This is a genomic window from Staphylococcus microti (assembly GCF_000934465.1).
Taxonomy (GTDB): domain Bacteria; phylum Bacillota; class Bacilli; order Staphylococcales; family Staphylococcaceae; genus Staphylococcus; species Staphylococcus microti.
In genome coordinates, this window is the sequence record NZ_JXWY01000002.1 from 1 (window position 1) to 57,671 (window position 57,671).

The window sequence follows — 57,671 nt, forward strand, 5'->3', positions numbered from 1 at the left end:
CTTTGATAAATTTATCATCAATCAAAGCAACTGTCCCATTTTGATTATTCGTTGTATAACTCTGAACAGGATTTTTCTTACTTTTGAACCGAGGAAATCCAATAGATTTATCGCGAAAAAAGTTCTTGTAGGCTTTATCTAAATGAAGTTGTGCATTAGCTAAAGCAAGACTATCGACTTCTTTCAAGAATGGGAATGCTTTTTTATATTTTGCAGGTGTTGGAAAACGCATTTTTTCAGAGGGATTGTTCGCTTTTTCTTGATAAGCTTTTATTCGGTCATGAAGCATGAGATTATAGACTTTCCGAACACAACCAAAAGTTTTCGCAAAGAATATCTCTTGTTCTTCTGTTGGATATAGTCTAAATTTGTACGCTTTTAATCGTTCCATTAGATACACCACCTATCTATTTATGATGATTCGCTTGATTGGGGTAAACTTTGAACATAATGTGTATAGGGTCTTTATCATAATGCCACGCAACTAAAGTAATCAGATATTTCATTATCAATGACTTGTCTACGCTATTTCGTTGCTAAAATAAGAGGATAGTGAAGAAGGGATTCTAAATGACTATTTGTATCTAATGTCATTGTTATACTAACGCTTTACTTATGTAGAATGAAAATAACATAAGTAAAACCAAAAGGCAATTCGCCATGTATATCAATTTTCAAGTTACCAAATATAACCTTTATACTGGACGGCATTCATCACCCACCTATCGAGGATGGGCGACTTCTGCCTAAACTAAGTTAAATATAAGCATAACCTCCTATTTATTTGAAACTTATTCTATTGATATAAATTTAAGTCACAAAACAAATATAGCGTTTTCACATTATTTTTTCAATATTTTCTGACAAATTTCATTATTTACACTTTCCCCTTAAAAAAGGAGGTTATCAGACACTCAAAGTCTGACACCTCTCTTCACTATCGTGACAATTTATTTATAAACGCATGGAAATCGGCAATATCTGTTAGTTGCTCATTACAACGCACACTGTCATGACAAATATAATCGCCCTTTTTCGTATATCTGCCGTCACTCGCACTATTCGTTTTCTTCATAAATAATGCAACGTTTGACTCTTTTTGACAAATTGAACAGAACCCTTTCACAACTTGATGAGACAAATCGCCATACAACCCTTGCAGTTGTGCATGCTCATCATAGTACATCATATATTTTCGATTAGAGGCTAAATCATTCCAACCGATAAAGCTATGTGTATACAGTCGATCTTCTTCAATGGCTGGAAACTTGATTTTTTTAACCTTTCTAAATGTCTTTTCCATTCTTTTGTGTGACGGTAACTCAAATGGAATAACGTAATTGCGTAATTTTAGCAAAATATCATCAACTTGCCATTGAGAGAGTCGAATATTCATTAAACGGTCTATGAGCTCGATTAGTTCGGGCTCTGTCTCATTGAACGTATGTATGATTGCATCACGTGTATCTACTTGAACAATGCGAATCGTATCCATATCGTTGACAGACTTATAGACATTTTTCAAGCGCTGAACGTGCGCGCAAATATCATTGTATTGATAAGGATAAATAACTGGTTTCATAACTTTCCCCTTTAAAGATAATAGAGCCGCAACAATCTCGTTTTTGTTGTCGGCTCTTTATTTAAACTTATTGATCAATCGTTTTACGAATTTGTTTTAACACTTTATGCGATTCCACAATGGGATACAGTGGGAACGCCGTCACCATATCTTTGTACGTGTAGAAATGCAATGGCTGTTGCTCTGCATCAAAATAATTGCTTAGCTGACACATGTCTGGATAGAAAATCTCACTCGTGCCGCCAAACATATAGACCGGTGGCAACCCTCGAACACTGCCGTACATTGGCGAGATTTTCGGATCTTTGCGTTCTAAATCGCCTGCCCATACTTTCGCAATTTGTTGTAACGTAAAGATATTTTGAATCGGATCTTGCTTTTGTACTTGATCTGTAATGTCAGGATTAGAAAGTGACAAGTCAAGCCATGGCGAAATCAAATATAATTTCCCGGGTAATGGTAATTCGTCTTGCTTCAACAAATTTTGTACAAAGCTGAGCGCCATATTACCACCTGACGCATCGCCCATAATAACGATATTTTCTGGTTCTGTTTCTTTCAATAAGCGACGATACGCTTCTTCAATCGCTGCGTGTGTTTCACGATATGTATATGCCGGTGCTTTTGGATAAATCGGCATAATCACTTCATGCAAAGTTTCGTACGCCAACTTGTCCATAAAACGCCAATGAAAGGCAGAAGGTTGTAATACGAATGTCCCACCATAAATGTATAAAATTTTATTTTTAATATGATGACCGAAGTTAAAACGAAATACTTGCATCTCATCAAACATATCTTTAACAAGGTTCGATTTAACGTTGATTTGATCGGGTTGTTTATGCTTTTCTTCGTTCAACGCACGACGTTTATCTAAAAAAGCGTCTATTTCTGGCTCTGTCTTAAACTTCATATGTCGTTGATGTGACAAATAACGCCCCATTAACTTACTCATAATATTTCGTTTCAATACGATCCCTCACTTTTCAAATTTTAATTATAAATCTATTATAATGAGACAATATCATAAATGAAAGATTTTATTGTGTCTAATTGAAAATCTCCTTGATGCGAACTGTATCAAGCAATCCCCCAATCACCCTTTCACGTTTGATATACGTTATAGCTTTGCATCTCGTTCAGCTTATAATATAATGAACCATTATTGTACTATTTAAAGAGATATAGAGAAAAGAGGCTATTTATGAATCAACCAATGAATCATCACGTACAAGCTGCTTATCCTACGCGACATATAAAAAAGCGTCGCTCTTGGGTTAGTTTTATTTTAACATTGATTGCGATGGTACTGACGGCAATGGCTGGTTACAGTATGTATCACGAACCATTATTTATATCTAACTTTTTAAATAAAGAAGTTAATTACAGTCAATTTCAACAGTTTACAGAGCTCACTCAGCAACTAAACAGTCAAACGTCCGTTGATTTATCAGGATTTGAAGAATCATTATCACGTCTACTATGGATTATTCATCTCTTTTTTATTTTGTGCGTTGTCAATATCGTACTCGCCATTTTGACACTTGTCTTCAATCGTACATTACTTAAAGTGTTAAATTTCATTGTGTCACTCGGCATCTTTTTTATTCCAGTTGGTCTGTTAGTCGTCATTCGTGATGCAGCGGAACAGTTGACTGATAACCTTAAGCCGTTAGAATCCTTAATGGGTCACCTAGAAACAACAGCGCTACTTGCTGAATCCAATGCTGTCCATAATGCGATTATTTTCACTGGCATTGCCGCATTTCTTTATTTTATTAGCTTATTTTTCCGCAATCGCAAAGCCAAGCAATTGAGCGCATAATAAATCCTGCGTGCAATATGTGGCAAGTCACGCCACATATTGCACGCATTTTTTATTTCTTAGGTACTGGCCACATCTCTTGCTTTTCCGCCATCTCCCAAAACATATATTCGAAATAACTTGTTCGCACAACAATATCTTCCAACGCTTGTAATTCCGCTTCACTTTTACCTTCTGCGACACGATTCATCATGTCGATAAGCTGGTCTGTTAGTTCTGTAAATTCTGTTGAACTATACATTTGGACCCATTCGCCATAAAATGGATGCTCTGCCGCGCCTTCAATGTCATTCAATGCACGACCAATATAATTGTAACTCCACGTACACGTGAGCACTGCTGCAATGACGTATTCAATGCCACCACGTTGTGCATGATCTAACATATAACTCGTATAACTTGTCGTCGTACTTGCCGGTTTTGTTTCCGTGAGTGCTTGTTCACTAATACAAAATTGTGCCGCGTAATTTCTATGTAATTGCATTTCTGTATGCAATGTTTCGTGAACGAGTGTGCCGAACAATCCCATTGTCTCCAAGTCCTGTGCTTTTGCAACGCCTAACGCAAACAGTCGTGTATAATCAATTAAATAAATGTAGTCTTGTTTCAGCCAATGTTTGAATTTGTCCTTGTCTAACGTCCCGTCGCCAATCCCTTTAACAAATGGATGTTCCAAATAGCTTTGCCAAATCGGTTCGACACGTTGGAATAATCTTTCAGAAAATGTCGTCACTGTTTTCAACCCCTTATTTACTTATTCACAGTCAACATCTCAAAGATAGCGCCCATTTGCAAGCGAAAACTGACAGCCAAAAAAATCGCCACTACCTGTTAGTATGCTTGGTAGTTGACGATTTTTAAGTTTTTGGCATCTTCATCACCTTGAATTAAGTAATGTGATTGCCTAATATTACCTTGTGCTGTTTCTGTTTGAACGATGACAGAATAAAAATTATTTGTTTTATCGACGTACGTGACTTTCGGTGATTGCTGCTCTGTTTTTGATTGTTGTTTCACCTCTGCTGTCATCGCCTTGTATAAATCTGTGTCTTTTAATAAATACGGTTCGAGCCCAGCCATACTGTGCTTGCTATATGCTTCATTCCGTGCAGATGTGTACTTTTTAACAAAATCTCCAATTTTATCAATGACATCTTTTTCTTTCTCTTCATTGTGTTTGGCGATGGCTTGCTGATCAAATGTCACCGTCACTTCATTCTTATCTTTAATATCTGCCTGCGCAATTGTTACTGGTGGTGTTTTAAATGTTTTACCGTGTGACTCGCCTTCAGCTGACACTGTTAAATCTTTGTTAAATGGGAAAGGGCCATACGTTGAAGCATTATCCATTTTTTCGCCATTGATTGTCACTTTTAATGAATTTTGATCCAATGCATCACTGTTTTTTAAATTAACTTTCAAATAAGCTTCTTTAAAGGCTTCTGTTACATTCACACTGTCATGATCACTGGATGCGGTATGAAACTTGAGTTGTCCTTCATACGTACCACGTGACGTTGTTTTTTTCGCATCTAACGTATAATCTCCCGGAACAAAGTAACCGAGTACAACCGTTTCGCCTTTTTTACCGATAACTTTCTTTTCATTGCCATCATCGACAAATTCATACGTTGCTTCTGTATTCGGCTTCACCACTGCTTTTTTCACTGGTGCTTGAAAGCCTAAATTATCAAAAATAACATAACGTCGCCCATTTTTACTAATGCGCAAAATTTTCTGATTGTCATCTGTTTTAATGTCATACGCGACGGGCGAATCTTCATCGAACTTCTCGACATGTGCATAGACCTTTTTTTCAAAGTTTTTAATGCCGACTTCCTTCTTAATATATTGAATATAACGTGCCGCTTCTTGACGCCCTACTTTATTTTGTTTTGTACTAATTAACGTTGCAACCTTTGCTGTATCTTCATTATCTACGGCGTTTACAAAGATTTTAGCTTGTGCTTCCGGAGAATTGAAGTTACGTAACAATATGAATAAAATGAGCAGTAACACCGCAATAAAGCCACCGATAATGACAGGCACCCATTTCTTGATACGACGCGTTTCATCTACAGCTGTCGATGCTTGTGCCGTCGTATGCTTCTTAGATTGAGGTCCTTTCTGAGGCGGCTCTACTGAGTTATGTACTTGTTGATGATCATTAGAACCTTGCTTCATATCTCCATCTCCTTTTATATTACGCACTATGCTGATAACGACTCACTACAAAAATTTGGAATATTAACGCTCAAAACAGCCTTTCAGTGAACGCCTTGTTACTACCCTTTATTTCTAATGTAACTTTATGCCTGCTGTACTCTTTTGGACGAGCCCTTTCAAGCGTGTATCAATCTTTTCTAAGACCGCACGTGTGTCATCTAATTCATCGCTCGGAATATCGGATAACACTTCTGTTGCTAAATCGGCAATCAAAGTACGCGAGTCTTGGACATACGCCATTCCGTATTCTGTCAGTTCGATATATTTTAAACGTTTATCTGTTTCAGAATGTGCATAGGCACTTCTGACTAATTCTAAGTCTAATAATTTTTTCACACGTCGACTAACCGCTGCCTTATTGACACCTTGTCGTATCGTGATTTCAGTTAATGTTAATGCTTTTTCATGCGACAACATCAACAAGACGCTAGACTGCTCATTAGATATACCATATTGCGCTCTTAAATCTCTTAATAAGCCAGCCGTCAACGCATTCATATTCGTTATAAATTCACCCATAAATCGAATATGTTGATTCATTTTGTCATTTTTCAACATGATTTGCACTCCTCTATTCTCCATACCAATATACCTTAACATCGTACCAACAATTCCTTTACAAAGAAACTTATAAATGACACTAAAACACTGAAAAATTTAGCGCACGACCAGTCATCGAAACACCGCCAAATCATAAAATCTCGTTCATATCGTGCCATGACTGATTTACTACCGGCTCATTACCTTATTAAAAACAATAATCCTTAAAGCTCACTGCTTCCTTCTTGCAATTTGTGCCGCTTTTTGAGATGTTCAATGTGATGCATATCAATAAAGGAGTTTGGTTATGGGAATTTTACTCTCAGTTATTTCATTATTATATCTCATTCTTATATTTATGGCGAAATATATCCCATATCCAAATGGACCGCTTCGTCTCTTTCAATTTATTTTACTACTCAATATGTTAACGGCATGGCTCTCTACATACAGACATACCATTCCTTCGACAACGATTGTGCTATCACTTAGCTTGTTACTCTATTTGGCGATTCGGCAACAGGCTGTACTACGTCACCAACCAGATGGACGCTATTTTGTCAAAAGGTTAACGTATTATATCAGTGCAATCAGTTGTTTGTGCATCGGTAGTGGGCTATTAGCCTCACTTGTGCCACCTTTCATCAGTCTGTTATTTCAATTTTTATATCTTTTCGCACTTGTCTTTTTACTCACTTTGCCCGCATATCTATACTTCTCGTGGTATTTAAGGCAGACACCCCCTAAATACAATGCTGAAACTTTAATTGTGTTAGGTGCGGGCATTTTCTCGGAAGAAGTGTCGCCATTGTTGAAAGCACGTCTCGATGCTGCGTATACGATTCATCAGCCATCGACACATTGGATTGTAAGTGGTGGACAAGGCGCTGATGAACCTATTTCTGAAGCACTTGCTATGCAGTGTTACTTGATTTCACTCGGTGTGCCAGCATCACAAGTCACACTTGAAGATCGCTCTACGAACACACATGAAAATATGGTATTCAGTAAACCATTTATGCAATCAAAGACCAAGTGTGTTGTTGTAACGAGTGATTTTCATCTTTTGCGTGCATTACGCATCGCCCAACGTGTCAGCATTGTTGCCAATGGTTACGGCGCATTATCGCCCCTTCGCTATCGTGCACGCTCTTACATTCGAGACTATTGTGGCTTGTTACTACATCATCCTTATGTATGGGGAATTTTTATCCTACTTCAACTCGTAACAACACTTTTTAACTATTAAAAAGACGATTCAGATGCGTATTTTCGTACATCCGAATCGTCTTTTCGTATTATTTTTGTATTAATTCGCCACTATCTAGATAAAGCATGCGATCTGCGTAATCAAATAAACGCTCATCGTGTGTGACCATAATACCAATCGCATTTTCATTACGTACTTGATCTTTAATCATCTCCACAACTTCCGTCGCACGCTTCGCATCAAGACTTGCTGTCGGTTCATCTGCCAACAACAATTTTGGTTGGTTCATCCATGCACGCATAATCGCGACACGTTGCTTTTCCCCACCAGATAACATATGTGGGTAAGCTTCCAAACGATGACCGAGTCCAATTTGTTCTAACAACGTTGTAGCACGTGCTGACGCTTCACTTTTAGACATGCCCGCTTCTTGTCCAACGGTAATCAATTGTTCTTTTACTTTAAGGTATGGCAATAAATGCGACGCTTGAAAAATAAAGCCAATGTCTTTCAAACGTTTCTCTGTACGTGCCTTTGTTGATAATTTCGTCAAGTCTTGTCCGTCTAGTGATACTTGTCCTTGAGTTGGCGACAATAATCCACCTAAAATCGTCAACAAGGTCGATTTCCCTGAACCTGATGCCCCGTTTAATATCACAAATTCGCCCGGTTGCACTTCAAAGTTCAAACCTTTCAATACAACCGTCTCTGCTTCGCCTTGACCGAATGTTTTCACTAAGTTTTCAACTTTTAAACTCATGCAAAACCGCCCCCTATCGCTTCTATTGGATCAATTTTATAGACGCGCACAAATGATAATAATGCTCCGACTAACGCAACAATAATGAAAATAACAATCGTCAACATAATAATAGTTGGTGTCACAACAAACGGCATAGTACTCGGCATAAATAATGACAGTCCAACGACTAAACCAATACCAATCAATACACCTAACATCGTGACGAATAAAATTTGGAAAATTAATGCGCCTAATAGGTGACCTGTTTTAATACCGACTGCTTTCAAAATACCAATTTCAGACGTTTTTTGAATCGTCATTACATAGAAAAAGGCAGTTAATACAATTGCTGTAATAACAAACAAGCTGATAACCATCATATTTAGTGGCATTTGTTCGGCTTGATAACTTGGAATGGCTGCTTTTAAATCATCTTTAGTTGCTACTTGCACGCCGTCTAGCTGCTCTAAGTCACGAACTTGCTGATCAGTCACACCGTGTAATGGGTAAAGTGCTGTCGCGACTTGTTGACCTGCAACTTGAGTTAAGCCGTCATCTGTCATCATCGCAACATTGGCATGTGAATGCATGACATGATCAAAGAAACCAACGACTTGTAGTTTTTTATCGTGATCTTGCCCTTCAATCCAATCGCCAACTTTAAGTCCTTTGCCTTTAAGCTTACTATTCAAAACAACTTCTTGTGCCCCTTGTGGATAATGGCCTTCTTGTAAAGCTGGACGCTCGCTTTTCGGTACATTTACATACAACATATCTTCTTTAAAGTCTTTAAATTGTGTTGAGACTTTCGCAATTTTCAACGGTTTGTCTTGCGTGATTGCTTCAATATCTTCTTGTGTTTTCGGTGTGAATCTCGACTTTTCCAGTAAGCCTTCCGCATCTTTTTGTATCACATAACGTTCTGCTTTAAAGCCATCTAACATTGATACATTTTCACGTGCTAATCCTTGTGCGAGTCCTGTAATAAATAACACCATGCTCGCTAGTAAAATAACGATAAATAATATGAGTGCGTAACGAAATTTATAAAATTTTAATTCTGATATCGCTAGTTTCATCGTTTTAAACTCCCTTCTGTTCCATATCTTACCTTTACTATAGTCGGCTTATATGAACGGAGTATGAACAGCTTTATATTTTTGGAGATTTTTAACTTTCAGAAGTGTTTATCAGATACGCTATGATAAAATGAGTTTATATTATGTATGAAAGAGGGAGACTTATGACCGTTACTTGTTTAATTGTAGACGACGATCCTGAAATTTTGACGTACGTCTCTTCTCATATTTCTAAAGAGGGTTATCAAGCAGTGACACAACCAAGTGCTGAGGCGGCACTAGATTATGTTGCTGATCATGCGATAGATATTGCGATTGTAGACGTGATGATGGATGGCATGGATGGTTTTGAACTGTGCCAAACATTAAAGTACGACTATAATTATCCAGTCATTATGTTAACTGCACGTGATGCACTCAGTGATAAAGAGCGTGCTTTTTTAGCCGGAACGGATGATTATGTGACGAAGCCGTTTGAAGTGGCGGAACTGATTTTTCGTATTAAAGCCGTGCTACGTCGTTACCAAGTTCAAACAGATGTTGAACTTGAATTGGGGAATATCGTGATGAATCAAGCAGAACGCACGACAAAGGTCGGTTCCAAAGTACTGATGTTGCCAAACAAAGAATTTGAACTGCTTAATTTACTTGTTGCTTATCCACAACAAGTGTTTGAGCGCGAAACACTCATCACAAAAATATGGGGCTTTGATTATGAAGGTGATACACGAACAGTGGACGTCCATATTAAACGATTGCGTGCACGGCTAAAAAAGCTTGGGGCAAATGTGCAAATAGAAACGGTACGTGGTATTGGCTATCGGGTGACGGATGATGTTTAAATCACTCTATACACGCCTCGCCTTTTACACGATAACCGTTATGTTGATTAGTGCGATCGCTGGCTTTTTAGTGACGAACGTCTACTATCACTATGCCTTGAAAGAACAAAATGACGCTAAAATTATGGCAACATTGAAGCGTGCAGATAGTTATAATACAGTCCATAGCGATAAAGCACTAACAGAATATTTATCCTTATTAGGAGATTTAAATTATCAAGTGATTGCGGTCGATGAACATCATCACGCTCGTCATTATGGTGCATCGTTCCGACAATACAATTTAAGCCGACAAGACATTGATCAAGTGCTCGCTGGTAAAGATTATCACGGTATTCGTAATCGTCCATTTAACCTTGTTATTACTGGCTTTTTTGATAATGAATCACGCAACACGGTAGGAACACGTTTCCAGACGACATCCGGTAACTACGCTGTTTTTATGCGACCTGACATCAACTATCTATTAGCTGAGTTCCGTTATTTTCTGATCGTACTGATTGGTCTCATCGTCATGTTTTCAATTATTTTAGTGATTTGGTCAACGTATGCCCTTGTGAAACCTGTCCAACAATTGAAACGTGCAACTGAGCGTATGATGGAAGGTAACTTTAATACACCGATTGCCGTGACACGCTCTGATGAGATTGGCACATTACAACAACACTTTGATACAATGCGTGTGGCGTTGAAGCAATTAGATGATATGCGTCAGCACTTCGTTCAAAACGTTTCACATGAGATTAAAACGCCTTTAACACATATTCATCATTTACTGAATCAATTACAAAATGCGCAAGATCCCGAACAACATGCCAACTATATCCAACGCATTTATAATGAAACACATCGATTAAGTCAGCTGACTCAACAACTCTTACTTTTATCAGAAATGGATAACGGTGGACATCTTCATTTTGATGAAACGTTCCAAGTCGATGCACTGATTCAAGATATTATCGCAAATGAAGGATATACGATTGAACAAAAGGAACTGAGCGTTATGTACGACTTAGCACCTGTGTCATATACTGGCAATCAGCGTTTAATCACACAAGCCATTGGCAATATTATTCGCAATGCGATTAAATATACACCGACCTATGGTACGATTGACATCAATTTATACACCCAAGCGGAGCAGCTGTTCATCACTGTTGAAGATGATGGTCCGGGTATGGATGCCGAAACAGTGTCACATATTTTTGAACGTTTTTACAAAGCAACCTCACATACCGATAGTAACGGATTAGGGCTGGCAATTACGCAATCCATCATCTCACGTCATAATGGACAGATTGACGTCGAGAGCACACCAGATGTTGGTACGACATTTACGATAACACTACCGCTTCAGTAACATAAAAAGCCATTGGCTCAAGGAAGTTTTAGACTACTTTCCCTGCATTGCCAATGGCTTTAACTTTTATTGAATTTCTGGATTCAATTGTAAATATTTCACAACGTCTTGATTTACTTTTTCATATAGTGCATCTTCATCACTTAATTTTTTACCGAATGAAGGAATCATTTCTTTTACTTGTGCTTCCCATTGAGGGAATGTATCTCTAAACGCACGTTGTAATACATCTAACATGACTGATACAGCTGTTGACGCTCCTGGTGACGCACCGAGTAATGCCGCCAACGTACCATCTTGAGACGTAATCACTTCTGTACCGAATTGTAATGTTCCTTTACCTTTATCCGTATCTTTAATCACTTGCACACGTTGACCCGCCACAACAACGCGCCAATCTTCATTTTTCGCATTCGGTACAAATTCACGCAAGTCATCCATACGTTCATCATTAGACAACATTAATTGTTGAACTAAATACTTTGTCAATGGCATTTCTTTCGCACCTGCCGCCAGCATTGTCAAAACATTGTTCGGCTTCACTGACTTGATGAGATCGAAATATGATCCTTGTTTTAAAAATTTTGGTGTGAAACCAGCAAACGGTCCGAATAATAATGTACGTTCTCCATCAATAAAGCGTGTGTCTAAGTGTGGGACAGACATAGGTGGTGCCCCCACTTTCGCCTTACCATAAACTTTCGCATGGTGCTGTTTCACAACTTCTGGATTTTTACATGCTAAGAACAAACCGCTAACTGGGAAGCCACCGATATGTTTTGATTCTGGAATCCCCGTCTTTTGAAGTAACGGTAAACTCGCACCACCCGCACCGATGAAAACAAATTTTGAAACGACTGTAAATACTTTGTCTTCTTGAATGTCACGAATTTTAACTGTCCATGTTTTGTCTTTGTTTTGTTTCAAATCCAACACTTCATGTTCATAATAAACCGCACCACCACGTTCTTCTATGCGGTTAAGCAACTGTCCCGTCAATGTACCAAAGTTCACATCTGTCCCTGAACGATCGTATGTTGCCGCAATAGGCGTTGTTGAATTTTGACGTCCTTCCATCATGAGCGGCACCCATTTTTTCAATGTTTCCGGCTCATCAGAAATCGTCATATTTTTAAAGAGATTGTTGTCCTTTAATGCCTCTACACGCGCCTTTAAAAAGCGCACATTGTCTGTTCCCATTACAAAACTCATATGTGGCACAGAACGAATAAACTTTGCTGGCTCAGGTAGTTGACCCGTTTTAACTAAATGCGCCCAAAATTGCTTCGACACTTGGAATTGCTCATTAATATTAATTGCTTTCGTAATATCAATCGAACCATCCGCTTGTTCTTTCGTATAGTTCAATTCACACAATGCAGAATGCCCAGTCCCCGCATTGTTCCAAGCATTTGAGCTCTCTTCAGCACATTTCCCAAGACGCTCAAAAATATTAATATCCCAATCTGGTTGTACTTCTTTTAACAACATACCTAGCGTCGCACTCATAATACCGCCACCAATGAGTACAACATCTGTCTTGTTATGTAAATTATTCATAACAATCCAGTCCCCCTTTTCGTTTGTTCATATTTGATAGTGACACAAAAGTAATGTTGTTCCAAACTGTCGTTGTCTCCCCTCAGTAAAAATAGCCTTACTTTGCCCTTAACGAATCGACTATTTTCACACATCGCTGCCCATCTATACAATTTGAAACTGCACATACGTCTTATGTCTCTATGTAACCCTTTGTGCTAATGGATTGTAAAATATCTTAATATCTCAATTATAACGCTAAAAACCATAAGAAAAAAGCGCTTACCATATAAAATTTCAATCTATCGACATGTTGCTCAAAATTCTAACGAGTCGATAAAACAAAATGCACCCCCGCTCTGTAAGCATAGGGATGCATCGTTCAATATATTTTAATAGCTCTGTTGTTCAATTTGTTCTCTGACATAACCAGATAGCTCAAAAACATATGCCATTTCATTTTTCCCTCTTATTGTGGCATTAGAATTTTTGTTATTCATGCCACCTGGATTAATTCCAACTACTTCGTGATGTTCATTCAATATAGGAGATCCTGAAGCTCCCATGCGGATAATCATTTTAGAATAAAATTGAGGATCTTCCGTCTTTGCTTTTAACATATAAAATCCATTTGAGTTATACATTTTATATCTTGGGTTATCTTGAAAATCACCTGGCAAATATGCTTTATTGGGATAGCCATAAGAAGATAATTTATCCCCAAATTTCAATGCTTCAATATCTGATTCTTTGGCTAATTTCAAAGGTTCCACCTTATCCGTTAACTTTTCATTTGTATGAAGAATCGCTACGTCTACACCTTTAATCATTGTGACATCTTTAATTGTAAATGAGTATGGTATATTATTCGCGTCTCTTGAAGGCATAAATTTGAGGTTTTGTGGCTGTTCTGGTCGATATTGTGCTTTATTCACAATTCCAAAGTTCTCTTCAACTACATGGTTATTGGTCAACAGTGTATAGTCATCAATTACAAAACCTGTACCATAAAATTTATTTTTAGTATTAGATAAAATACCAACACCACTTATTTCTCCGTGAATATTATTTACTGTACTAACGCTTAATTCACTGTTATCAATTTTTTGAACTAATTCTTGAGCTTCCATAACACCAGCACTTCTTAAATTAACAGTTCTTTCCGTATACGATTCCGCAAATACATTTGAAGATGTAACAAGCGCCCCCAACAATTGCTATTGATATAAAACTTTTTCTAAGTTTCATCCTACACTACAAATCCTTTCATTATTTTAGTATTATGTTAATAAAATACATTTCGGAAGGTTGATTTATATGTCTAATAATAATGCTTTTATTGAAAAATGAATAAAAAAGCTTTAGAAATAGGGATGAAAGAAGCGAATTTCAAAAATCCTTCTGGTCTAGCTTCTAGAGGACAATTATCGACCAGTTATGATTTAACTATCCTTACATTGCATTCCAGTTTCAATTTTATTATATCTAAAATTTTGACAGAAAAGCAATATCACTTTCATATTAAAGGACCTCAAAGCAGAGATATAATGATTAAAACAACAGTACGTAATGATTTTTTAAACAATTTCTATACCGTAATTGGTGGCAAAACTGGAACGTTAGGTTATATTAAAAATTTATCTGTTCTCATATTTGAAGATAATCAACTTTATGTTGTAACCGCACTCGGGGCTACTGGCAATCGATTCCACCAAGTACGTCTCATTCTTGATCAAGCACTTGGGAAACCAATTAACGAACCCATTCAAGTAAAATCATACAACGTCATAAAATATCCAACTATTCCTGAACATTTGCTTAAACACGTCCACTTAAATTCTTTATTAGCAAAAGATGACGATGTTAAATCTGCGCCAGCAAGTCTGACAAAACTTTTGACACTTCTAACAGCTTTAGACTATCCACTCCCATTAAATCAAGAAGTAGAAATTTTAAACTGCGACATCGTAGAAGATGGTCTCAATCCACTCCATGTAGGCGATATTCTCACAATTGAAGACATCTTGCATTTAATGCTATTATCATCTTCCAATATTGCTGCTAATATGCTTGCACGCTTTGTTGAAGAAACATACTTACGCTAGATATGGGCATTCAGTTCTATATGATTCCTATCAATGCTATAATAGGCTAAAAGAACCAAATTGAGGGATGCACCATGAAATCAATCACATTCTTAATGCATAATATTTATGGGATGGGCGGTACGGTTAAAACAGTCAGTAATCTTGCTAACGAACTCGTAAAGGAAGGTCATACTGTCAAAATTATTTCCGTGTTCCAATCAAAAAGCGAGCCGTATTTCGAATTGGATCATCGTGTGAAAGTCGTATCACTCATTGACTACCAGTTGAAAGTACGTAATTTCGTATCTTTATGTGCAAACCGTATTCGTAGGTTTACGCCTTTATTAAAACCGAAATACCTCACGGCGCATGAACCGGGTTTGCGTCAATATTCAAGTTATGTAGAGCGCAAATTGTTACGCGCGATTCAACAAGATACATCAGATGTTATCATTGGCACACGTGCGAGTTACAACATCTTAATTGCACGTTATGGTAACGCTAAGCAATGGCGCATCGGTATGGAACATATGAATTTCACTGCGCATAGTGAGGCGTATCGCAAAGAAATCGTTCGCCACTATACCAAGTTAGACGCACTCACGACCCTCACATCTCAAGATCGCGTACAGTATCTGCAAGTGCTGCCACATACACCTGTTTTTATCGTTGCAAATATGATTTCAGAAAAACGCTACAATATGATGAAGAAAAATCAAATTATTGCGGCTGGACGCTTTGAATACGAAAAGGGCTTTGATTTACTTATAGAGGCCGTTCATGCCATTCAAGATGATTTGCGTGAAGAAGGATACACCGTACAAATTTTTGGAGATGGTAAAGAAAAAGAAGCGCTCACGCAAGCGATTAATTACTTACATTTACAAGATATTATTTTCCTTCGTCCAACAACGCAACAACTCAGTACTTATATTGCCGAAAGTAAAGTAACATGTGTTCCCTCTCGCAATGAAGGGTTTGGTTTAACCATATTGGAAGCGATGAATCAAGGCAGCATTGCTGTGAGCTTTGACGGTAATGTCGGTCCTTCATCATTAATTCGTCACAACGAAAACGGCTTTCTCGTACCGTATGGCAACGTTGAAAAGCTCGGCATACAGTTATTAGACGTGCTACAAAACCTACATGGTCATCATCTTAAAGCAATTCGTGATGCTGGTTACGAAACCGTTGCTGCGCATGCACCCGAACGTATTTATCAACAATTTAATCATATGCTACAAACACTCGAACATCGTTCATAAGATATATAAAGTGGGAGCAAGACAGCGCACTTATGTTGTCTCGCTCCTCTTTTTTATTGCAAACAAAAAGCGTACGCCCTACCTAGAAAGTGGTAAGCTGTACGCTTTTCTTTATATATCGTCGTTATGACTAGCTAATTAACATTGATAATACGAATGTCCAAATGCACCAGATTACTAATAAACCTGCACTGTATTTTAATGTCATCTTCAAGAGTTCTGATTCTCTACCAACTTGTTTTACGGCTGCTGTTGCAATCGCAATAGATTGTGGAGAAATCAATTTCGCAATCGCACCACCGGCTGTGTTAGCACCTACTAAAAGTGCGCCACTTGTACCGACTTGCGGTGCAACAGATGCTTGAATTGGTGCGAATAATGCATTGTTATTTACAACAGAACCTGTCATAAATACCCCAATCCAACCTAAGATAGGTGATAAGAATGGGAAGATTTTACCTGTTTTCGCAACACCTTCACCCATTGCTGCTGTTAAGCCACCGTATGTTGTTAACTTAGCGATTGCTAAAATCATACAGATTGTTAAAATTGGTAACCATAATTCTTTAAACGCTTCTGCAAGTAATTGACCTGCACGTTTGAAGTTAACTTGTTTCGATAAAATGATTGTAATGACACCAGCAATTAATAATGCTGTACCTGTTTGGTTCAATAAGTTGAACAACAATGTAATTGGTTGTTCAGAAACATCATTCATTGTGAACGTCAATGGAATTTTAACCGTTAAGAATTCTAACGCGCCACCTTCCATGAATAAACCTTTGAATGCTTTGGTACTCCAAATTAATACAAGTACTGTAAGGATACCGAATGGGCTCCAAGCATATAATACTTCTTTCACATTATGATGTGGTACTTCTACTTTTGGCTCTTCTGCGTTTAAGCGGAAGATATTTTTAGGTTGGAAACGTTTAGACACGATTGCTAACGTACCCATAGACGCTAATGGTGGTAAAATATCGATTAACTCTGGACCTTGAATGTAGCTGAATAAAATTTGTAACACTACATAAGGAATGATTGTTGCTAAAATTGCTGGTAATGTTTCACGAATACCTTTAAATCCATCTAAAATAAAGATTAATAAGAATGGAATAAAGATTGTTAAGATCGGTAAGCTGTAGTTTAAAGAACGTGCTACTTCTAATGCTGTAATGTTACCGTGTAAGTTTAATGTGTCGATAACGGCTACTGGTAAACCAATCGCACCATATGCACCGGCAGCACCATTCGCTACTAAGCAAAGCATCGCAGCTTTTAATGGTTCAAAACCTAATTGTGCAAGTAATACCGCACAGATTGCAATCGGTACACCGAAACCTGCAACACCTTCTAAGAAACAGTTAAAACAGAAACCGATTAATAACAATTGAATACGTTGGTCTTCAGATACTGTTGTAATACTATCTTGAATAACAGCAAATTGACCTGTTGCAACTGTTACTTTATACAACCAAACAGCCATCATAACGATAAAGCCGATTGGTAAAATACCTTGATAAAAACCTTCTACAACCCCACCAGTGGCAATACCTACTGGCAATTTGAACACGAACAACGCAATTACAACTGTAACAACTAACGTTGTAAGCGCTGCGTAAATCCCTTTCATTTTAAACACTGTTAAACAGAGTAAAAATAAAATGATTGGAATACTTGCTACTAATGCAGATAGTGCAAGATTTTGGAATGGATCAAATGAATGTACTAACATCTCTGTCATCTACCTTTAATATTTATTTACTTACTTTATGAAAAAATCATTGTGATTAATTTCACATGAAAAATATACCACGTATTTTTTAGTAAATCAATATCTTCTTGTAAATTTTTTTATTATAGATAAATGATAAATCTCAATAATGAATCAAACTAAATTTAAACACGTATAATGTATTATTCCACTTTAACAAACTATCATTAATTTCTAAATAACTTAAATGATACTAATATAAAACAGCACAAATCATCATACCACCATTTATTGAAAATATAAAAGGACCGAGACGCAATTGTCTCAATCCTAAAATGTATTATTGACGGTATGCAGGGTCTACAATTTTAGCTTGTCCTGTTTTATCAACCGTTACAATTGTATATGTCCCCGGATTCGCTTGATTCAAAAAGCTAAAGATGTACATATGATAACCATCTTCGCCTTCAATCGCGTAATCATTATATGGGTTTTGATAGCCATTAAATTGATTAACTTCAGCATTGGCTTGATTCAATGCACTTTGGAAATCTGGTAACACTTGTTGTGCCTGTTCGTTACTGATTGGCTGGCGCACAAGGTTTTGTGCAACAGGTACAACATTTTGTCCTTGATAAGGTGCTGTGCTATTTGTTGGTGCTGTCGCTTGTTGATTCGCCTGTGCATTATTTTGCGCTGTTGTATCTTGTGTTGCTTGCGTCTGTGCCGTATCTTGTTGTGTCGCATTTTCTACATGACTTTTATCTGCATGCGTTTTGTCAGCATTTTGATCATCAGCAGCTTTCTTAGCTGCCTTGTCTTTGTCAGATGCTGTTTTCTTTTGGGATTGTTCTGTTTTGTTCTCTTGCTGTTTGTCATTGTCAGTGTTTTTAGAACTGTCCTCGTTAGAACATGCTGCTAATACAAGTGCGAATGCAAAAAGGCCGGTGAATAATTTTTTCATAAATATTACCTCCAAATTTTAAAATGCACTACTTGTCTATATCTTACACTTTTTCGCCAATATAACCAATTATCTTTCGGTTTAGGATTGCTGAGAAGCATGTGCAGTGATTGGCATTTCCATTAAATCATCTACATCAACAACGCCACCCATAACAAAATCTAACGTTCCTGTTTTCGTCATGCCTTGCTTACGATAAAAATGTAATGCTTGGCGGTTTTCTGACCATACACCTAACCAGATGTCTGTTTTCCCCCATGCACGGGCGACTGACAATGCTTCATCAAACAGCATTTGCCCTAAATGTTGGCCGTGATATGTTTCGTATAAATAAAGACGCTGTATTTCCGCATAATGATCGCCCTTATTAACCGTCTGTGCTTCCCCAACATTCAATTTGAAATAACCAGCAATTCTCCCCTCTACAACAAGAATAAAAAACTGCGATTCTGGATTTTCAATTTCTTCGGTTAATGTCACTTCACTAAAGGCTGTCTCAAAGTATTGTTGAAAGTGTTGATCCGCTTCATCACTTTCACGATACGCGTCTTCAAATGTTTCAATACTCACACGACGCAAAAGATGTACTTGGTCTGGCGTCACGCGCTCAAAACGATAGTCCATCTCAATCCCTCCTTGACCCTGTCACTTTATTTATAACCTATTCAACCCTTTGTTTGCAACTTACTTTCAATGCTTGTTATATTTAAGACGTATTATCCATTAACAATTGCTTCATCAATACACATTTGGTGCGAAACAATGAAGGTTTTTACAAAATAAACGCTCTGTTCCGTTCCATTTGAGGAGGTCACGATTATGCAGTCATTCAAAGCATTTGTTTTATCAGAACAGGAAGGCACTTTCACACCCGCTTTTCAAACGTTAACAACAGCCGATTTACCTGACGGCGATGTAACCGTGCGTGTACACTACTCAAGCATTAACTACAAAGATATGCTTGCGACACAACCTAACAATAAAATTATTCGCCAATACCCTCGCATTCCGGGTATTGATCTGGCAGGGACAGTTATTGACTCGCAACACCCTCAGTTTAAAAAGGGGGATCAAGTCATCGCAACAGGCTATGACTTAGGCGTCTCACACGATGGTGGTTTTAGCGAAGTCATGCGTCTAAATGGCGATTGGCTTGTCCCATTACCTGAGAATCTAACACTGGAAGAAGCGATGATTATCGGCACGGCAGGCTATACAGCCGCATTATCTGTCGATGCTTTAGAACAAAATGGACTGACGCACGACAAAGGTCCTGTACTCGTTCGTGGAGCGTCTGGAGGTGTCGGCACAATCGCTACAATGATTTTACACACGCTTGGCTATGAGGTGATCGCTAGTTCCGATAATACGGATTATGCAGCAACGCTCAAAAAAATTGGTGCGTCTGATGTCATCCCACGCATAAGTGATGTCACACCAAAAGCACTTTCTAAAACCGAATGGCAAGCTGTTGTTGACCCTGTCGGCGGTCCGTCTATTGAAGAAGTGCTTAAACGCATTCACCCATCCGGTGCACTTGCATTAAGCGGTAATGCTGGTGGTACAGCCTTTGAAAGTACTGTATTCCCGTTTATTTTACGTGGTCTACGCCTTATCGGTATTGATTCTGTGTATACACCGATGGCTTATCGTCAACATATTTGGCAACGCCTAGCGACCGACTTTAAATCAGCACATCTGCATACGATTAAACAGGTTATTGCGTTTGCTGAATTACAAAATGGACTTGAAGCCGTGCACCAATCAACACATAACGGGCGTATTGTCATTGATATGCAAGTGGAAAACCCGCTACAAAACGATTAATCCAACTTGCACACGTTATTTATTGAGCAGCAGACTAAGTGGACATCCCTTATCTGGCTGCTCTTATTTTTATCCCAAAAATATTTTCTTTATATAATTTTTGATTGACATTGATATTCATTATCATTTATAAGATAATGGAGTTATCAATTATGTGAGAGGTGTCTGTGAATGAAAGATCTAACAATTATCGGTGGTGGTCCAGCCGGTCTCTTCGCAAGTTTTTATGCTGGTTTAAGAGGCATGTCTGTTCGACTTATAGATGTTCAACCTGTTTTAGGTGGTAAGATGCAACTTTATCCTGAGAAAATTATTTGGGACATCGGTGGTATCGCCCCAAAAACGAGCTATGAAATTATTCAAGATATGATTCAACAAGCAATGCACTTTGACCCAGAAGTATGTCTCAATACAAAAGTCGTCGATATTAAAAAGCATGCGGAACAAGATTTTGAGATTATTGCTGAAGACGGTACATCATACACTTCAAGATCAGTCATCATTGCCATTGGCGGTGGCATTATTAAACCACAAACATTAAATATTGAAGGTGCCGAACGTTTTGAACTGACGAACCTACATTATGTCGTTCAAAAATATGAGCGTTTTATAGACAAAAACATTGTGATTTCTGGTGCGGGTAATGCGGCACTCGACTGGGCACGTGATTTATCTGACTATGCGAAAAGTGTAACACTCGTCTATCGTAAAAAAGATATTTCAGGTCATGAAGCAATGGAAAAAGTCCTCAATGACTTAGATGTCCAAAAAATGCCGAATATGAAAATTGTACAACTAAAAAATACAGATGATGATCCGAATACGATTGATGAAATTATCCTAGAACATACAGAAACTGGAGAACAAAGTAATATCAAGGTAGATGAAGTGATTATTAGCCATGGCTTTGAACGTGATTTAAGTTTACTCAATAAGGTGGACTTAGACATCGACCTAGCCAACGAATACTTTATTGCTGGACAAGGTAACTCGCATACGACGGTACCCGGTGTATTTGCGTGTGGCGATATTGTACAACACCCTGCGAAAGTGCATCTGATTGCAAGTGCGATTAGTGACGGTGCACATGCGGCAAATAGTGCGAAACAATACCTTGAGCCAGAAGCCCCTGCAAATGGCTTTGTTTCAAGTCATAACGACATCTTTAGAGAAGCGAATAAAAAATATTTACCTTAATACACGAAAAAATAGGTGTGAAGGCTGTGCAATTCTGCACGGCTCCACACCTATTTTTAATTATTCGGCGTCTCTTGGTTCTTTAATAATCGCTTGTCTTAATAAGAAGAATAACAAGATAAATCCTGCTGTCACTGTTACGTGCCCAATCCCTGCAAAGCCTGAGAATGATGCTGGCACCTCTTGACCAGAAATTTGCATAAATCCTTTAGCAAATTGCATACTCACTGTTACGAGCACACCGATGTTATAAATAATAAAAAACCAATTGAATAAATAGTAGCTACTAATTTTAAAGAGCTTTTCAATAGAGATTAATATTAAAAATACAAACATCCCTAGCGTTAGCAAGTGTGTATGCATGACACTCATCTGTGTCTCACCTGTAAAGTTATAATGCAATGTCAGCTCACGGTATGTGAAACCACTGAACAAGCCTAGCGCTGTATAAAACATAAACGCATATAAAATTCTTTTCATGTGTTACGCACACTCCATATTCGGATTGAGGGTCCATGCCCGTTGCTTTCATGTTTATAAACAACGTATCGTCCCTCACGTTATTTCATTCTCATTATCCTAATTTCATTCATAACTGTCAACGTCAATTAGTTGTCAGATTTCGTAAAATTACCGCGCTTAAACAAAGCAACCGCAGAAACGATCAATGCTAAAATAGACACAATCCACAATGCTGTTTGACCTATCGGTGACTGTGACGCTTCGCCATCATGACCATGTTCGTGTTCATCATGTCCATGCCCCGCTTTCACTTCTGTCACTGGTGCAGGTGTTTCACTGTTCTCATTTTCATCTGTCCAGCGTACCACTGTGCCATCTTTATATGTCTGTGTTGCTTTCCATTTGAATTTCCCCGCTTTATCAGGGTTGGCAACAACAATCGGAAAATCCCTATGTTCATTTGGCCCAATCCCTTTATCTGTTGCTGTCCACGTTACTTTTTCAATATTGCCTTTACTATCTTTCTTAAACTCATGTTTGAATCCTGGTACCGGCTCAACTGTAGATAGTGCGACCCCTTTAGGTACTTCTAACTCTAATTTGACAGTCTGATCATTACGTTCTACGGGTACACGTACATTGTATTCTTCATAAGACCCTGGCTCACTTACTTGAGGATTCAATGTGACATGTGCGTCTGCTACGCCTGTTGCGCCGAATGATGCTGCAGCGACAAATGCTAAACTTGCAAAAAATTTATTTATTTTCATTGATTTTACCGCCTTTTCTTTTTATAGAGGAACTGCTATTTGACTCATAATTACACCTGCTAATATGAGAAAGAGACCAATCGCTATTTCTACATACAGCAACGGTTTGCTAATACGACGCTTTTTAGACATCGCCCAAAATGATTGAAAGGCACCGAGTATGACTAAAAGTACTGTGTAAAATAATTTGCCAAACCATAGGCCACTATACGTCGTCTGTTGCGTAATAATTGCTTGAATAGACGTGGCATCTATTGACATTAAAAGGCCTGTCACGATAATGACGAATACTGCTGCCAAGTTGGATTTAAACAAGACATCGCGCAGTATTAAAACGTACGAATGACGTTCTCGTGCACGTATATAGCCGATTAAATATAAAAAACTACCGAGCCACAAAGCGATTGCCCCTAAATGTAGCATCCGTATCGCCAATGCATACAACGGTACGTCTTGCGCCCATACATGCCCTGACATCGCTAAACTGATAAAAATAAAGAGCGGCATTATTTGATACCAAATACGTTCCATATTTTTAAGCGAAAATAATATAAGTGCTGTTGCCAATGAAAGTGTTGCTAAAGCGAATGGAAATGTGAGCCACGTTGCTAAATCGAGATGCAACATGTAATGAATAACATTTTTAGGCAACGTCATTAAGTACAGTATCCCTGTCAGTCCTACTAACATAATTAGTAGCCATAGTATGCTGCGATGTTTTGGAATGACGTCATACGTCGGTACGTCTTGGCGAGCCATGAGCTGATTAACCATAAATAATCCTGTAAGTAGTAAGACACTGCCTTGCATGATAAAACGCATGACACCGAACCACCAAAATGTATCGGCATAAAATGGTTGAGACGTATCAATTTTCGCAACAGTTGGCTCACCAATTGAGAACTGATACTGTCCTGATACTTCATGCCCATCTGGTGATACGGCTTGCCACAACACCGCATATGACCCTTCACGCTGTTGTTGTGTCTGAAATGTCACTGTATTGGAATAACCTGTTTCTTGTGCACGTAACTGCTCAACTTTTTGTCCTTGATCATTGTAAAGTTGTACGTCTGCATAACGCACATTTACAGGTTCACTGAACGTCAATTGTATTTCTTTAGGCGCTGTTGATAGTATCTCATCTTTCATTGGTTGCTGATTTTCTAATGAAACATGTGCTGATGCTTCATTAACATATCCCCCTATGACAAGACAACATACGAGTAAAAGCCCTATGATTGGAATTATCCGTTGTGTAACACGCATTGCTTACCTCCTAAATACCTAATGATACACATACTATTCGATTCTACCAAATTATGCCACAAAAACAATGAAAGCGGTTCACAACTTTTTTCTAAAAATGCAAAAACACCTTTCATGACAGATTTTACGCTGCCATCAAAGGTGCTTAAATTTAACTTTATTAAGTTGTGACAATTTCTTCTTCAACAGCTACATCATCATTTAAGCCCACCATTGATTCAGAAATATTACGTGAATTATAGCCAATACGCTCTAATACTGCAATCATATCTACATATAATAAGCCGCCATCTGTTGAACATTCGCCACGGTTCAGACGTTTAATATGTCGTTTGCGCAATTTATGTTCAATTGTAAATGCTTCTTGGCTACGCGCTGCAACTTCATCTTTTTTCGTTGTATCGTATACATCTAACGTCTCTAACGCTTTTTCAAATGATTCTGTTACGAAGTTGAATAACTTTTCAATACCACGTTGTGCATCATCTGTAATGACTATTTCTTTTTGTGCTTGACGATCAATTAAGTCGATATATTCTTTAATACGACTTGATACTTTCAAGATTGAACGGTTGACGTCAAGCATCACTGCCAAGCGTTCGGCGTCTTTCTTATTAACATCTTTTGTTGAAATGCGGACTAAGTAGCTACGAATGCTATCATTAATCGTTTCAACCGCTTGATGTTTCTGTTCAATTTTCTTCAAAAACTTTTTATCAAAGTGTTCAGCATCACGTACATCTTCCATCATAGATTGTACGATTTGACCGACATTTTGTAATTCTTTTTGCGCTTCTTGTAATGCCACACTTGGTGCATGATATACCATATCTTTGTTCAAATGTTGTGGTTTATAATCTTCTGTTACATCTTTACCTGGTACAATTTTCGTTACGAGCCATGCAAGCACACCGACAAATGGTAATTGAATGATTGTGTTCGTTACGTTAAATGCCCCGTGCGCAAATGCAATTGCCATCGCTGGTTTTAAATGCCACGCTTCTTGAATAAAGCCAACTGCATGAATAACGAGCGGTAAAAACAGTGAAAAGATAATCACACCGATAACGTTGAAAATAACGTGTACAAATGCTGCACGCTTCGCCGCTAATGAACCGGCTAAACTAGCTAGGACAGCTGTGACTGTTGTCCCGATATTATCACCTAATAACACAGGAATCGCCCCGTGTAACTCGATTAAACCTTGACCGTAGAACTCTTGTAAAATACCGATTGTCGCACTTGAACTTTGTACGATTGCTGTCAATCCAACACCTGCTAATACACCGTAAAGTGGGTTGTCTGACATGTCTAACATAATTTGTCTAAATCCTTCAAGCTCGGCAAGTGGTTTCACCGCACCACCCATGAATTCTAAACCAAAGAATAGCGAACCGAATCCGAATAAAATACGACCGATGTTGTTGATTTTAGACTTTTTAAAGAAGAAAATTAAAAAAGCCCCTACTGCTAAAATTGGCATCGCATATTCGCCTAAATCAATACCGATAATGAATGCTGTAACTGTTGTACCAATATTTGCACCCATAATTACACCGATTGCTTGCTTTAATGTCATAAATCCTGCTGTTACAAGCCCAATCGTAATAACAGTTGTACCCGAACTACTTTGAATTAAAATCGTTACAATCATCCCTGCTAACACGCCGAGCAATGGATTTGATGTAAACTTATTTAAAATATCACGCAGACGATCACCTGCAGATGCTTGTAAGCCATCACCCATCGCTTTCAACCCGTACAAGAAAATCCCGAGTCCTCCTAAGAACGAGAAGATAACTTCTGTCACTGACATTTCCATGACTTCACCTCAATGAATTATTTGTCTTATGTATTCAATACTGTATGCACTCCAAAGTATGACGGATAATTGTAAATTTAATGTTAAGATGGTGTGAAGTTTGCTTTAATTTCAATCTTATGTAATTTCAACTATAAATTTTAAAGATTTTATATGATTCTGAGTGATTATAAAAAGATACCTGTCGATATGACATTGTTACTAAAAATTGGGTATGATATAACTATTAACAATTTTAAGGAGAATACGTATGATTACTGCTTATAAAAACACTGCCTCGCTTCATGTCGAAACGACAGACAGTTGGGAATCTGCCCAATGGCTCAATGTTGTAAAACCGACACAAGAAGAGATTCAAACTTTGATCAACACTTATGGTTTCCCAAAAGACTTTCTAGAAGATGCGCTGGATAGCGAGGAGAGTTCACGTATTGAATATGATGACGACAGTGGTTACTCATTAATTATTAGTGACTTACCGATTACAAAATCTGGTAAATATAAACTGAAAAGCTTCACAACATTACCATTAGGCATCATACTTGGAAAAAACATTATCGTTACGGTATGTGCCAAACCATTTCCATACTTGGAACACCTCACACAAAAACCGATCAATTTAAGCTATAAGAGCCAATTTGCATTAAAACTAATGTACGATATGGCTGCACAGTACAATAGAAGTTTGCGCTTATTAAACAAAGAACGTCGCCAAGTGGAACATAACTTACAACAACGTGTCACAAACACACGCCTTTATTTACTCAGTGAGATTGAAAAAAGTTTAGTTTATTTCTTAGCTTCTTTGAAAACCAATTCATCTACTATTCGCCATTTATTCCGCTTGCCAGCGATTAAGCGATTTGACGACGATGAAGAACTGTTAGAAGACTTACAAAATGAGCATCAGCAAGCTGTTGAAACGACAGAGTTATATTTACGCATCGTGGAAAGCATGTCTAATTCATACGCTTCACTGCTATCAAATCAGCTGAATACGACGATGAAAACTTTGACGATCTTCACTGTTTTATTAACATTGCCAACACTCGTCTTTAGCTTTTTCGGTATGAATGTCCCGCTGCCAATTGATACACACAGCATGTTGTCATGGGTCATCATTATCGCCATTTCCATTGCGTTAGTAGTCATTATGTTTACCGTGCTATGGCGTAGTAACAAGTTATGATATAAGACGAAAAAAGTGAGTAGCCTTTCCGATAATGGAAGCCTACTCACTTTTAGTTTATTTATAACTCTTCAGCATTTTGATATTTTTTGCGTTTTGATAGTACTAACGTCACAACGATACTCATAACGAATGCGATACACATACCGATGATGTAGTGTGTCCAAGAACCCGGTGCGATAGAAATAACACCTGGAATCCCTGCTGCACCTAGTGCTGTTGCTTTCACTTGGAAGAATGATACATAAGCCGCACCAAGCGCTGAACCGACCATTGCGCCGATAAATGGATAGCGCAATTTCAAGTTAACCCCGAACATCGCTGGTTCAGTAATACCTAGCACTGCAGATACACCTGCTGCAGAAGCAACACCTTTTAACTTTTTGTTTTGTTTAATGAGCATAAATGCTGCAAGCGCTGCGCCACCTTGTGCCATATTAGACATCGCCGCGATTGGGAAGATGAATGAACCACCTGTTTTCGCTTGTTCAGCAATTAATGATGTTTCAATTGCGATAAAGCTGTGGTGCATACCTGTAATAACAATTGGTGCATAGAACAGACCGAAGATAAAGCCACCAATTGCGCCACCCGCTTCATACAAGAATGTTAAACCGTCTGTTAACCAGTAACCCATTGTACGTGTTAACGGTCCTACAAATAAGAACGTTACGAATGATGTAATAAAGATTGCAAATAATGGTGTTAACAAGTTATCCAATACAGTTGGAATAATACGACGTAAACCGCGTTCTAACGTTGCCAAAATATATGATGATACGAGAATTGGTAATACTTGTCCTTGATAACCAACTTGTGCAATAGACAGTCCTAAAAACTCCCATTTAGGAATTGGATCGCCATCTGCAAGTGCGGCAGGATATGTGTAACCGTTCATTAAGTCAGGATGAACCATGATTGCCCCTAATGCGGCCCCTAAGAACGCATTTCCGCCAAATCGTTTCGCTGCACTAAAACCAATTAAAATCGGTAATAACGCAAATGGTGCGCTTGCGAAGATATTAATCATATTCGCAAACTGCGCAAAGTGTGGGTACATATCTACTAAAGATTGTCCTTCAGCAAAAATACCTTTCGCCGTAAAGATATTGTTCAGCCCCATTAACAAACCGCCTGCTACGATAGCAGGAATAATTGGCACGAAAATATCCGATAACATTTTCACAAAACGTTGCAATGGATTTCCTTTTTTCTTCTCTTTCTTCTCTGTTGTTTCTGATTTTTCTTCTGATTGTGAAGCCCCACCAGTCAACTGATCAATTTGTGCATACACTTGATTGACCGTACCTGAACCGATAATAATTTGATATTGATCCGCTGTTGAGAACGTCCCTTTTACGACATCTAAGTCATTTAACGTTTTCTCATCTACAATGCTTTCATCTTTTAAAGATAATCTCAATCGTGTTGCACAATGCCCCATCTCTTCAATATTTTCTTTACCACCAATGGCATCTAAGATTACCTTGGATTCTTTTTCATACGCCATACAAACCCTCCTCAAATTTCACTGCTTTTATATGTTATTTCTTTTTCATTAAATGCCTTTATCACGGTTTTGGAACCGGTACCAAAAGTTCTTGCTTATATTTTACTCACTTTATGTTATAGAATCAATCTAATTCATAAAATTTCTAAAATTTTTTTATATACCTTCATTTGAACGTCACTAAAAAAACATATTTTATTCCAAAAAGCGAACATATGTGCTATATTAATATCACCCTTTTATTATCGACGTTGGCGCTGTTCCCCCTTATCTCGAGCGCTAACATCACAATAAACCTTCTGTAGTACGTCCAACGCATCTTCACTTCAGACACCTACTGGTTAAAACCATTTTTTCATCTCCCAGATCCACCTTAATCATTCCTTTTGTCTAAGTTAGCTTTTCCCTGTTTAAGCTACTCAATTTTTTTAACTTTATGTATCTATTTTTTTATCTCTCTCTGATTCAACATGTTATTTTTTTAGTTGTTTACATCATTTTTTAACCTTTTTAACAATATTGTCGCTGTTGAACCCCTACGAACATGTTAAAACTTTTCAATATAAGACAAAAATATACAATTGCCTATTACACATTGTTACTGCCAATTCGTCAACTATATAATTAAGCATATTTATTACGCATTTTGAGAATGGAAGAGGTTAATTATGCGCGGAATTACAATTGAATTGTCGACACAATGTCAATCCGAAACGTATCGCGTTCTTGACGAGATACAATTACTCGTGTCATTAGATGGTATGCTAGACATCCAACTCAATGGCAGAAGTCGTCATTGCTACAACCATATCGCAATTATTAACAACCTAGACATCGTTAAAATTTCACACGCGCAATCACTCATTAAAGTATGTATCCCTATGCACTTTTTCTCAAAATATCACACGAATTATCATACTGGTTATTTTAATCAAGACCGTTTCACTTCTCACACCAAGGTTACCTCATTGTTAAAACGCATCATCAAAGACGATAATAGCAAGCAGAGCCAAGCACTTATATACGATATATTGAAGATTCTGTTTGAAGAAGCTTACGTTACGACCGAAGCGCTTTATCTACCTGATATGTGTGTCAACAACAAACTGCTCAGTAACATTCTGCAATATATTTACGACCACTTAGATACACGCATTTCGCTCAAAATTTTAAGCGATCATTTCTTTGTTTCGCAATCATACATTTCAATATTATTCACCAAATATTTGGACTTCAGCTTTAAAATATTTTTTATCACTTTAAAGCTCGGCTATTCATTGCAATCTGTGTTAACAACGAATGACACCATTCAAAGTATTGCGATTCAGTACGGTTTTTCAAACTACAGCAATTACTCTAAAATATTTAAAACATACATTGGTGTCAGTCCTGCAGACTATCGCACGCAAGCAGAAGATACCGAATCAATGCTAACCGTATTACCTTTTGATTCGGAACATTTTCTAGGCTATCTCGTACCAGACAGTCTGTCCATCGCACCCAAAAATATTACGATTGATTTAAATGATTTAGTTCAACCAAGCTATACACATGAACGTCAGCTTTATCTTAAAGTTTCAAATATATCTATTTATGATGCCGTAGAATATATGATGATACAGTCAAAAGATATGTCAGAACGTTCTAATTTAACATTGTATTTTCAAGATATAACTGCCAAAGATATGCGATTTACCAACACGGTCGAATTAGAGCGTTTTTGTCGTCTAATGCAACACACACATTTGGCCTATGCTTTTCGTTTTTACAACATCAAGCAATTTGAAAACTTTGATAAGTTATTTTTACAGCCGATTTTACGTGTGATGGCTATGAATCCACATACCTTTACGCCTGAAGATTTAAAATTATCGCTTGTTCTTACGTCTGAACACTTATCAATACGTGAAATAACATTTATTAAGCAACATATGGCAAAGCATTTACCACATTGTCAAATCGCACTTGATTTACAAGCACCTTTCATATCGAATGAACCTGTCATAATAAGTGCGTTACAACGACAAAACATGGCATTCGATTTCTATTGCTTATCCTTTGATGCGTTAGTCAATACACCTTCAACGAATATAACGATGTCACATATCGAGCACGGCATTGAGCACTTCAGACGTCATATTGAGGATGCACATACACCGATTGTTTTAACTGATTTAAGTGAATTAACATTAGAAAAATTGTGGCATACGTCCGCAACATCTGACGCGACGAAGTTTTTGAACTTATTGTTACACATGCCTAGCGATGTGTTAGGGTTAAGTTTATCTCTCACATCATCAGCTAAACAACCGATTGCCTATTACAACCAGCATGGCCATCCGTTGCCTTACAGTTACATTCATGATATGTACCGACATTTTTCGGGACAACTTAATAATCAAACGGAAAATTATTTATTGCGTGATACGGAAGATGCTTATTTACTCTTGTTATTAGAGCCGTGTTACTTCCATAACAATATGGAGTCGTATACACCTCAAACGACAAATTATCAAATCTTAAGCGCTTATACATTAGCAACACAATTAGTTGTAACTTATACGTATGAAGACTTATATTCAAATGTCACGAATGGTATTGCACGTGACATCGAGTTGTATTATTTACCGTCTAAAGATGTTGAGTTGATTCATCAAACATTTCAACTGCAGCCACATATTACAGTTCACAACTTTTTCAACAAAATTTTGCACATTACGTTGCCACCTGAACAAATCAAGTTGATTAAAATTTATAAACATAAAGCAACGAAGAAAACACAAATACTATAAAAGAGTGGTTTGCCCTTTACGCAAACCACTCTTTTTTTACTCGATATATTCATTTTTAGTCGCATACCAACCGAAGATTAACACCATGAGATTCATCGTTAACATAATGATAATACCGATAGACCACGTGTGACTCATATCATAAACCATGCCAATCAGAAACGGCCCAATCGCTGCAATCCAATAACCGACAGATTGTCCAAAGCCAGAAAGCGCCATACTGACACGTGTTGTTTTAGCACGAATAGAAAAGAGTGTCATACATACACTAAAACACGCACCGATACCCATACCAGTCAAAATCATCGCTAAAATTAACAGCCAATAATGATTTGTGAAAAGTAAGCTAAATCCTGTTCCCATCAACGCTACGATAATGTAGACGAGCACACGTTGGCTTTGCATTCTAGCCGCAATAATTGGGAACATAAATGTCATTGGCAATTGCGCAAATTGATTTAACATTAAAAAGTAACCCGCTGATTCAGGCGCAATGCCTTTACTCACTAAAATAGACGGATACCACGCCACAATACTGTAAAACATCATTGATTGGAACGCCATCATCAAAGCAACCGCCCACGCCATTTTAGAACGATAAATTTTTACCGGCTTCTGGTTACTTTGCGTATCTACATCAATTGCCTCCATACTGTCATCCGTTTTTTTCAACTGCGGTAACCAAACGATAATCGCACAAACCGCAATCAATACCCAAAAAACGAGTGATAAACGATAAGACAATGATGACAGTGTAGAAAGTGGGTAACTCAATCCCCCACCGAGACCGGCTGTAAAGTTCATCGTCGCACTATAAATCCCGGTAATCAATCCAATTTGTAGTGGAAAACGCCATTTTGCATACGCTGGCAGTGTGACATTACCAAATGCTATTGCTATGCCTAAGACAACCGTGCCGATAAAAAATGTGGCGACACCACCGCTCACACGCAATACGAGTCCTACAATTGTTAACAACACGGCATAGAATAAGACATGAGGCATCGCATATCGCTCTAATACTTTAGAAGCTACTGGTGAAAAAATACCAAAGATGATAAGCGGAATTGTCGTGATTAATCCGGCAACCCCATTATTGATATGTAAATCTACTTTAATATCATTAATAACAGGGCCAACAGCTGTTAAAGGCGCACGCAATGTCCCAGCAATTAAAACAATACCTATTACTAATAGCCATTGATCTTGTATACGTTTCCCATACAATTGATTGGTCATTCGCAAATCCTCCAGTCATTATTTGTCTTTATCTTATCATAATTGATGCTGTATTTTGGATACGAATTGTGCGCAATTTAGCAAATAAATACTTAACATTGTGCAGCTTAATGATTAAAATGCTATTTTAAAATGATGAACGTCACAATTTTGTCACGTAATATCGTTAGTTATTACTTCCTGTATCCGTTTTCTTCATATACAATAAAACTATCTTTACATAAAGGAGCCTATACCAGATGAAACAAAAACAAACACTTGGTATTGTTATTATTGTTGCGATGCTTGTTGTAACAGCTGGCATTGTGATTGCTATTATGATGTCTAGTCAAAAAGAAACTTACTATGGTTACATGATGGATGACACAACTGCTGAGAAAATCGTTAACGCATCTACAAATGAAGTAGAAGAACACGTTGCGATTACACCAGACGATCAATTTAAACCACAAAAAGGTGATTTCGTGAAACTGACTGCTGAAAAAGATAGCGATCATCATTTCGTTAAGCAAGAAATAGTCGACCACGATGATATTCCACATGGTTTGATGACTAAAATTCACGATATGCATATGGAATCACATCACCATTAATGTTGATGTCTCGACATAAATATTCAAAAGAACCGGTATATTGCCGGTTCTTTTTGTTATGCACTATTTCTTTACGATTGATAAAACAATGACCATTAAAATAATGAGCGCAACGCCTAGCAATTGCCAAATGCCAAATGAAACATTCAACCATACGACGGACGTCAACAATGCGGTAAGCGGCTCGATCGTCCCAAGCAAGCCCGCTTCATGTGGAAATAAATAATGTAAACTGTCGATATAAAACCAAAATGCGAGCATCGTCCCAAAAATAATCGCAAACCAAAAAAGTAGATGCGTTTGTGTTGACCAACCTGACAAATCGACTTGCCATGGTGGATGCACAAAACTTAAAGCGATGCCACCAATGAACATAGCCCAACCAACAACACTTAACGAACCCCAACGTGCTAACAATTTCACTGGGTAAATTGTATAAAATGCAAGTGCGATGGCAGACAATAACCCCCAAATAATCGCAAGTTTCGGTACTTGTAAATTTTCCAAATACCCATTAGTTAAAAGTAGATACGTTCCTGACAAGGCGAGGACAATGGCAAGTGCTTCTTTTATACCAAACGTCGTCACTTTCGTTAGAACTAAGTAAAAAATAATGAAAATAGGTCCTAGATATTGTAACAAGGTTGCTACTGCAGCATTTCCGTAATTGATGGATGACATAAACGTATATTGTACAGCGAGCATGCCTAAAATACCGTAAATAATCATTTGTAAGGCAGCACGCTTATCCCACCAAACCATAAAAACCTTCATTCCCTGTGTCATAAAGGCAATTACAATCAGCAAAAAGCCTGAAATGACGAGTCGAACAGCGACAAACCATGACACATCTATATGTGCATGTTGAAAGAGCCATTGGGATACCGTCCCACCAACACCCCAAAAGGTTGCACCGATGATAACGAGCAAATAACCGAGCCAGCGTTTTTCATGTTGTTGTGTCATATGCGTCCCCCTAACGTTATTTTTATCAATCTAACATGTTTTGACTAGAATAGACAATCCCATTTTATTTTGTGGCAAAGGAAAAACCTTGCTGTGCATATCACTTTACACAACAAGGCGATTTTATTGATGGCTTACCAGATGATTTCATCAACAACATCATCCGTTAACGCTTTAACAACTTCTGCCACAAGCTTCACGGCTTGTTCGTAGTCTGACTGGCTCATAACTGAAACATTTGAATGCATATAGCGGAGTGGCACTGACAATGCGATAGATGGTACACCGTCTAATGTTGTGTGAATATTTCCGGCATCTGTGCCACCACCTGGTAATGAATCCCACTGTAAAGTAATATCATGTTCTTTTGCGACTTTTTTAATATGGCGAATCAGCCCAACATGTCCGATATTACTTGCGTCCATATTCAAAATAAGTGGTCCTTTCCCTAACTTCACATCGCCATCTGATGTCATGCCTGGCGTATCATACGCAACACCCACATCGACCGCAATAGCAAGGTCTGGTTTAATCTTGTGCGTCGCTACTTTTGCACCACGTAAACCGACTTCTTCTTGAACATTCGCACCTGCAACTAAGTTAACAGCTAAATCTTCATCTTTTAACGCTGCCAATACATCTACTGCCAGTGCACAGCCAAAGCGATTATCAAATGCTTTCGCCGTCATATAGTCTTCATTTAATAATGTCTCAAACTCTGAGTATGGTGTAATCATATTACCAATTTCAATGCCTGCCGCTTCAACTTCTGCTTTATCACGTGCACCAACGTCGATAAACATACTTTTGATATCAACCGGTTTGTTACGCTCTTCATCTCCAAGTACATGCGGTGGTTTTGAACCGATAATACCACGGATTTTTTTACCTTCATCTGTCGTAACCGTCACTTTTTGTGAAAGCATCACTTGGTTCCACCAACCACCAATTGGCGTAAATTTAATAAAGCCATTGTCATCAATCTTCGTCACTATAAAACCAATTTCATCTAAGTGCCCCGCAATCATAAGCGTACGTTGCCCTTTTTGAGAAATCTTTTTCCCAAAAACACCACCGAGATTGTCATAAATCATCTCATCACTATTAGGTTCAAGTAATGCAGTCATTGCCTTTTTGACATCATATTCATGCCCAGCAATCCCATCAAGATCTGTTAAGTGCTTTAATAATTTCTTTGTTTCTGTCATCATTCATACACCCCTTTATTCTCTCTATCTCCAATCATACCAAAAAGACACAATATTTTGTATATTGGACATCCACTCGTAGATAAAATAAAAACCCTGACAACGCTGTGTCCAGCCCAAACTTTGCCAAGGTTTTTAAACACCTTATTTCATTTTGTAGTTTTCATCAAAGAAGTTATATTTCGCTTTTTTATCATGCTTTTTCGTTTCAGTATTGAAGCCTTGTAAGAACAAACCACGTTTTAAATGTATCGGTTGCGCAATGTATGTGTTTTTCTCATCACCTTCTAATGTAAGTTCCTTATAGAAAATACCTTTACGCGGATCATAATCTTCTTTTTCTTTAATGATTTTACTATCCAAGTGCTGCTCTGTTAAATACTGGTCGATTAATTTTAAGTTTTGACTCTTTTGATACCCTTTATAGCCAAAAAATCCCGCTCCAACCAGAATAAACAGGACAATCGCTGCGAATATAAAACCGATAATTTTCTTTGCCATTTTGTGCGCCTCCAAAATTGGTATATATGCTACATCTTAACACAATTCAAGCGTTTTCAGTACCCACTCATCTTCGCGTCACATAATCGTTAGAAATCTATGCGTTTATCAAATGATTTGAATATACAATATGAAAACCTTTACAATAAATTAAGTGACAACTTTATGAATGGAAGGAGCATTCTTATGCATACATTATGGCAAACACCTGAAAGTCGTGCTGCTTTATTAAAACAACTGGTAGCACATGATAGCGTCACACACTCCCAAGGTGAACAAACATTTCCTACAATGATTCGTGACTTATTAATGCAACTCCCATATTTTCAACAACACCCTGAATACATAACACTGACACCCACAGATGATGCACGTCATGCTGTGGTCGCACTATACAAAGCACCAAAAGCAACACAAACGATTACGCTCATCAGTCATTTCGATACGGTTGGTATAGAAGACTACGGTGCATTACAATCACAAGCTTTTGATATGGACAAACTGACAGCCACTTTTCAAGAAGATATGCGCTATTTAGATGATATGAGCAAAGCCGATTTACGCTCTGGTGATTACTTATTCGGCCGTGGTGCCATGGATATGAAGCCTGGATTAATGTTACATATGTCCCTCATTGAAAAGGCCATTCTTGAACAATGGGACGTCAACCTTGTATTAATGACTGTGCCAGATGAAGAAGTGACGTCTAAAGGCATGCATGCGGCTGTTGCCCATGTAGCGCAACTTTGTCAGCAACATGACTTATCTATTGCACTCCATTTGAACAGTGAACCAACATTCCAACAAGCACATTATGATACCAACCATTATCACTACACAGGTTCAATCGGTAAAATTATGCCAAGCGTGCTTGTCTATGGTCGTGAAACCCATGTTGGGACACCTGCCAACGGGCTAAGTTCCAATTTTATTTTAAGTTATATTCAGCAAGAAATTGAGTATCATACACGCTTTCAAGAATGCTTTGAAACGGAAGAAACGCCATTGCCCGTGAGCTTGCGTGTTGCAGATATGAAGCAACATTATGATGTACAAACACCTTTCCGTTCTGTTGCGCTCTTTAATATGTTCTTATTTAAACGCAATGCGAATGAGATTTTTGAAAACTTCAATGAGGCGGTAGCCCAAGGATTAGAAAAAGGACTTGCACAATATCGACAACGTATCGCAAATACTGATGGCACAGCGCTCAATATGCAGTTGATGACTTACGATGCTTTACTGAAATATGCTATTGAACATTATGGGCAAGCAACCGTTGATAAACTGATTGCTGAAAATATTGCAACGGAGACAGAACCGCATTTGCAGTCTATCGCAATTGTAGATGCACTGACGCAACAATGCCGTGGGTTAGGCCCTACTGTTGTGACATTCTTTGCACCGCCTTATTATCCGGCAACAAATGCTTCTTACCATCCACTGACAGAGGCGTTAAGTGCAACCATCAATGAGACATCTCAGAAGCATTTCGGTCGTACATCTAAACGCATTCATTACTTTAATGGTATTAGTGATTTAAGTTATGTAGCGCTCTCACCAAATGGATCAGGTTTTGAAGCCTATGAACAGCAGACACCTGTGTTCAATCAAACATACACAATTCCATTTGAAGCGATTGAAAAAATTCAAGCGCCAATGCTAAACTGCGGCCCTATCGGCAAAGATGCACATAAAGTGACCGAACGCATTCATACGAAAAGTGCGTTTGAAGAATTGCCAATACTTTTAACAACGATCATTAAAAAACATTTTTTATAGATACGTAAACATTTAAAAATACACAGTATTTAACGCGCTTGTTAAATACTGTGTATTTATTGTTATATGATTAACGTACAACTGCTGCTTTTTCGCGTTTAGATAAGTGGAACATTGTTCCTAATGCTACAACACCGAAAACAGCAAGTAAGAAGAATGCTAAGTTGCTGCTTCCTGTCATTGATGTGACAGCTGAGATCACAAGTGGTGGGAAGAAACCACCAAGGCCACCCATCATTGATACGATACCATTTGCAACACCCGCTTCTTTAGCGAAGTAATGTGGTACAAGTTTGAAAATCAAACCATTTCCGATACCTGCACAAACACTTACAGTTAAACATCCGACTGTAAATAATACCATGCTATCTGATAAACCAATGATTACAGCACCCACAACCATAAATGAGAAGAATACTTTTAACATTGTTACAGCATCGAATTTGTCTCCTAACATACCACCTACCGGACGTAGGAATGTTGCTAATGCAATGAAGACACCTGTACGGATACCTGCATCTACTTTGTCTACGCCGAAGTGTTCTACTAAGAAGTTTGGTAAGAATAGACCGAATGCTACGAATGCACCGAATGTGATGAAATACCAGAAACTTGTGTAGTACAACTTATAGTTACCTAATAATTTTCGTGATTGTTCTACTAACGGTACTTTTACTTTTGGTTCATTACCGTCACCCAATAAGAACATAATAATCGCAAATACGACCATAACTGCTAAGTAACTCATCACTGTGTTTTGCCAACCGATAATACCTGCGATTGGTGGTGCTAAGAACGCTGATACAGCTGTCCCTAGGTTACCCATACCGTAAATACCATTTGCTAGACCAACCTTGTCTTTGGCAAAATATTTCGGAATAGATGTCACACCTACTGAGAAAATCGCACCGCCGACACCTAGGAAGAAACCAGCAAACATTAAGTTACCCGGTGTTGACGCTTGACTTAATAGGAAAATCGGCACAAGTAACACGATGAAACTTGTGAAAAATACCCATTTCGCACCAACGATATTTGTTAAATAACCGAACGGCACACGTAATACTGAACCTAAAATAACAGGAATTGCTAAAATAATTGATAATTGTCCACTTGTTATTTCAATGTCCTGGGAAATAAATGGCATTAATGGTGCAATGATTGTCCATGCCATGAACCCAGCAACTAAACTGAGCGTTTGAAGCCCTAACTGCAAACCAGCTTTTGACTTATCCATATTGATTCACCTTTTTCTGTAATAGATCTCTTGTATCAAAAAGGCTATACTGTGTTCATTTTTGATACGTTTGTTCATTTCTCAGTGTAACGTTATTGTGAAATACATAACATAAGGACTTACCCTATACCGACGAAGGGGTATCCCCTAACACAAAACAGACACAAATGAGATCTATGTAACCACTAAAATGGCGGATTCATCCAATCATAATTCACCAAGCTAGGCATACCACGTGTTCACCCCCCACATGATTCAAAGCATTTATCCCTTATTTAGGCATATGCATAAAATCGTTTTCTCTAAACGACAAAATGCTTTTCAAATATATATTTCAAACAATAATAATGATATAAAAAAACGCTATGATGACAATGGATAAATACCTATTTGATATGTGTTTTGAATATAGTTCTAATTAGCTTTATTTATTTTTTAAACAACAAATTTTGCGCAACAAAATATTTTGTCGCGAAAAGATATTACATTTTAATAAAAAGTGTTACTTTATTGTTGTCAACTCACTTAGAGGGGAAGACAGTACTAAATAAAGAAAGAGGTAAAACGCTATGTTCAAAAAAATATTTGCAACATTGAGTTTAGTTACAACGATATGCTTGTTCAACAACAGTCATATCACATCAGCTGCTGAAGCGACGGATACTTTAGATTCAGTGGAAACAACTGATATCACAACACCAACATTCGACGATACAACGACATCAGATGATATATCGGAAGCAGCAGAAAATATGGAACAACCTACATCAATCATTGATGCGTCACTTGAAGTTACTGACAATCCTGATAATACAACATCGACAATGAGCGACACTTCTGAGGCAATAGACAATCCTAATAATACGACTTCAACAATTGATGACTCTTCTGATGTAACAGAAGCACCTACACCTACTATTGAAGGTATGCCTAAAGAAAATTTAAAACCATTCGTGGCCGATACTTCATCTAATGAAAAAGTTATTGGGGTAGATAGCCGAACAGTTGTCAAAAACTATTTAGCAAACCCCTATAAAAAAATTGTCCTTCTAAAAATGCATTTTAAAACCGGCTTTTTTTCTGGTACTGGCGCGATGATTAATAAAAATACCGTTTTAACAGCCGCACATAATGTATATGATTATGCGTCAAAAAGTTTTGCTGATCAAATTACTGTTTTAGCTGGTGTAGCACCCGGCAAGATTCCTTTAGGCACAGCAACAGCAATCCAAAAATTTGTTCCTGACGAATGGATCAATTCCGGGGCTTCAGAACATGATTTTGCTGTATTAAAGTTAAATAACGACTTAGGCAATAAAACTGGCTTTTTTACTTTTTCACAAGACATTTCACTTAATCAGCCACTACAAATTGCTGGTTATCCTGGAGATAAAAAAACTCATACACAATATACAGGAAAAGGTACTTTATTAGACTTTAACAAAGACAACCTTTTTTATAATGTAGACACTTATAACGGAGAAAGTGGGAGTCCTATTTTGAATGCACAAAATGAGATTATAGGCGTTCACACGAATGGTCCTGGTGGCTACAATTATGGAACACGTATAAACAATGACAAATTAGCACTTATCAAACAATGGAGTATTGATCCAAAACCTGTTAAACATGATAAAGACATTACAATCACTAAACCTAACATCAATATAGGGAAAGATTTAAACGTATACACGCCCCATTCTAATAAAAATAGCAAGTTACGTAAGCCATATCAGCCAAAATATATTTATACACGTCCAAATGTTTATACATATCTATCATTACTTAACAATTATAATGATTTAAAAAGATACGTGAACAAAGTGGAAAAGAATGATTTATTTGCTACAAAGGCCAACAGATATGTAAAACCAACTTCAAAAAAAGCTGTAATATGGACGTCTCTGGATGTCAAAAAAATCACACAAAGTGCTAAACGCTACAACAAAGCATTTAAAGTAACGGGTATCTACACGCTCAAAAAAGGAAATATTATGTTTTATACGATCGAAACAATAAATGGCTCGGTTACGTTAATAGTCAAGCCACAAGATAAAATGAAAGGCTTCTAATCATACAAATAACCTATGCAACATATGACGCAGTACTCGTATCAATCAAACATTGATAGAAAAATAAATCCTTTTCTTATGGGCATATGCATAAAAGCGTTTTCATTCAATATGCAACTTAATTCGTTATCATCAATTTGGTGTAATCATCATCATCAAGAAAAACGCTGTAATGACTATGGATAAAGCCTCATATAACTAGACTGGCAAACACAATTTTTATCAATTTTACTCCCCTTTTTTGAAATAACAGATCTATTAGTAAAAATTTTTCACACAAAAAGATATTGCATATTGATAAAAAGTGTTACTTTATTGTTATCAGCTCAATTAGATAGAAAGACGAGTAATAAATTGGAAAAGAGGAAGAACCGATGATCAAAAAAGTGTTTGCGACATTAAGTTTAGTCACAACAATTTGCTTGTTCAACAACGTGCAGGTCACATTTGCAGAAGAAACTAGTGCTACATTAGAGTCAGTGGACACAACTGATGTAACACTAACACTCGATGATATGCCTAAATCTGATGAATTACCAGAAGCAGCAGAACCTTTCGAAGCACCTACATCTACCATTGATGAGCCAACTGAAGTAGTTGACAACCCTGACATTACTACACCAGCTCTTAGTGATACTTCAGAAGCAACAGATAATCTTGATAATACGACACCAGTAATTGACGGCTCTTCTAAAGTAACAGAATCATATGAAACACCTACTACTACCATTGACACACCTATAGAAAGTGCCCCTGATACTTCATCTAATGAAAAGGTTATTGGGGTAGATAGCCGAACAGTTGTTAAAAACTATTTAGCAGATCCCTACAAAAAAATTGTTCTTTTAAAAATGCATTTTAAAAACGGATTTTTTTCTGGTACTGGCGCAATGATTAATAAAAACACTGTTTTAACAGCGGCACATAATGTGTACGACTTTGCTTCAAAAAGTTTTGCTGATCAAATTACTGTTTTAGCTGGTGTAGCACCTGGAAAACTCCCTTTAGGAACAGCATCAGTTATACAAAAATTTGTCCCTAAAGAATGGATAAATTCTGGGTCTTCAGAACATGATTTTGCTGTGTTAAAACTAGATAACGATTTAGGCAATAAAACTGGCTTTTTTACTTTTTCATCAGACGTTTCAATTAATCAGCCGATACAAATTGCTGGTTACCCTGGAGACAAAGAATCCAATACACAATATTCAGGAAAAGGTAAGCTAATTAGAGTTACAGACCATAATCTTTATTATGATGTAGACACATATAATGGTGAAAGTGGCAGTCCTATATTAAATGACAAAAATTTGATTATAGGTGTACACACTGCTGGTCCTGGGGGATACAACTTTGGAACACGTATAAACACCGCAAAATTAGCCCTCATTAAACAATGGAGCGCTGACATACAAGAACTGAAATACGATAAAAAAGTCACAATTTCCAAGTCAAAAATTATCGTATGGAAAGACTTGAAAATCCATGACCGAGTTAATGATAATAGCCTCACATTAGGTAGAGTTTGTATTGCTAAAAATGAATATATCCATCCAAATGGATACAGATACTTGTCTTTATTTGACCATCGTAATAACTTTCTCGGCTATTTTAATACAAACGATGTAACAGACTTAGTAGCAGTAAAATTCGACAAAAATGTAAAAATAATTTCAAAAGATTATGGCATTTGGGGAAACTTTTTCTGGAATAAGAAATTGGGGCTCACTTCAAAATACTACAATCAAACGCTAAAAGCCAAATACGTATACACACTTGGAAATGGCGCTAAGTATTATTCTCTATACGATCAAAACAATAAGTGGATTGGCTACGTTAACAGTCAAGCCACAAGATAAAAGGAGTGAAAATGATGTCAAAGAAAACAATTTGTGTCTCTTTATTAGCAACAGCTACTTTAACTGGATTAGCAAACAATACTTTTGCTGCGACAAATCAAACTGATCCACATACACTTACAGATTATGATATTCTCAATGCTCCGGCGACACCTGTCGGAGAAGAACCACCTTACTTATCAAATAGCATGACAACTGGCGGAGAGGATCCAACATCTTTAGGCTCTGCTAGTCACAATCAAAATTCTAATGGCAACGAGCCAACCAATAATGTGATAAATGGTTCTACATCAACTACACCTGTTCAAACACCACCGCAACAAGTGACACCAGATAATATCACACCACAGCCAGCTCAAACACCAACGACATCACATACGAATTCGAAAGTATTGCCAAATACTGGCGGGGGTACACAAACATCAACACTTGCTATCTTTAGCATATTATTATTAGGCGGTTCTCTTTTGGCTTATCGTCCAGTTACAACTTTATTCAAATCTAAACAATAAATGATTATAACTTAACACCCCGATACTTCAAGTTGCTTTGTTGCACTTGTTGTGTTGGGGTGTTTTTTTGCCAATAAAAAAAGCAATCTCGTTTGTAGGAACACAGACAAAATCGCTTTTTACATATTTAAAAATCAAGTAGTTTCTTTTTCAATGCATATTCGACAAGCTCTGGTTTCGATTTTAAATCAAGCTTATCCATGATACGTGTTTTATGTGCTTCAACGGTCTTAACTGATACGAAGAGTTTTTCGGCAATGTCTTTATTGCCGTAGCCTTTCGCAATAAGTGGCAGAATCTCCAACTCTCTTTTGGACAGTATTTTAAAGGGGTCATTTGAATAAGTATCATCATTAGAAGATTGTACAAACTCTTTCACTAATGATGTGGTCATCTTAGGATCAATGTATGTTTGACCTTTATAAACCGTTCTAATTGCCAATAACAGTTGTTCATCGGGTGCGTTTTTTAAAATATAGCCACTTGCACCGCTTCTCAAGACATGAAATAGATATTCTTCGTCATCAAACATCGTTAGAATTAATATCTTTGTGTCTGGAAAACTGTCTCGTATTTTACTCGTTGCAATCAAGCCTGACTCACCTGGGGGCATACTCAAGTCCATGATCAGTACATCAGGTTCATGTTCCATCACTTTTTGATACGCCTCTACTCCATCTGCAGCAGTTCCAACGACTTCCATATCTTCTTGGAAATTCAAAATCATCGAAAACCCTGTGCGTACGACCGCGTGATCATCTGCAATTACGATCTTCATGCGCTTATTCCCCTCACTTTTGGTTAATCGGTACATCAAGTGACACAATCGTACCTTTGCCTTTTTGTGTTTCAATATCAAGGTGTCCATTAACCAGTTCAGCACGTTCATTCATACCATAGAGACCGAGTCCTGAACCTTTTGGCGAATCACTCGGTTCAAATCCTTGTCCTTGATCAGATACTTCCGCATACAACGTGTCTTCTGTACGTCTGATTGACACATCGACTGAATCGACACCCGCATATTTCATCGCATTAAATACCGCTTCTTGTACAACGCGATAGACAACCGTTTCAATTTCACTATCAAAACGCTGTGGCATCATATCAAAATGATAGTTCACAACTAAGCCATAGTTCGACTCAAGTTGTTTGAAATATGACTTAAATGCCGCATCTAAGCCAAGATCATCTAATGACGATGGTCTCAACTCTAATGATAGATTGCGAATATCATCAATCAGTTTCGTCATCAAACCTTCAATATTTTTCGCACCAGCGAGTAACGTACCCATTTCTTGTTGATATTTCAAAAGACGTAATTCAACATTCACATTGATCAGTTCTTGCACGACACCATCATGTAGTTCTCGTGAAATACGTTTGCGTTCATTCTCTTGTGCAGCGATTGTCTTTTGTATCATATTACGTTGATACAATTTTTCTTGTCGCTGTATCTGTGGTGTCACATTTTGTAATGTAAAAGCTTTAATCTGGTTCGCTTCATCAATCGTTTGATACGTTGCTGTAAACGGTTCGACTTTGTTATCAGTTGTCTTCATAAACACTTGAAAAGCTGTATTGCCAACTTCTTCTGAGTCTAGAAAACAGTTATAACACGTGCGTAAAGCATGCTCATTCGTATAGCCTTCACAACGACCACAAATCGTATTGGAAATACCACTCAAATCATTTTCAGGCGATATTACGCGCTCTGCTGCTTCATTCATATAGATAACCTTTCCCTCGGCATCTATGAACAAAATCATTTCAGACGTACGATGATAATATGCGTTTAAAAATGTTGAAAGTTTACCAAGTTGTTGCTGTTGTGTCATTATTGCATCACCTTATCCTCGCTCGTTAAACTGCCTATTCCTCTAATCTCAGATATATCTCTTGCAATTTTTGGCAATGGTGTATTGTCACGTTGCCCAAATAACAACACCCCTTTGACACGGTGATTGTGCCAAAGCGGTATTGCAATCATGGAAGTGAGTTGTTCACTAATCAGTATCGGATAGTTAAACAAAGCACTTTGAATCTGCTGTTCGTTCGCATCTGTAATAATCATCGGCTTCCCTGTTTTCATAACATTGCCCGCTACGCCACGTCCATAGCGCAATTCGATGCGTTGATATCTTTCATTCAAGTTGCCTGACACGTATCTCCACTTGATCTTCGTGCCAACATGATCTTCTGTAGGTAATGCGATACCAGCAAAGTCAAATTGATATCTGAGACGTAATCTATCTAACTCGTTTTGATAATCATGTTGAGAAAAATCAATCTGGTTCACGGTCATCACTCCATATTAAATTTTGTGTTTACGATAAATAATATAACTACGGCTCGCATAAGTCAATGGTACACTCCACACATGTACTAAACGTGTGAATGGCCAACAAGCCATAATTGTAAATCCTAATATAACGTGCAATTTAAATGCAAGTGGTACATTCATCATTAAGCTTGCATCTGGACTCAGCATAAAGAGACCTCTAAACCAGATAGAAATTGATTGACGATAATCAAATTCTGGTACTGTTGCATTCGTTACTAACGTTGCATAACAACCAACAAACACAATCAGTAACAATAAGAAGTTAACAAAAATATCTGACGCTGAACTTAGACGACGTACGTTTTGTTTCGTCACACGTCTCGCAGTTAATAGAAACATACCTATCAACGTCATTATACCAAAAATACTACCGATATACACAGCACCGATATGATAGATGTGATTATTAACCCCTACACTTTCTAACCAATGCGCTGGGATTAACAATCCAACGACATGTCCGAAAAATACTGGAATAATTCCTAAGTGAAATAAAAGACTTCCCCACTTAAGCTGCTTTTTTTCAATAAACTCACTCGACTTTGCTGTCCACGAAAATTGATCAAACTTATAACGTGCAATGTGACCAATTACAAAGATTGCAAGGCAGAGGTATGGGAAGATTACCCACAAAAACTGATTAAACATGTTGTTTCACCTCATCATCTTCTACTATACAGCGCTTCAATGTTTCACGAAGTCCACGAATTAAATGGCTGTATGGATTACCTTTTTCTTCTAAATATTTCATGATTGGGTATGTGCCATCTTCAATAATCATAATGATCAGCTGCATATTTTCTTGTGCACGACTATCACCATCCACATTCGCTGCGTATAAAAACTCTAGCATTAATGGTAAATAATCCGATAGCTCATTAGATGGCATCTCAAGGCCAAACATTTCGTATAAGACCTTGAGTTTTGCCAACATTTGACCGCGCTCTTTTTGCGTATCAAACTTATTGAACGTCATATAGAGCGTTGTTTTTTTGTTGAAGTCAAATGTATCAGTGTACAGTGCTTGAATGTCTGACAAGCTTCTTTCATACATCAAATCACGATAAGTCATCACATGAGGATACGCTGGGTGATCCTCAGTGAAAACTTCATCAAATGTCTTTGGGTGGAATGTTAACTTCTCCGGGAAACTTAATTGCTGACTCATAAATCCTAAAGTGTCTTTATAGTGTTTCAGCATTTCAAGATTAATCACGGAAAATCCCTCCATAGAAACTTTCGTTGTACATTTCTTGACCTGACTTGTTGCTTGCGCCTACTGGTACGCCACAACCATCACAGTTAGAACCGAAGTACTCGCCGCCGTATCCTTGGCTACCTTGTGCAGCATATGTGTCCATGTATTGTTCTTTGTGAGATGTTGGAATAACGAAACGATCTTCGTGTTTTGCGATTGCAAGTAAGCGATACATATCTTTCGCTTGACGTTCCGTTAAACCTACACGTTCTAGACGTGATACATCGAATTCACGACCTGTGTTTTGTGCACGCATGTAGCTTCTCATCATTGCCATACGTTGTAATGAACCTTTAACAGCTGTTGTATCACCTGCTGTAAATAATTCAGCCAAGTATTGAACTGGTAAACGCATTTCTTCAATTGCTGGGAAGATTGCGTCTGGGTTATTACCAGAGTTTTTACCTTCAAAGTAGTTCATGATTGGGCTAAGTGGTGGGCAGTACCATACCATTGGCATTGTGCGATATTCTGGGTGTAATGGGAATGCCAATTTGTATTCAATCGCTAATTTGTAGATTGGAGAGTTTTGTGCTGCTTCAATCCACTCTTGTGCGATGCCATCTTTTTCAGCTTGTTCAATGACTGCTTCATCAAATGGGTTCAAGAATAAGTCTAATTGTTTTTCGTATAAATCTTGTTCGTTTTCAGCTGATGCTGCTTCTTGTACGCGGTCTGCATCATAAAGTAAGACACCTAAGTAACGCATACGACCTGTACATGTTTCAGAACATACTGTTGGTAAACCAGCTTCAACACGTGGGAAACAGAATGTACATTTTTCAGCTTTGTTTGTTTTCCAGTTGAAGTAAACTTTTTTGTATGGGCAACCTGTCATACAATAGCGCCATCCACGACATGCGTCTTGGTCAACAAGTACGATACCGTCTTCATCACGTTTGTACATTGCACCTGATGGACATGATGCCACACAGCTTGGGTTCAAGCAGTGTTCACATAAACGTGGCAAGTACATCATAAATGTTTGATCGAAGTTGAATTTAATTTCTTCTTCAATTTTTTGAATGTTAGGGTCTTGCGGTCCAGTAATGTGACCACCCGCTAAGTCATCTTCCCAGTTTGGACCCCAGTCGATGTCCATGCGTTGACCTGTCATCACTGAGTGCGCTTTCGCAACTGGTGTATGTTTAGAATCTTTCGCAGTTGTTAAATGCTCATAGTTGTATGTCCATGGCTCATAGTAGTCTTTGATCACTGGCATATCTGGGTTGTAGAAGATTTTACCTAATGCAATCTTGTTAATACGTGTCCCAGATTTTAATTCTAACTTGCCGTTTTTATTAAGTGTCCAGCCACCTTTATATTGCTCTTGGTCTTCCCAACGTTTTGGATAACCAATACCCGGTTTCGTTTCTACGTTATTGAACCACATATATTCAGCACCCGGGCGGTTTGTCCATGTGCTTTTACATGTCACACTACATGTATGACATCCAATACATTTATCTAGGTTTAATACCATTGCTACTTGTGCTTTAATCTTCAAGCCAATCCACCTCTTTCATCTTTCTCACGGCAACGTATACGTCACGTTGGTTACCGATTGGTCCGTAATAGTTAAATGAATAACTGATTTGTGCATAACCACCCATAAGTTGTGTTGGTTTTAGGTGAATACGTGTTGGTGCGTTGTGTGAACCACCGCGTGTACCAGAAATTTCTGATCCTGGTGTTTCAATATGTTTATCTTGTGCATGGTACATAAACATTGTGCCGCGTGGCATACGGTGTGATACAACTGCACGTGCCGTTACAACACCGTTTCGGTTATAAACTTCTAACCAGTCGTTGTCGTTAATATCATGTTGTGCCGCGTCTTCATTAGAAATCCAAACTGTTGGACCCCCACGGAATAGTGTCAACATGTGTTGGTTATCTTGATATGTTGAGTGGATATTCCACTTACCATGCGGTGTTAAATAACGTAATACGAGTGCATCTACGCCACCTTTAACTTCTTTATCTTTCGTACCGAATACCATTGGTGGCAACGTTGGTTTGTAAACTGGTAAAGCTTCACCGAACTGTTGGAATACCTCATGGTCAATGTAGTAACTTTGACGACCTGTCAATGTTCTAAATGGTACGAGACGTTCAATATTTGTTGTGAATGGTGAGTAACGACGACCTTGTTTGTTAGAACCTGGGAATACCGCTGTTGGAATAACTTCACGTGGTTGTGATGTAATATTCAAGAACGTAATTTTCTCAGATGCACTCTCTGCAGAAATATCTTTTAATTCCATACCTGTTTGTGCTTCAAGATCTTCGTATGATTTTTGTGATACACGGCCGTTTGTCGCAGAAGATACATTTAAAATAACGTCTGCTACTTTACGTGCTGTGTCGATACGTGGCTTATTGTTTTTCACTGTATCGTCTTCCCACTTACCAACCATACTGCGTAACTCATCATATTCTTCTTTAACTGAGAAGCTAACGCCGTGCGCGCCGACTTTACCATTTTCTAATAATGGACCGACAGAAATGAATTTGTCATGTACGTCAGTGTAAGTACGATCGACAACCGCAAATCCTGGCATTGTTTTACCTGGAATGGCTTCTACTTCGCCTTTTGTCCAGTCTTTAATCTTACCGTAAGATAATGAGATTTCTTGTTTTGAGTCGTGTGCTAACGGTGCTGTTACAACATCTTTATACGTACCAGTTAAGTGTACACGTGACATTTCAGAGAACGTCTTACTCAATGTTTTGAAAATATCCCAGTCAGAACGTGATTCCCATAACGGATCGATTGCCGGATTGAATGGGTGAATGAATGGGTGCATATCTGTTGATGAAATATCGTGTTTTTCATACCAAGTTGCTGCCGGTAACACGATGTCTGAATACAAAGGTGTTGCCGTCATACGGAAGTCTAATGACACAAGTAAGTCTAACTTACCAACCGTATCTTCGCCCCATTCGATTTCTTCTGGTTTTACTCTTTCGTTTGGTTCCGCCATTAATGCAGACTTCGTACCTAATAAATGTTTCATAAAGTACTCTTGTCCTTTAGCCGAACTTGAAATTAAGTTAGAACGCCATACGAATAATGATTTTGGATGGTTTCTACGTAAATCAGGGTTTTCAACTGCAAATTTTGTTTTACGTGATTTCACATCTTCTAATGCACGTGCTAATACCGCTTCGTTCGTAAACTCGCCAGCATCACGTGCTTCTTCACCCCATAACAAGCTGTTACGATCAAATTGTGGATATGATGGTAACCAACCATTACGTGCTGCTAGAACGTTATAGTCTGCAGGGTGTTGTAATTTAATGTTTTCAGCAAGCGGAGATGCTAAACGATCTACGCCAGACTCTTCATATTTCCATTGATCTGTCGCAAAGTAGAACCAACTTGTACCGTTTTGTAAACGTGGTGGCCCTTGCCAGTCTTTTGCGAAAGCGATTGTGCTCCAACCTTCAATTGGACGACATTTTTCTTGACCTACATAGTGCGCCCAACCACCGCCGTTCACACCTTGGCAACCACATAACACAACAAGGTTTAAGATTGAACGGTAAATAGTATCAGAGTTGAACCAGTGGTTAATACCCGCACCCATGATAATCATTGAGCGGCCACCTGTATCAATCGCATTTTGTGCAAATTCACGTGCAACTTGTGTTACAACACTTGCTTTCACGCCTGTCACTTTTTCTTGCCATGCAGGTGTGTAGAATGATGTTGCATCTTCAAAGCCTTTTGCTTCTAATTCATGACCGAAACGTTTCACACCATATTGTGCTGTCATTAAGTCATAAATTGTTGTAACGAGTGTTTCTTCGCCGTTTGCCAATGTCATTTTGCGTACTGGAATTGGACGTTCAAATACACCGTTGCCAGCGTTGTCGAAGTATGGGAATTGAATCGTTGCAAGCGCATATTCACCTGTCGCAACTGTCATCGCTGGGTCGATTTTCTCACCTTGTTCGTTTTCTAACTTAAGGTTCCACTGCTTGCCTTCTTCCCAACGTTGACCCATTGTACCGTTTGGCACTTGAATTGTATCTGTGAATGTATCGAATACAACTGGTTTCCATTCACTGTTTTCTGACGTACTGCCAAAGTCACTTGAACGTAAGAAACGTCCCGCTTTATAACCTTTCTCATCCTTATCTAAACGAATCACGAAAGGCATATCCGAATATTGTTTCGCATAGTTGATAAACATTTCAGACGGTGTGTCTTCATAAAACTCTTGTAAAATCACGTGCGTCATCGCTTGCGCAATCGCTGCGTCTGTACCAGGATTTGGCGCTAACCAGTTATCCGCAAACTTTACGTTTTCCGCATAGTCTGGTGCGACAGAAACAACTTTTGCCCCTTTATAACGAACTTCCGTCATAAAGTGTGCGTCTGGTGTACGTGTTAATGGTACGTTAGAACCCCACATCATGACGTATGACGCATTGTACCAGTCACTTGATTCAGGTACGTCTGTTTGTTCACCCCAAATTTGTGGTGATGCTGGTGGTAAATCCGCATACCAGTCGTAGAAACTTAACATTTCGCCACCAAGTAATGAGATAAAACGTGCACCCGCTGCGTAGCTGATCATAGACATCGCTGGGATTGGTGTGAAACCTGCGATACGGTCTGGACCGTCTTTCTTGATCGTGTAAATCAATTGTGCCGAAATCAGTTGTGCGACATCTTTCCAGTTCGCACGCACATGGCCACCTTTACCACGTGCTGATTTGTAAGTACGTGCTTTGTCTTCATCTTCAACGATAGACGCCCATGCTTTAATTGGATCTTGATGTTCCGCTAGAGCTTGTTTCCAAAGATCCCACAGTTTCCCTCTAATGTATGGGTATTTAATACGTAATGGACTGTATTCATACCATGAAAATGACGCACCACGTGGACAACCACGAGGTTCGAATTCTGGCATATCCGGTCCACAGCTTGGATAGTCTATTTGTTGGTTTTCCCAAGTAATGACACCATTCTTTACAAACACTTTCCATGAGCATGATCCCGTACAGTTAACACCGTGTGTTGTACGTACGACTTTGTCATGACTCCATCTTTCTCTGTACATTTTTTCCCATTCACGGCTTTTATGTTCCAAAACCGACCAGTTACCGTTAAACTTTTCAGTTGGCTTAAAGAAGTTTAATCCAAATTTTGCCATATTCATCCTCCTCAAAAGACATAGACTTTCCTTATTATTTTCATTGTACTTTTGTTCAATTTTTCACGATACTAGGGAATCACCTATTTATATGAGCAGATTCCCTAGTTGTTCAAAAAATCACAAACCGTTGAAAACCGCGCCACGCCTAGTTGATAACGCTTCTCACTGTCGTTAAGAGATGACAATAAAAAGTGGACAGTCCACGTTTCTTTAAAACGTGTGCTGCCCACTTTTGAGATGTCGTTTTGGCTGGATCTATGTCAAGAATACGGACACAGTAAAAAGAAAATTCTATCGCTCTTCACTTACTTGCCTCACGATCCATGATCCTAGGACATAATTCCAGGATCTTTTTTACAAAAAAAATAAAGCACTTCCTTTAAATTTGTTAATAACCACAAAAACAAAAAAGAAGCGCTTTATATGTATAAAGAGTAGGACATACTTCAACTCATACTACCAATCGCAACTGAAATGACATCTTTTTCCCTAATACATTCTAATCTTTTCTATTAAAGACTCAACATCTTTATTTACAAAACTCGTTACATCAAAGGGTAAATCCACTGATACATTACCAACATAATACGATTTATCCGCATGTTTCAGTAGTTCATAGTCATTAACATCATTTCCGAAAGCGATGTACGACTCATCCCCAATAATCTTTTGTAATGTAGAATGTTTATTTATTCCCTTAGCAGGAATATCAATATTTCTTTCATCATCATGATTAATGATTGATAGCATGTCTTGAAATCTTGAAATGTACTTTTTTATATCTTCATATAATGAAACAGGAATATCTACTAAAATTATCTTAATAGGTTCTTCAATCTTGTGAATTTCGAGTTTTTCAGCCAAGTTATCTGGATCTAATTGTTTGTATATTATATTATTTGAAGTTAGATTAGAAGCGTAATTAAATGAACCATCAACTATATACTTTAAACTAAACTTTTTTATTTCTGCATATTCACGCTCATTTATGGCTTTTATTACTTCTATAGATTCTTTATTTTGCACAATAGAACCATTACCACCAATTGAAGCATCGTATTTTAATTCTTTTACAATAGGCAATAAATCACGTATAGGTCTAGCGGATGCAAAAATAATGGTGTTACTTTCTCCAAGCCTTTTTATTTCGTTCGCTAGATTTCTTTCAATATATTGTCCATTGAAACAAATAGTTCCATCTACATCAAATACAATATTCACGTACCATTCCCCCTTTCGCAAGAGTTATATTAGCACAAACACGTACTATAATCAATTTCACTATGTTAAAATTCGCTTTTCCCCCTTTTTTTTAATAGAATGACCTTTTAAACTAATTACGTAAAATAGAGATAATTATGATTCAATTTATAGCCCAATCTATTTTTCTAAATATTATCACGTCAGAAATGTATAAAGACATGAAAATAACCCTATAGACCGACGCTTTTTTAAGTGTCTAATCTATAGGGTCCAGTTTATTTTAAGGAAATACTGTCCACTTTTTATGTTACACCCTCAAAATAAGATCCACTAAAAAAGGGTCCTTATTTCGGGGGGTTCCCGGCTAAAAACCAAAGTATAAGAACAGATAAAATAGCAACACTTAAAGAAAAAACAAACGAACTAAAAATACTCTCTGGAGACGGAAGTAAATAATGCAGTGTAGAAGTTACTAAAACAACTATCAAACCAAATTTACACCAATATAAAAATCTATTCATAAAATCACCCTTATTGGTAGCCCCAGCCAGTACTAGTCAAAACGTACTGGCCTGCTGCATCTTTTTGTGATTTAAAATTAATATATGTTCCTTTATCAGTTTGAAGATTAACCGAAACCATGGTACTTAACATAGCAACTAAAGAACCAGAAATAACTCCTCCAATTAAACCAGTAATAATCGAAAAAGCACCACTACCTAAAACAGCTATCGTTTTAGTATAAGCTGATGATAAATACAGTGTAGATGTACCATCACCATGATCCACAAATTGAGTTTTACCAGCTCTCAGTTGATCTTGAGCTTTATAAAATTCTATTTCTTCTTTAAAGAAAATTTAACATTCCCCTAATAAACTTCCACATATACATATTAACACAAAAATTTTAATAATCAAAATATTAAGATTCTTTGTGTTAATCATAATAAATGCTCTAATCATGTATTTTGAAGTCACACTCATTTTTAGTACATTAAAAGCTATAATTCAGTATCCAAATGAATGAAAAAGCCCAAACAGAATATCATTAACATTCTATTTGAGCTTTTAATTTTATCGATTCGTCGCACTTACGCTACATGTTTACGGCGTACGACCATCAGGCCTGCGCCGACGAGTAAGTAGCCAATTGCCAATGGACCTACTGCTGCTTGACCTGTCGCTGGTAACGTTTCCCCACTGTTTCCAGCCATCGTTCCAACCACATGTCCAGTCATCGTTCCGTTTGCCACTTGCGTTGCTGCCACTGTGCCATGATGTCCGACTGTCGGCGTAACATCACTGTCTGTTGCAGCCGGTTGTTGTGGCGAAACAGGGAATGGGATGACCTTCCCTGGTGTGTTTTGACCAGGTTGCGGTGTTTCTTGTGGTGCATTTGGTTGTTCTGTTACAGGTGGTTCTACTACTGGTGTCTCACCTTTAGCAGGTTCACCCAATAGCATGCGTTGTGGTTCTGTTGTGTCGTATTGTGATAAGTCAGCGTGTTTCAAGTAGTCTGCCATGACTTTATCGAGCGACACGCCTTCTTCACGTGGACCGCCAAACATATCAAAACCGTCGCCACCAGACGCTGTAAAGTCGTTCGTTGCAACGTTATAAATGCGTGTTAAGTCTAGCGGTTCATATTGACCTGTTTGTTTGTTTAACACTTGTACTTCATTCACACGTTGTCCAGGTGCTTTGTTCATGTCATAGTACACGCGTACACCTTTTGAAATTTGTAACAAACCACCATTCGCTGTGAATTGTGTTTTGCCATCCACTGTTTGTGTCGGTGCACTCAAGCTGTGTTCAAATGCTTTTAACACATTTTCGCCTGACACTTTAATTTGTGCAATCGTGTTACCGAATGGCAATACTGTGATCACATCACTTAACTTCACAGTCCCCGGTGTAATAGATGCACGAATACCGCCAGAGTTTGTCACCGCAAAGTCTGATGGTGTACTAAAACCATGTTGTCCATAAGCTTCCATTGCATCTGCCACGGCATCGCCTAAGTTTGTTTCTTGTGTACGTACGTCATCACGTTCGCCTTTAAAATGAATTGTGTTATTCGGAATAATGACTTCAGATGTTGCTTCTAAATAGGCATCGTTTGCTTTGTCTAATTGTGCTTTTAATTCTGCATTCGGTGTAATATCTGCCACATCTTTCACATTAATCAATGTCGCTTTCGCATTGCTTAACTTGCCGTCTGTCACATCAAATGTCACTTTACCGACATTCGCTAATGCTGTACCCGTTTGTGCCAAAACATCTGTCCCAAACATTTGACCGTTGTCTAACACTGTATGTGAGTGCCCATCAATCACAACAATTGGATGTTTGAAGTCTGACATCGCATGTAATTGTTGCGTTAAGTAGTCGCCACGCCATTTTTGTTGCGTTGACGGATCAATTCCTAAGTGAGATAAAATGACAAATGCGTCTACTTTGTCGTTCAACAACTTCATTTCACGTGTCACTGATTCTAATGGATCAGCAAAACTAACCCCTACGATACCTTCTGGGTTTGTCTTCGTCTGCGTTTCAGGCGTTGTCACACCAATAATACCGTAGTTCAAACCGTTTTTATTAATAACCGTTGAAGGTTGGAACGCTAACTTACCGTCTTTGTATACATTCGCACTTAGTAACGGAAAGTTCAAAATACCTTCCAACTTTTTCAATTGGTCATAACCAAAATCAAATTCGTGATTACCGATCGTCATCGCATCGTAACCCACTTCATTCATTGCTTTCGCCATTTCTTCCCCTTTGGATTGGTTAGAAACGGGTAGTCCTTGAAATGCATCGCCCGCATCGACCATTAAGTCTGGCTGTTGTTGTTCTTTCAATGTTTTCAACTTCGCCATACCAATGACACGACCATTCTCTTCAATCATACGTCCATGAATATCGTTCGTATGTAAAATCGTATGTGTCTTTGTCTGATCTGCTTTTGGACTGTCACTCATTGTTGCTTCATCTTGCCCAGACGTTGTAGGTACCGCTTCTGGTTGTACTTCTGGCATCGTCACATCATCCGCTGATTCCACACCATTTGCGGTATCTGTTGCTGTGGTGTCCGCCACTTCGGATGGTGCCGCCTGTTTCTCAACCGTACTTACAGGCTCTGATGTGTCAGATACCAGTTCAGTCGCATTGCTTGGCTCAGTTGCCGTCATATCAGTTGTTTCTGCATGTGCCGAACTCAAGCCTAAAATACCACAAAAACCGAAAATCAATGCAAATACTGCTATCCATCGAAAAACTGTCTGCTTCATTTGAAACCTCCTTATATGATGTATTGAACACTTCTATCGTAGCACATTTATGTCGCCAATTTTATTGATTTTTCAATAATTTAATTTGAAAATATCTTTTATTGAACAAATAATGACAACGCTACCAAAAAGCACGCGCCACGCAAAAAAGTAGCACATAAGACCTTGTTATTCTTAAGTCTCTGCGCTACTTTTCGTTTGTACTATTCAATTGTTCGCTCTGACGTAAAGTTAAATTTTTCAAGCCATGCCGTCAAAATATCATGTTGACTTGGATGTAATGCTGACGTTGCACGGTCATCGATGAGTGCGGCGCCACCTTGTTCAAAAATATCATACGCCACATCAATACAGCGTGTACGATCACCCGTCAATAATACCATTTCTGGTGCTACGTTCGTCTCTGGCTTGATGGCTTCCACATCACGCACAACTTCTCCGACAATCGTCACACCCGGACCCGGTCGCTCTGGTAATTGTGCTATTTTATCGGCAATCGTTGTCACCGTGCCACCAATAATATGTTGGTTCGGACGTGTTGCATTAAAAATAACCGCAACCGGATAATCAATACCGACTTTTGTCATAATTTCATCCATAAGTAATGGTAAACGTTTCACGCC

At 38.0% G+C, this 57,671-nt stretch carries 49 protein-coding genes and 1 pseudogene (1 of these 50 running past the window's edge); 15 read left to right on the plus strand and 35 right to left on the minus strand.

Annotation, left to right across the window (positions count from 1 at the left end; all coding sequences use genetic code 11):
- The 4 genes and pseudogenes from TP70_RS00210 to TP70_RS00220 form a co-directional block, all read right to left on the minus strand.
- The coding region (locus TP70_RS00210) for a helix-turn-helix domain-containing protein (protein WP_044358482.1) at positions 1-391 on the minus strand (391 nt) is incomplete at its 3' end.
- Positions 392-431: 40 nt separating this feature from the next.
- Positions 432-594, minus strand: a pseudogene (locus TP70_RS12625) (transposase); the annotation flags it as partial.
- Between the two features lie 343 nt (positions 595-937).
- Entirely contained in the window at positions 938-1,582 is a 645-nt protein-coding gene (locus TP70_RS00215) for a FusB/FusC family EF-G-binding protein (protein ID WP_044358483.1), read from the minus strand.
- 67 nt (positions 1,583-1,649) lie between these two features.
- The gene (locus TP70_RS00220) at positions 1,650-2,552 is read right to left on the minus strand and encodes an alpha/beta hydrolase fold domain-containing protein (protein ID WP_084207619.1); all 903 of its coding nucleotides are present in this window, start codon (positions 2,550-2,552) and stop codon (positions 1,650-1,652) included.
- A 234-nt stretch (positions 2,553-2,786) separates the two neighbouring features.
- Here TP70_RS00220 and TP70_RS00225 point away from each other — a divergent pair, with 234 nt between their 5' ends.
- The gene (locus TP70_RS00225; protein ID WP_044358484.1) at positions 2,787-3,407 is read left to right on the plus strand and encodes a hypothetical protein; all 621 of its coding nucleotides are present in this window, start codon (positions 2,787-2,789) and stop codon (positions 3,405-3,407) included.
- Positions 3,408-3,459: 52 nt separating this feature from the next.
- On the opposite strand, the gene tenA is transcribed toward TP70_RS00225, so the two are convergent.
- From tenA to TP70_RS00240, 3 genes are all read right to left on the minus strand, one after another.
- On the minus strand, positions 3,460-4,140 hold the full coding sequence (tenA, locus tag TP70_RS00230; RefSeq protein ID WP_044358486.1) for a thiaminase II: 681 nt from the start codon (positions 4,138-4,140) through the stop codon (positions 3,460-3,462).
- Between the two features lie 98 nt (positions 4,141-4,238).
- The gene (locus TP70_RS00235) at positions 4,239-5,591 is read right to left on the minus strand and encodes a TcaA second domain-containing protein (protein WP_044358488.1); all 1,353 of its coding nucleotides are present in this window, start codon (positions 5,589-5,591) and stop codon (positions 4,239-4,241) included.
- A 114-nt stretch (positions 5,592-5,705) separates the two neighbouring features.
- The gene (locus TP70_RS00240; RefSeq protein WP_044358489.1) at positions 5,706-6,191 is read right to left on the minus strand and encodes a MarR family winged helix-turn-helix transcriptional regulator; all 486 of its coding nucleotides are present in this window, start codon (positions 6,189-6,191) and stop codon (positions 5,706-5,708) included.
- A 289-nt stretch (positions 6,192-6,480) separates the two neighbouring features.
- Here TP70_RS00240 and TP70_RS00245 point away from each other — a divergent pair, with 289 nt between their 5' ends.
- Positions 6,481-7,422 carry a YdcF family protein gene (locus TP70_RS00245; RefSeq protein WP_052502843.1) on the plus strand — a complete coding sequence of 314 codons (942 nt, stop codon included), beginning with the start codon at positions 6,481-6,483 and terminating at the stop codon, positions 7,420-7,422.
- A gap of 49 nt (positions 7,423-7,471) precedes the next feature.
- On the opposite strand, the gene TP70_RS00250 is transcribed toward TP70_RS00245, so the two are convergent.
- On the minus strand, positions 7,472-8,143 hold the full coding sequence (locus tag TP70_RS00250; RefSeq protein ID WP_044358491.1) for an ABC transporter ATP-binding protein: 672 nt from the start codon (positions 8,141-8,143) through the stop codon (positions 7,472-7,474).
- Positions 8,140-9,204 carry an ABC transporter permease gene (locus TP70_RS00255; RefSeq protein ID WP_044358493.1) on the minus strand — a complete coding sequence of 355 codons (1,065 nt, stop codon included), beginning with the start codon at positions 9,202-9,204 and terminating at the stop codon, positions 8,140-8,142. Before TP70_RS00255 ends, TP70_RS00250 begins: the two co-directional genes overlap by 4 nt.
- Positions 9,205-9,368: 164 nt before the next feature.
- On the opposite strand from TP70_RS00255, the gene TP70_RS00260 reads away from it, so the two are divergent.
- Both TP70_RS00260 and TP70_RS00265 read left to right on the plus strand, forming a co-directional pair.
- The gene (locus TP70_RS00260; protein ID WP_044358494.1) at positions 9,369-10,046 is read left to right on the plus strand and encodes a response regulator transcription factor; all 678 of its coding nucleotides are present in this window, start codon (positions 9,369-9,371) and stop codon (positions 10,044-10,046) included.
- Positions 10,039-11,406, plus strand: a complete 1,368-nt coding sequence (locus tag TP70_RS00265) for a sensor histidine kinase (RefSeq protein WP_044358496.1) — start codon at positions 10,039-10,041, stop codon at positions 11,404-11,406. The genes TP70_RS00260 and TP70_RS00265 overlap by 8 nt, the downstream gene beginning before the upstream one ends.
- A gap of 66 nt (positions 11,407-11,472) precedes the next feature.
- Here the strand turns inward: TP70_RS00265 and mqo are convergent, their stop codons facing one another.
- Together mqo and TP70_RS00275 are read right to left on the minus strand one after the other, a co-directional pair.
- A complete protein-coding gene (mqo, locus tag TP70_RS00270; protein ID WP_044358497.1) occupies positions 11,473-12,966 on the minus strand; it encodes a malate dehydrogenase (quinone) in 1,494 nt (497 codons plus the stop codon).
- A 371-nt stretch (positions 12,967-13,337) separates the two neighbouring features.
- Positions 13,338-14,075, minus strand: a complete 738-nt coding sequence (locus TP70_RS00275; protein WP_044358499.1) for a trypsin-like serine peptidase — start codon at positions 14,073-14,075, stop codon at positions 13,338-13,340.
- Positions 14,076-14,291: 216 nt separating this feature from the next.
- Between TP70_RS00275 and TP70_RS00280 the strand changes: the two genes are divergently transcribed.
- A complete protein-coding gene (locus TP70_RS00280; RefSeq protein WP_084207620.1) occupies positions 14,292-15,050 on the plus strand; it encodes a serine hydrolase in 759 nt (252 codons plus the stop codon).
- Positions 15,051-15,124: 74 nt separating this feature from the next.
- Positions 15,125-16,297 (plus strand): glycosyltransferase family 4 protein, encoded by a 1,173-nt coding sequence (locus TP70_RS00285; RefSeq protein WP_044358501.1) that lies wholly within the window; start codon positions 15,125-15,127, stop codon positions 16,295-16,297.
- A 130-nt stretch (positions 16,298-16,427) separates the two neighbouring features.
- Here the strand turns inward: TP70_RS00285 and TP70_RS00290 are convergent, their stop codons facing one another.
- The 3 genes from TP70_RS00290 to TP70_RS00300 all read right to left on the minus strand — a co-directional run bounded on the left by TP70_RS00290 (position 16,428) and on the right by TP70_RS00300 (position 19,599).
- Complete coding sequence (locus tag TP70_RS00290; protein WP_044358503.1) at positions 16,428-18,032, minus strand: L-lactate permease; 1,605 nt, start codon at positions 18,030-18,032, stop codon at positions 16,428-16,430.
- Between the two features lie 319 nt (positions 18,033-18,351).
- A complete protein-coding gene (locus TP70_RS00295) occupies positions 18,352-18,975 on the minus strand; it encodes a hypothetical protein (protein ID WP_044358504.1) in 624 nt (207 codons plus the stop codon).
- Positions 18,976-19,056: 81 nt separating this feature from the next.
- On the minus strand, positions 19,057-19,599 hold the full coding sequence (locus tag TP70_RS00300; protein ID WP_044358506.1) for a GNAT family N-acetyltransferase: 543 nt from the start codon (positions 19,597-19,599) through the stop codon (positions 19,057-19,059).
- A gap of 192 nt (positions 19,600-19,791) precedes the next feature.
- Here TP70_RS00300 and TP70_RS00305 point away from each other — a divergent pair, with 192 nt between their 5' ends.
- Complete coding sequence (locus TP70_RS00305) at positions 19,792-20,802, plus strand: acrylyl-CoA reductase family protein (RefSeq protein WP_044358507.1); 1,011 nt, start codon at positions 19,792-19,794, stop codon at positions 20,800-20,802.
- Between the two features lie 171 nt (positions 20,803-20,973).
- Positions 20,974-21,999, plus strand: coding sequence for an NAD(P)/FAD-dependent oxidoreductase (locus tag TP70_RS00310; RefSeq protein WP_044358509.1), 1,026 nt, complete (start codon positions 20,974-20,976; stop codon positions 21,997-21,999).
- 60 nt (positions 22,000-22,059) lie between these two features.
- Here the strand turns inward: TP70_RS00310 and TP70_RS00315 are convergent, their stop codons facing one another.
- The 4 genes from TP70_RS00315 to TP70_RS00330 all read right to left on the minus strand — a co-directional run bounded on the left by TP70_RS00315 (position 22,060) and on the right by TP70_RS00330 (position 26,316).
- Entirely contained in the window at positions 22,060-22,479 is a 420-nt protein-coding gene (locus tag TP70_RS00315; protein WP_044358511.1) for a DUF2871 domain-containing protein, read from the minus strand.
- A 128-nt stretch (positions 22,480-22,607) separates the two neighbouring features.
- Positions 22,608-23,231: a YcnI family copper-binding membrane protein gene (locus TP70_RS00320; RefSeq protein WP_044358513.1), complete on the minus strand. Its 624-nt coding sequence runs from the start codon at positions 23,229-23,231 to the stop codon at positions 22,608-22,610.
- A gap of 21 nt (positions 23,232-23,252) precedes the next feature.
- Complete coding sequence (locus TP70_RS00325; RefSeq protein ID WP_044358515.1) at positions 23,253-24,500, minus strand: copper resistance CopC/CopD family protein; 1,248 nt, start codon at positions 24,498-24,500, stop codon at positions 23,253-23,255.
- Between the two features lie 160 nt (positions 24,501-24,660).
- The gene (locus tag TP70_RS00330; RefSeq protein WP_103369398.1) at positions 24,661-26,316 is read right to left on the minus strand and encodes a Na/Pi cotransporter family protein; all 1,656 of its coding nucleotides are present in this window, start codon (positions 26,314-26,316) and stop codon (positions 24,661-24,663) included.
- A gap of 256 nt (positions 26,317-26,572) precedes the next feature.
- On the opposite strand from TP70_RS00330, the gene TP70_RS00335 reads away from it, so the two are divergent.
- Entirely contained in the window at positions 26,573-27,511 is a 939-nt protein-coding gene (locus TP70_RS00335) for a magnesium transporter CorA family protein (protein ID WP_044358519.1), read from the plus strand.
- Positions 27,512-27,572: 61 nt separating this feature from the next.
- On the opposite strand, the gene TP70_RS00340 is transcribed toward TP70_RS00335, so the two are convergent.
- A complete protein-coding gene (locus TP70_RS00340) occupies positions 27,573-29,021 on the minus strand; it encodes a sucrose-specific PTS transporter subunit IIBC (protein WP_044358520.1) in 1,449 nt (482 codons plus the stop codon).
- Positions 29,022-29,689: 668 nt separating this feature from the next.
- On the opposite strand from TP70_RS00340, the gene TP70_RS00345 reads away from it, so the two are divergent.
- Positions 29,690-31,813 (plus strand): helix-turn-helix transcriptional regulator, encoded by a 2,124-nt coding sequence (locus TP70_RS00345; RefSeq protein ID WP_044358522.1) that lies wholly within the window; start codon positions 29,690-29,692, stop codon positions 31,811-31,813.
- A 36-nt stretch (positions 31,814-31,849) separates the two neighbouring features.
- Here TP70_RS00345 and TP70_RS00350 read toward each other — a convergent pair whose 3' ends face one another.
- Positions 31,850-33,052, minus strand: coding sequence for a CynX/NimT family MFS transporter (locus tag TP70_RS00350; protein WP_044358523.1), 1,203 nt, complete (start codon positions 33,050-33,052; stop codon positions 31,850-31,852).
- A gap of 239 nt (positions 33,053-33,291) precedes the next feature.
- On the opposite strand from TP70_RS00350, the gene TP70_RS00355 reads away from it, so the two are divergent.
- Positions 33,292-33,645: a DUF4889 domain-containing protein gene (locus TP70_RS00355; protein WP_044358524.1), complete on the plus strand. Its 354-nt coding sequence runs from the start codon at positions 33,292-33,294 to the stop codon at positions 33,643-33,645.
- 63 nt (positions 33,646-33,708) lie between these two features.
- Here the strand turns inward: TP70_RS00355 and TP70_RS00360 are convergent, their stop codons facing one another.
- The 3 genes from TP70_RS00360 to TP70_RS00370 all read right to left on the minus strand — a co-directional run bounded on the left by TP70_RS00360 (position 33,709) and on the right by TP70_RS00370 (position 36,320).
- Positions 33,709-34,611, minus strand: a complete 903-nt coding sequence (locus TP70_RS00360) for an EamA family transporter (RefSeq protein WP_044358526.1) — start codon at positions 34,609-34,611, stop codon at positions 33,709-33,711.
- A gap of 134 nt (positions 34,612-34,745) precedes the next feature.
- Positions 34,746-35,819, minus strand: coding sequence for a M42 family metallopeptidase (locus tag TP70_RS00365; protein WP_044358639.1), 1,074 nt, complete (start codon positions 35,817-35,819; stop codon positions 34,746-34,748).
- 144 nt (positions 35,820-35,963) lie between these two features.
- The gene (locus TP70_RS00370; RefSeq protein WP_044358527.1) at positions 35,964-36,320 is read right to left on the minus strand and encodes a DUF3139 domain-containing protein; all 357 of its coding nucleotides are present in this window, start codon (positions 36,318-36,320) and stop codon (positions 35,964-35,966) included.
- Between the two features lie 186 nt (positions 36,321-36,506).
- Between TP70_RS00370 and TP70_RS00375 the strand changes: the two genes are divergently transcribed.
- Positions 36,507-38,102: a M20/M25/M40 family metallo-hydrolase gene (locus TP70_RS00375; RefSeq protein ID WP_044358529.1), complete on the plus strand. Its 1,596-nt coding sequence runs from the start codon at positions 36,507-36,509 to the stop codon at positions 38,100-38,102.
- 70 nt (positions 38,103-38,172) lie between these two features.
- Here TP70_RS00375 and TP70_RS00380 read toward each other — a convergent pair whose 3' ends face one another.
- Positions 38,173-39,339: a nitrate/nitrite transporter gene (locus tag TP70_RS00380; RefSeq protein ID WP_044358530.1), complete on the minus strand. Its 1,167-nt coding sequence runs from the start codon at positions 39,337-39,339 to the stop codon at positions 38,173-38,175.
- 569 nt (positions 39,340-39,908) lie between these two features.
- Here TP70_RS00380 and TP70_RS11720 point away from each other — a divergent pair.
- The 3 genes from TP70_RS11720 to TP70_RS00395 all read left to right on the plus strand — a co-directional run bounded on the left by TP70_RS11720 (position 39,909) and on the right by TP70_RS00395 (position 43,782).
- Entirely contained in the window at positions 39,909-41,411 is a 1,503-nt protein-coding gene (locus tag TP70_RS11720) for a trypsin-like serine peptidase (protein WP_052502844.1), read from the plus strand.
- A gap of 374 nt (positions 41,412-41,785) precedes the next feature.
- On the plus strand, positions 41,786-43,270 hold the full coding sequence (locus TP70_RS00390) for a trypsin-like serine peptidase (protein ID WP_052502845.1): 1,485 nt from the start codon (positions 41,786-41,788) through the stop codon (positions 43,268-43,270).
- Positions 43,271-43,284: 14 nt separating this feature from the next.
- Positions 43,285-43,782 (plus strand): LPXTG cell wall anchor domain-containing protein, encoded by a 498-nt coding sequence (locus TP70_RS00395; protein WP_044358531.1) that lies wholly within the window; start codon positions 43,285-43,287, stop codon positions 43,780-43,782.
- 127 nt (positions 43,783-43,909) lie between these two features.
- Here the strand turns inward: TP70_RS00395 and nreC are convergent, their stop codons facing one another.
- From nreC to cobA, 11 genes are all read right to left on the minus strand, one after another.
- Positions 43,910-44,560, minus strand: coding sequence for a nitrate respiration regulation response regulator NreC (nreC, locus tag TP70_RS00400; protein WP_044358532.1), 651 nt, complete (start codon positions 44,558-44,560; stop codon positions 43,910-43,912).
- Positions 44,561-44,573: 13 nt separating this feature from the next.
- Positions 44,574-45,620, minus strand: coding sequence for a sensor histidine kinase (locus tag TP70_RS00405; RefSeq protein ID WP_044358533.1), 1,047 nt, complete (start codon positions 45,618-45,620; stop codon positions 44,574-44,576).
- A complete protein-coding gene (gene nreA, locus TP70_RS00410; RefSeq protein ID WP_044358534.1) occupies positions 45,620-46,081 on the minus strand; it encodes a nitrate respiration regulation accessory nitrate sensor NreA in 462 nt (153 codons plus the stop codon). Before nreA ends, TP70_RS00405 begins: the two co-directional genes overlap by 1 nt.
- 15 nt (positions 46,082-46,096) lie before the next feature.
- Positions 46,097-46,774, minus strand: coding sequence for a respiratory nitrate reductase subunit gamma (gene narI, locus TP70_RS00415; protein WP_044358535.1), 678 nt, complete (start codon positions 46,772-46,774; stop codon positions 46,097-46,099).
- The gene (narJ, locus tag TP70_RS00420) at positions 46,767-47,342 is read right to left on the minus strand and encodes a nitrate reductase molybdenum cofactor assembly chaperone (RefSeq protein ID WP_044358536.1); all 576 of its coding nucleotides are present in this window, start codon (positions 47,340-47,342) and stop codon (positions 46,767-46,769) included. Before narJ ends, narI begins: the two co-directional genes overlap by 8 nt.
- Positions 47,335-48,891 (minus strand): nitrate reductase subunit beta, encoded by a 1,557-nt coding sequence (narH, locus tag TP70_RS00425; protein WP_044358537.1) that lies wholly within the window; start codon positions 48,889-48,891, stop codon positions 47,335-47,337. The genes narJ and narH overlap by 8 nt, the downstream gene beginning before the upstream one ends.
- Complete coding sequence (locus TP70_RS00430) at positions 48,881-52,552, minus strand: nitrate reductase subunit alpha (protein ID WP_044358538.1); 3,672 nt, start codon at positions 52,550-52,552, stop codon at positions 48,881-48,883. Before TP70_RS00430 ends, narH begins: the two co-directional genes overlap by 11 nt.
- Positions 52,553-53,044: 492 nt before the next feature.
- Positions 53,045-53,776 (minus strand): HAD-IIB family hydrolase, encoded by a 732-nt coding sequence (locus TP70_RS00435; RefSeq protein ID WP_044358540.1) that lies wholly within the window; start codon positions 53,774-53,776, stop codon positions 53,045-53,047.
- Between the two features lie 513 nt (positions 53,777-54,289).
- Entirely contained in the window at positions 54,290-54,547 is a 258-nt protein-coding gene (locus tag TP70_RS00440; RefSeq protein ID WP_240626950.1) for a hypothetical protein, read from the minus strand.
- Positions 54,548-54,849: 302 nt separating this feature from the next.
- Complete coding sequence (locus TP70_RS00445) at positions 54,850-57,048, minus strand: 5'-nucleotidase C-terminal domain-containing protein (RefSeq protein ID WP_044358541.1); 2,199 nt, start codon at positions 57,046-57,048, stop codon at positions 54,850-54,852.
- 203 nt (positions 57,049-57,251) lie between these two features.
- Positions 57,252-57,671: the final stretch of a uroporphyrinogen-III C-methyltransferase gene (gene cobA, locus TP70_RS00450; RefSeq protein ID WP_044358543.1), read on the minus strand. Its footprint extends 525 nt past the window's final position; only the last 420 of its 945 coding nucleotides appear in the window; the start codon falls outside the window, past its right edge — the gene reads right to left on this strand; it ends in the stop codon at positions 57,252-57,254.

Excerpts from the sequence above, each read along its gene's own strand:
- TP70_RS00345 (WP_044358522.1), top strand. The coding sequence starts at position 29,690 with ATGCGCGGAATTACAATTGAATTGTCGACACAATGTCAATCCGAAACG.
- TP70_RS00355 (WP_044358524.1), top strand. The coding sequence starts at position 33,292 with ATGAAACAAAAACAAACACTTGGTATTGTTATTATTGTTGCGATGCTT.
- TP70_RS00265 (WP_044358496.1), top strand. The coding sequence starts at position 10,039 with ATGTTTAAATCACTCTATACACGCCTCGCCTTTTACACGATAACCGTT.
- TP70_RS00235 (WP_044358488.1), bottom strand. The coding sequence starts at position 5,591 with ATGAAGCAAGGTTCTAATGATCATCAACAAGTACATAACTCAGTAGAG.
- TP70_RS00310 (WP_044358509.1), top strand. The coding sequence starts at position 20,974 with ATGAAAGATCTAACAATTATCGGTGGTGGTCCAGCCGGTCTCTTCGCA.
- TP70_RS00240 (WP_044358489.1), bottom strand. The coding sequence starts at position 6,191 with ATGTTGAAAAATGACAAAATGAATCAACATATTCGATTTATGGGTGAA.
- TP70_RS00380 (WP_044358530.1), bottom strand. The coding sequence starts at position 39,339 with ATGGATAAGTCAAAAGCTGGTTTGCAGTTAGGGCTTCAAACGCTCAGT.
- narI (WP_044358535.1), bottom strand. The coding sequence starts at position 46,774 with ATGTTTAATCAGTTTTTGTGGGTAATCTTCCCATACCTCTGCCTTGCA.
- TP70_RS00405 (WP_044358533.1), bottom strand. The coding sequence starts at position 45,620 with ATGACACAACAGCAACAACTTGGTAAACTTTCAACATTTTTAAACGCA.
- TP70_RS00320 (WP_044358513.1), bottom strand. The coding sequence starts at position 23,231 with ATGAAAATAAATAAATTTTTTGCAAGTTTAGCATTTGTCGCTGCAGCA.
- TP70_RS00260 (WP_044358494.1), top strand. The coding sequence starts at position 9,369 with ATGACCGTTACTTGTTTAATTGTAGACGACGATCCTGAAATTTTGACG.
- TP70_RS00350 (WP_044358523.1), bottom strand. The coding sequence starts at position 33,052 with ATGACCAATCAATTGTATGGGAAACGTATACAAGATCAATGGCTATTA.
- TP70_RS00315 (WP_044358511.1), bottom strand. The coding sequence starts at position 22,479 with ATGAAAAGAATTTTATATGCGTTTATGTTTTATACAGCGCTAGGCTTG.
- mqo (WP_044358497.1), bottom strand. The coding sequence starts at position 12,966 with ATGAATAATTTACATAACAAGACAGATGTTGTACTCATTGGTGGCGGT.
- TP70_RS00365 (WP_044358639.1), bottom strand. The coding sequence starts at position 35,819 with ATGACAGAAACAAAGAAATTATTAAAGCACTTAACAGATCTTGATGGG.
- TP70_RS00370 (WP_044358527.1), bottom strand. The coding sequence starts at position 36,320 with ATGGCAAAGAAAATTATCGGTTTTATATTCGCAGCGATTGTCCTGTTT.
- TP70_RS00325 (WP_044358515.1), bottom strand. The coding sequence starts at position 24,500 with ATGCGTGTTACACAACGGATAATTCCAATCATAGGGCTTTTACTCGTA.
- TP70_RS00300 (WP_044358506.1), bottom strand. The coding sequence starts at position 19,599 with ATGGACTATCGTTTTGAGCGCGTGACGCCAGACCAAGTACATCTTTTG.
- TP70_RS00280 (WP_084207620.1), top strand. The coding sequence starts at position 14,292 with ATGAATAAAAAAGCTTTAGAAATAGGGATGAAAGAAGCGAATTTCAAA.
- nreC (WP_044358532.1), bottom strand. The coding sequence starts at position 44,560 with ATGAAGATCGTAATTGCAGATGATCACGCGGTCGTACGCACAGGGTTT.
- TP70_RS11720 (WP_052502844.1), top strand. The coding sequence starts at position 39,909 with ATGTTCAAAAAAATATTTGCAACATTGAGTTTAGTTACAACGATATGC.
- TP70_RS00335 (WP_044358519.1), top strand. The coding sequence starts at position 26,573 with ATGATTACTGCTTATAAAAACACTGCCTCGCTTCATGTCGAAACGACA.
- TP70_RS00445 (WP_044358541.1), bottom strand. The coding sequence starts at position 57,048 with ATGAAGCAGACAGTTTTTCGATGGATAGCAGTATTTGCATTGATTTTC.
- TP70_RS00215 (WP_044358483.1), bottom strand. The coding sequence starts at position 1,582 with ATGAAACCAGTTATTTATCCTTATCAATACAATGATATTTGCGCGCAC.
- TP70_RS00285 (WP_044358501.1), top strand. The coding sequence starts at position 15,125 with ATGAAATCAATCACATTCTTAATGCATAATATTTATGGGATGGGCGGT.
- TP70_RS00275 (WP_044358499.1), bottom strand. The coding sequence starts at position 14,075 with ATGGAAGCTCAAGAATTAGTTCAAAAAATTGATAACAGTGAATTAAGC.
- TP70_RS00245 (WP_052502843.1), top strand. The coding sequence starts at position 6,481 with ATGGGAATTTTACTCTCAGTTATTTCATTATTATATCTCATTCTTATA.
- TP70_RS00430 (WP_044358538.1), bottom strand. The coding sequence starts at position 52,552 with ATGGCAAAATTTGGATTAAACTTCTTTAAGCCAACTGAAAAGTTTAAC.
- TP70_RS00340 (WP_044358520.1), bottom strand. The coding sequence starts at position 29,021 with ATGGCGTATGAAAAAGAATCCAAGGTAATCTTAGATGCCATTGGTGGT.
- TP70_RS00250 (WP_044358491.1), bottom strand. The coding sequence starts at position 8,143 with ATGAGTTTAAAAGTTGAAAACTTAGTGAAAACATTCGGTCAAGGCGAA.
- TP70_RS00395 (WP_044358531.1), top strand. The coding sequence starts at position 43,285 with ATGTCAAAGAAAACAATTTGTGTCTCTTTATTAGCAACAGCTACTTTA.
- TP70_RS00360 (WP_044358526.1), bottom strand. The coding sequence starts at position 34,611 with ATGACACAACAACATGAAAAACGCTGGCTCGGTTATTTGCTCGTTATC.
- TP70_RS00375 (WP_044358529.1), top strand. The coding sequence starts at position 36,507 with ATGCATACATTATGGCAAACACCTGAAAGTCGTGCTGCTTTATTAAAA.
- TP70_RS00290 (WP_044358503.1), bottom strand. The coding sequence starts at position 18,032 with ATGTTAGTACATTCATTTGATCCATTCCAAAATCTTGCACTATCTGCA.
- TP70_RS00225 (WP_044358484.1), top strand. The coding sequence starts at position 2,787 with ATGAATCAACCAATGAATCATCACGTACAAGCTGCTTATCCTACGCGA.
- TP70_RS00295 (WP_044358504.1), bottom strand. The coding sequence starts at position 18,975 with ATGAAAAAATTATTCACCGGCCTTTTTGCATTCGCACTTGTATTAGCA.
- TP70_RS00330 (WP_103369398.1), bottom strand. The coding sequence starts at position 26,316 with ATGTCAGTGACAGAAGTTATCTTCTCGTTCTTAGGAGGACTCGGGATT.
- TP70_RS00390 (WP_052502845.1), top strand. The coding sequence starts at position 41,786 with ATGATCAAAAAAGTGTTTGCGACATTAAGTTTAGTCACAACAATTTGC.
- TP70_RS00255 (WP_044358493.1), bottom strand. The coding sequence starts at position 9,204 with ATGAAACTAGCGATATCAGAATTAAAATTTTATAAATTTCGTTACGCA.